Below are 55,798 nucleotides of genomic sequence, written 5' to 3'. Positions count from 1 at the left end.
TAGGCATGGCTACCAAACTAAAAAGCCTGAAGGCCGGCATGCTCGCCGGCATGGCGGCCGAGAAGAGCCGGAACGATACGTTGGACCGCTTCGCACGGGCGGAAGCGGCTATTTCCCAGCATCCCAATGGTCTGCTGCAGGGCAGGGGGGCTGCCGAAACGTCGCCCGGTTTCAGCGCTGAAAGTCTCGACGACGTCGCCGCGGGCCGGCAGCTGATCCGGATTCCGCTGGCGCAACTGCACGACAATCCGCTGAATGCGCGACGCATCTACGATCCTGCCGTGGTGCAGGAGCGCGCCGCGTCGATCGCCACGCATGGCCAGAAGACCCCGGGCCTGGCGGCGCCGGATCCGGCGCGCCCGGGCCACTACATCCTGATCGACGGCCATTACCGCAAGCGAGCCCTGGCATCCGCCGGCAAGCTCGAAATGGAATGTTTTGTCGAGAACGACCTGAGCGACCTGGATTTCTACCGGCTGTCGTTCATGCTGAACGAGCAGCGCTCGGACCAGTCCGCACTCGACAATGCCATTGCCTGGCGCCAGCTGCTCGATGAAGGCAAGGTCCAGAAGGAAGAGGAGATCTGCGAGCTGACCGGCATTTCCGCGGGCACGGTGAACAAGACCCTCGCGTTGCTGCGCCTGCCGGAGTCGGTGCTGGGCGTGATGCGCGAATGCCCGAGCGCAATCGGCATTGCCGCCGGCTACGAGCTGACCCTGTACTTCAAGCTGGCGGGCGAGGAGCGGACCCGCGAGCTGGCGGGGCGCATCATCCACGACGGGCTGTCCAGCCGAGAGGTCGAGGCGATCCGCAAGCAGGCGCAGGAGGGCAAGGCGCGCAAGGTCAAGGAGATCAGCCGCCAGTACAAGATCCGCACCGACAGCGGCCAGTTGCTCGGCACCATCAAGGAATGGGATTCCGGACGCGTGATGCTGGACGTGCAACTGACCGACCGCAGTGCGCGCGAGGCGCTGGTTGAAGCCCTGAAGTCTCGCTTCGGACTCGACAAGACGTTGCTTTGAAACGCTGAAACGGACGGCCTCCAGGTCTGGCTCCGCGGTGACGCGGGCGCCGACATGCCAGGCAGGACAATATGCGGGGGCAGTGGCGACACTGCCCCCATTGTTTTCAGGCCATCAGATCCCGTGGCGAGCGTGCCGCGAAGGCCGGATCGCAGTGTTTGCGATAGCGCTCGAGGGTGGTGGCAAGCAAGGCGTGCAGGCCGCGCAACGAATAACCGCCCAGCGGTTGCGCCGCGCGCTTGCGGCGGGCACGCCCGGTGGGCGGCGCCGTCGCCGGGCCGATCAGGCAGGCGTCTTCCATGCCCGGTCCCTCCCATTGCAGGTGGCGGTCCTGCCAGTGGCGCGCCAGCGCCAGCCGTGTCGCGGGCGCAAGGCCGCTCATTGGGTGGGACGCGTCCACATGCTTGGCGAGGTTGCCGGATTCGACGGCCATGCCGCTGGCGGGCGCAGATGCAGAGAGCGATCGCAATGTGGCCGATGACAGCTGATCCAGACTGAGCCCTTGCTCGCGCAACAGCAGGATGGCGGCGTGCGCGGCGCGGTAGCGCTGCCCGTCGCTGGCCTCCGCTTGCGATGTCAGCCATGACAGGAAGGCGGCAATGTTGTCTTCCGCCAGCGGAGTGCGCGCGGACGGCGTAACCGCCACCGCGTCCGGCGCCATCGCCATGTCGGCCCCGATCTGCGCCGGCCAGCGCGCCGCGCAAGCGTAGCCGTTATCGTGCATCCACCGGAACAACGCTGCCAGCACGCGCAGGCTGTGGCGCTGGCTGGCGGGGCTCAGCGCGCCGGTCAGCGGCCGCCATGCGGCCTGGTGGCGCGGCGCGCGTGGCCCGCACCAGCGGCTGGCGGGTTCGGGACTGGCGAGGAACCCCAGGTAGGCCTGGCGATCGTCCAGGTCCAGTTGCGACAGCCCCTTGCCGCGCTCCAGCGCCGCCCACAGCAACAGCCGCTCTGCCTCCTTGCGATACGCGGCAAAGGTGCTGCCCTGGCCGTCGGTGGTATCGCGCAGCCACGCCTTGACCACGGTCACGCCGTGGCTGTACGGACAGGAGTCGGCGGGCCCGCCAACTGCCGCGGGCGACTCGCTCAGCCACTCCAGCGGCAACGGCTGGCGCAGCGCCGGACCCAGCGCCGCCGGTTGCAGCGGCGCGCGGTTGCCGACGTGCGCGTGCAGCAGCGGCGCGCCATCCATGCCCTTGAAGACAGAGCGATGCTCGCCGAGCCAGCGGTTGATGGCGGTGCCGGCGAGTGCGCCAATGCGCGGCACGGCTCGCCACCACGCGGTACCGCGCTGATTAGCCAAATCCAAAAGAGCTTTAAGCGTCACAATATCGGCATTCCGCAGGCGCCGCGCCAGGGCCGGAGCGAACCACAGCTCCACGCTGTGCTGGGCCTGCGGAGCCGCGGTGCCCAATCTCTCCAGTTCCCCGAGTGCATCGACTCGACGATCCATCCCGCGGTTCGAGCGCCCGGGGCCGGCCAGCAGCAGTTCGGCGAGGTCCGCACGCCCGTGCAGGTGCGCAAGCTGCACCATGCGGTCACGCAAGGCCAGCAGGATGCGCAGCGCCGACTCGGCGCCGGCGTCATCGTCGTCCGTGTCGTCGGCGAGATAGCGGGGGACCACCATCGCGGCCGGCATGCCTTGGACATAGGCCCGCACGGCGGCGAACTCGCTTCGGGTCAGGCTGACAGTGGGCGCGGCAGGAATCATGGGCAGCTTGCGCAGTATCGCTAACTTATTGATTTATAAGGCACCCGGGCGGAGGCAGAAATCGTCCGACCCGAAATGCATAGCAAAATGCAATGCCGATAATTCTATGCGCGATGGCGCAGGATGCACAGGCCCGCCGGCGAGGTTTCGTCCATATGCTGCAATCAGCCGGCATCAGACCGGGCGAGCGGCGGCGCAAAGCGCCAGTTGGGGATTACCCGCTGCAGCGCACCATCACCTTGCATTCGCCCGGCGCGTTTCATATGCTGCAGCTCAGGAGTTATAAATACTTAGATCAGACTTCAGCCGAATCTAAGGCTCTTGCAACAGAAGCGTTTCACACGCACACCGGGGCGATCCGGTATCTCCAGGGGAAGGACGACCTGCAGCCAGACGGGAAGGCTGTACGGCGTGCCCGGAGCACTGGCGGATCGTAGGGAGGTGCAACCGCAGGATAGCGGGGCACGTCCGACAAGCAAGCACGGATTTTCGCGGGGTCCGCGCTTGCCGCAATAATAAGAGAGCGGCCATGGCCACCATCCTCTTGATCGAGCCTCACCCCCTCCTGCGCCTGGGTCTGCGCCACCTGCTGGCCCAAGCACACCTCGACGGCGACCTGCTGGACATCGACCCGCTGGCGCCCATCGATTCCGACCTGTGGCTCAACGATGCCGACCTGATGGTCTACGGCCTGCCGGCCGACCAGGCCAGCGGCTGGTCCATGCTGGAGCAGCTGTGCCAGCGGCTGCGGCCACAGCGGGTGCTGGTGCTCAGCGAGCAGGCGATGCCGGCGCTGCCCGAGGCCGGACTGCCGGAGCCGGTGCGCGGTTGCGTGCCCAAGCATTGCAGCGCCGACGCGCTGGATGCGGCGGTGCGGCTGGTGCTGGCCGGCGGCGAATGCTTCCCGGCGTCGAGCCAGCCGCTGCCCGGCCGGCAGGCCGGCACGGACGCTGCCGCGGCACGCCTCGCGCCGGCGGCTCCGGGGGATGCCCGGGTGGTGACGCTGCGCCCCGGCGTGGACAATGCCGGCCACGACAGCGCGGCGCCGGTGGCGCAACGCCAGTTCGCCGCGCACGCCACCGCGTACGAAACGCCATCGGCCGGCGCGCACCTGCTCAACATCACCGAGCGCCAGTACGAAGTGCTGGCATTGCTGGCGCGCGGCTATCCGATCAAGACCGTCAGCCGCATGCTGAATATCTCGATCGCCACCGCCAAGACGCATGCCTGCACCCTGTATCAGCGCCTGCATGTGCGCAACAAGGGCGAAGCGGTCTACGTCGCGCTGCAAAGGGGTGCCACGCTCAACTGGGCGGGCCCGGACCAGGCTCATGCGCCGGCGCGTATGCCGGCGCCGGTAGGCCAGGCGGCTTGAGCCGGTGGCGCGCTCCCGCGCGCCTCATCCTTCTGCTGCGCGAGGCTCCGCCAAAAGCATGAGGCAGGGGTGGCGGCGGCTTGCTACCTTCTGAGGGAAGACATCCGCACAGACCGACGCCGGCGGGTGGCGCTGGTGCGATGCCTTCCCCGCCGGGCCGCCCGCGGCCCGGCTCCGACCGTGCTGCCGCTGCCATGGCCGCCCGGGTTGCCGCCGGACCGAGTCAATGCCGACCTACCTGATCGCCAGCAATGAAATGATGTGCCGGGGGCTGGCACGACGCCTGCACGCGCTCGACCTGCCCAAGCCGATCAACTGCCGCACGACGCAATGGCTGCAGGCCCCGGCGCATGCCCCGACATCGGCTGCGCCAGGCCACACGCCCCCGCACGCCGCCGCGCAGCTGCCGCCGGATCCCGCTGATATTGCCGTGATCGATTGCAGCGGCCTCGAAGGCGACCCCCGCGCATGGCTGGACCAGCTGCACGCGCGCCTGGCGCCGCGGCGCTGGCTGGTGTTGTCGGATCGCCTTGATCCCGCGCTGGTCCTGCATGCCGCGCTGCTCGGCGCCAGCGGCTGCCTTGCGTTGCCAGCGGCGATGGACCTGGTGTGCGCGGCCACCGCGCTGGTGTGGGCCGGCGGCCAGTGTTTCCCGCGCATGGCGCTGTCGCTGGGCGGCGCGCGTGCGCCTGCGCCCTCCCTCCTTTGTGCGACCCCTCCTACAACCACCGGATGAGGGCGCAATATTGCTGATGGCCTATGCTTGATTCGCCCGGAGGCAGAAGCTGGCCCTCATTTGCAGGCTGGCCGTCCCGGGGAGAAGGGGGTCGTATGGAGGCCGGACTGGAGTTCCTCGTCGTGCGCGGCTTTGCGGTGCGCGAGGGCCGGGGAAAGTGGGCGTGCTGCTTCGAGATCAGGCTCGCCGCCCATCGTGAGGAAGCTTGCGGCGCGGATGGCGCTGCCGGCAGCGAAGAGCCGCTGCTGTACCGGGGAGAACTGCACGGGCGCCAGTTCGATTGCGAGCTGGCCGCCGCCGATGCCGCGCGCGCGGCCGGCGAGCGCGAAGCCTTGCTGCGCGTGGAAAGCCTCAAGGCGCTGATCATCGCGCAGCATCGGCATCGCGTGCCGCCGTCACTGGTGACCTGAACCTGCAGGCACGCGCAGCTGTTGTGCAGCGGCACCCGGCGCGAGCGCCGGGTGCCGCTGTGCGTTTGTGCGGGTCGCATCGGTTGGCTGCATCCGTTGGCTGCATCCGTTGGCCGCATCGGTTGGCCGCATCAGTCGGCCGCACTGATGGGCCGCACTGATGGGCCGCATTGTTCGGGCCGCATGGTGTCAGCCGCATGATCTCGCCGTTGCTGCCGCCATCTCGGCCATGCTTTCCCGGCCGGCAAAAAAAGAAGCCCGCCGACCGGGGGACCATGCGGGCTTTGAAAACGCTGCCCCGGTGATGCAAGGGCAGCGATCCCGATTGAACATATCGAATTGCGCAAAGACTCTCTATCCACCAGACGGCCAATGCAGTCATGCACTCTCAACCTGTCTGCACCCTGACCGACGCCGGCCGGGCCGCGCTGCGCGCGTGTGCGGCGCTGGACCAAGCGGCCGATGCCGCCGCGCGCGACGCGGTGGTACGCTGCGCCACCAGACCCTGACGCTTACCGCTTGCGCCTGCCCATGAGCCATTGGCATCTCGTTTCCTTGTTCGGTGAATCCGCGTACCTGCTGCCTTGCGCCGTGTTCCTGGCGTTGTGGCTGTACTGGCGCGGCGCGCCCGGCAGCGCGCGCCACTGGGGGCTGGCGTTCGCCGCGGCCGCGCTGCTGGTGCTGGCGTCCAAGCTCGCGTTCATGGGCTGGGGCATCGGCAGTGCGGCGCTGAACTTCACCGGTTTCTCCGGCCACGCGATGATGGCGGCGTCGGTGCTGCCGGTGCTGCTCTACCTGGCGGTGCCGGTCGCGTGGCGGCGCCTGGGCTGGCTGGCGGCGAGCGCGGGCGTGGCCCTGGCGTTGCTGGTGGGGGTGTCGCGGCTGGCGCTGCACGCGCACTCGGTGTCGGAAGTGGCGGGCGGCCTGGGCGTGGGCCTGTGCGTGAGCCTGCCGTTCATCCTGCGGCGCACCACGCCGCACGGTCCGCTGGCGATGGTGCTGGCGAGCGTGGTGCTGGCCACCGCGCTGGTGATGCCGATGACCGGCACGGTGGGCGCCTCGCACGGGCTGATCCAGCAGCTTGCCATGCTGCTCTCCGGCCGCGACCGCCCCTTCGAGCGCGGTGAATGGGCCCTGCACGGGCGCGCGCCCGGGTACGCGACGGTGCACGCCGCGGTGCGCACCGGACCCTGCTGAGCGCGGCCGCCAGCGCCGGGTTCCGCGCCACGACCTGTGTGCGCCCGCCAACAGACACTGGCGGGCGGCTCGGCAACCATCGCTGCATCGTGCATGCATTCGCGGTGGGCAGCCATGGCATCCAGTTCGACCTTTGCGGCAGAGCGCCACACGGCGCTGCACTTGTTGTACCGGCTGGCCGACGCGGTGCTGGTCGGCGCCTGTGCGGTGATGATCGGTGCGCTGTACTTTCCGGAGGGCATCCGCGGCGCCGCGCCGGTGCACGGCTTTCTTGCCGCGCTGTGTTCGATCGGGGTGCTGGCGGTGTTTCCCGCCTTCGGCATCTATGAATCGTGGCGCGGTCGCAGCCGTGCGGCGTTGGTGCTGCGCCTGCTGGCCGCGTGGACCACGGTATTCATCGTCGGGCTGATGACGGCGTTCCTGATGCACCAGATCGCCGCGGTGTCGCGGGTCTGGTCGCTGGGCTGGTTCGGTTCCAGCCTGCTGGCGCTGGCGGGGGTGCGCGCCGTCATGTTCCGCATGCTGGGCAATGTGCGCGAGCAGGGCATCAACGCCAAGCGCGTGGTGATCTTCGGCTACGGGCCGCTGGGGCGCGAGATGTACCTGCGCGTGGATCAGATCCGCGCCGCGGGCTACCGCGTGGTCGGCATCTACCATGAGGAGCCGATCTCGGTGCCCGACGGCGTGGTTTCGCTGCGCACCATGGAAGAGGTCAACCTGTTCGTGCGCAGCCAGGCCGTCAGGGAGATCTGGCTGACGCTGCCTATGGTCGCGTGCCGCGACCTGTACGACGTGGTGCGGCAGTTCCGCAACGAGCTGATCGACATCCGCTGGATCCCCGACGTGATGTCGGTGGAGTTGCTGGGCCACCGCTTCAGCGAGTTCCTCGGCCTGCCCGTGATCGACCTGAACAGCCCGCCGGTGTCGGGCATCACCGGCCTGCTCAAGGCCAGCTTCGACCGCGCCTTCGCGCTGGCCGCGCTGGTCGGACTGGCGCCGTTGCTGCTGGTGGTGGCGGTGCTGGTGAAGCTGTCGTCGCCCGGGCCGGTGCTGTTCCGGCAGCGGCGGCTGGGCATGGACGGGCGCCCCTTCGATGTCTTCAAGTTCCGCACCATGCGCCAGCACGCCGACGTGGGCGTGACGCAGGCGGTACGCGGCGATGCGCGCGTGACGCGGATCGGCGCCTTCCTGCGCCGCACCAGCCTGGACGAGCTGCCGCAGTTCTTCAATGTGCTGCGCGGCGAGATGTCGGTGGTGGGGCCGCGCCCCCATGCGATGGAGCACAACGAGCTCTACAAGGAGCTGATCGACCGCTACATGCTGCGGCACCGGGTCAAGCCGGGCATCACCGGCTGGGCCCAGATCAACGGCCTGCGCGGCCAGACCGATACCGTCGAGAAGATGCGCCGGCGTATCGAGTTCGACATCTACTACATCCAGCACTGGTCGTTCCAGCTCGACCTGCAGATCATCCTGCGCACCGCGCTGCACGGCTGGACCGGCGCCAGTGCGTATTGAGGCGCAGCTGCGGCGGTACCCGGGGGCGCACGGATTGGTGCGCAAACGTACCGAAGCCGCAGCTGGTTAAGCGTGCAATAGGCCGCACTCATAAAAACCGGAGGTGTTCCATGAAAGCAACCATCCGCAGCATCCTGGGCGAAGTTGCCCGGCTCGATGTGCCGCTCGCCGACCTGGCAGACAGCGATGACCTGTATGCCGCCGGCCTGTCGTCGCTGGCCACCGTGCACGTGATGCTCGCGCTCGAGAACGCTTTCGACATCGAGATCCCGGACCAGATGCTGACGCGCCAGCTGTTCCGCAGCGTCGATTCCCTGGCGGCCGCGGTCGAGCAGATCCGCCAGCAACAGGAGGCGGCATGATCCCCGTGGCCAGGGTGGCACTGGCGCATTCCGGCGCGTGCGCCGTGCGCGCGGCCAGCGCGCTCAACGTCGCGGGCGAACGCTTTCACCTGCTCAAGATGGCGCCGACGATTTCGTTTGGCGCGCGTGGCCGAGGCGGCCAGCCTGCGGCAGCTGATCGAAGGACGGCCGGAGCTGGCGGGCTACCCGCTCGGCACGCCGTTCAGCCTGGGCCGCAACTTGCGCGATCCGTGGTCGGCGCCGCTGATGATCAACAACGATCGCATCCTGACCAACACGGCCCGGACCAGCACGGCCAATCTGTTGCTGGCAGATCGTTTCCGAGGGAGATCGCATGGACCTCCATACCCTGACCGACGGCACCGCCCAGGGTGGCGCCGCGGCCGAGCCCGGCACCGTCACGCGGCACGGCAAGCCGGCGCCGCACGCATCAGGCCCCACCTTCCTCGAGCAACTGGTGGCCGAAGGCCTGATGATCCCGACCGGCGTGCCCGGCCTGTATGGTCGCAACACCACCTTCGAATCGATCTGCGAAGGCATGAACAACGTCATGACGCACCTGGGGCAAGGCCTTGGCGCGGAAACGCTGCACTTCCCGCCGGCCATGGGCCAGGCGGACTTCGAAACCAGCGGCTACATGAAGAGCTTTCCGCAGCTGGCGGGCACCGTCCACAGCTTCTGCGGCGACGACAAGGGCCACCGCCGCCTGCTGGCGCGGCTGGAGGACAAGGACGACTGGACCGACCAGCAGCAGCCGACCGGCGTGGTGCTGACCCCGGCGGCGTGCTATCCGGTCTACCCGGTGATTGCGCGGCGCGGCCCGCTGCCCGAGGACGGCAAGGTGGTCGACGTGATGTCGTACTGCTTCCGCCATGAATCCTCGCTCGAGCCGACCCGCATGCAGCTGTTCCGTCAGCGCGAGTATGTCTGCCTGGGAACCCCGCAGCGCATTGCCGCGTTCCGCGAGCAGTGGCTCGAGCGCGTGCCCGAGCTGGCCACGGCGCTGCAGCTGCCGGTGGAGATCGACGTCGCCAACGATCCGTTCTTCGGGCGCGGCGGCAAGCTCGTCGCCGAAAGCCAGCGCGAGCTCAGGCTCAAGTTCGAGCTGCTGATTCCCATCAACGACGGCGCGCCGCCCTCGGCGTGCATGAGCTTCAACTACCACATCGATCACTTCGGCCACATGTGGGACCTGCGCAGCGCGGACGGCGCCATTGCGCACACGGGCTGTGTCGGCATCGGCGTCGAGCGCATGGCGCTGGCGCTGCTGCGCCACCACGGGCTGGATCCGGCACGCTGGCCCCAAACCGTCCGCGACACGCTGTGGGGGGGGTAAATGTACGGCGACGGCAGGGCCAGGGTTCGCGCAGGCCGCTCCACCTGGCATGGCGGCAATCCGGTCTGGTCCCACGCGAACCAGCAGATCGACCTGTGGGTCGAGCTGCTGCAGGGGTGGGACCTGGAACCCATTGCCGCGCTGCCGTTCACCGTGGCGCAGGACTTCGAGGGCGACCAGTTCACGCTCTCGGCTTTCCCCGCCAACGACCTCGAACGCCTGTATGGCATCGTCACGCACGAGCTGTCGATGTATGACCGGCTCGAGGCGCATGTGGCCACCCAGACCGCGCGCGGCAACGTGGTGCTGCTTGAAGTCGACAGCTACCAGTTGCCGCAGCCGTCAGGCACCTACCGCCGCCAGCATATGCGCTCGTGCATCGGCATCGACGTGCTGGTGCCCGAGGCGGCCGCCGTCGGCTATTTCCATGGCGACGGCTACCACACTGCCAGCGGCGAGGACTATGCCGCCATCTTCCGCCCGGCGACCGTCGGCTACGGCGAGGTGGCGGCGTTTCCGCATGCGTCGGTGGCACGGCGGCGTTTTGCCGCGCTGACCGATGCCGCGCTGATGCGGACTTCGCTGGAGCTGCTGCGCCACCACCTCTCGCGCCGTCCGCAGCACAACCCCATCAGCGTGTTCCGCATGGCGTTCCCCGGGCATCTCGAACACCTGATGGCGCGCGGCGAGCCCAACTTCCAGGTCTATGCGGCCAGCGTGCTGCGCCAGCTGGGCGTCAATTTCGAACTGCTCGGCCGCTACCTGCGCTGGCTGGTGCTGCACGGGCACTCGCTGCCCGACTGCATCGGCGAGGCTTGCTACACCATGGCCTCCGAAGCCATGGTGATGCAGTTCCGGCTGATGCGTGCGGTGATCAGCCGCAAGTCCGATCCCTGCCAGGACTGCCTGGACCAGCTCGAGCAGGCCTACCAGGGCACGGTGCCGGCGCTGGCCTCGCACTTCGGCGCGAGCGTGGCATGAGCGCACGCGACCCGGCGGCACTGGCGCCGGGCCGGTCCGCGGGGATGCCTGGCACCGCTACCGCCGCAGGCCGGCACGCTGCTCGACCGCTTCTCCGACCTCACCTGCGCATACCGTTCGGGCCGCCCGCCCACGACGCGGTGCTGGCCACGTTGCATGCCGATGACGACAGCGCCGGCACGCGCCGCTTTGCGCGCTGGGTGCATATGCAGGACCACGCCTTCCTGCCGGAGCGGGAGGGGTTTCACCTGGGTCCCGGTGAAACGCGGCGCATCCGCCTGATGCATGAGAGCGGCGCCGCCGCGCCGGCCGGCGCCATCCCTTCGGGCGAGATCTACGCCATCAACGCCGAGCGGCCCGCCCGCTACGACGCGCCGCACGGATAGGGCGTACAGGCCCCGCCAGCCGCCACCGCAGGCCGGTTCCTCCGTTGTCATGACTAGCCTGGCAGCGTGTCGGCAACGGCGCGACGCCGGCATGCCGGCGCCCCGGTACTTGCATTCGCCGCCAGCCGCGGGCGCCGCGCCGGCCTGCTACCAACCAACCAAAGGATGAACGAGTACCAACCGTCTGCCTACTGTCGCTTCAGTGCGCCATAGCACTTAATACAGTCAAACGACGAGGCAAGCACACAGCGCACCGCAGGGCTTGCGCGTCGGGACGGAAAGCGGATCGCGGCCGTCATCAGTCAGTCATACGCGGTGTCAACAAGTCGGTAAGCATCAGTCACGGGTGGAGCGGTACAGCCGGGCTTTGCACCACGCAGCCAGTGCGCGAGCGGCGGCCCAGTGCCGGTCCCGGGTCAACGGGGAGAATCAGCATGATCACGCAACGGTCGGACCTGCATGTCAATCATCTGCTCAATGCCCTGCCGCGGCAGGAATGGGAAACGCTGTCGCGCCACTTTGAACTGGTCCGGCTGCGTGCCGGCGAACTGCTGACTGACACCAGCCAGCGCATCGTGCATGTGTATTTCCCGACCACCTCGGTGGTGTCGCTGCTGTCGCTGCTCGAGGACGGCGCCACGGTCGAGTTTGCCGCGGTCGGCAATGAAGGCCTGGTCGGCATTCCGGTGGTGACGGGCGGCGATACCATGCCCAGCCGCGTCGAAGTGCGCAGCCCTGGCTTTGCCTACCGCATTCCCGCGCGCGCGCTGCGCGCCGAGCTGTCCTATCTGCCGACCCTGCAGCGCGTCACGCTGCTGTATGTGCAGGCGGTGCTGACGCAGATCGCGCAGACCGCGGCATGCAACCGCCACCATTCGCTGAACAAGCAGCTGTGCCGCTGGCTGCTGCTGGCGCGCGACCGCATGAACTCCAACGAGCTGGTCATCACCCAGCAGGTCATTGCCAACATGCTGGGCGTGCGCCGCGAAGGCGTTACCGAAGCCGCCGGCAAGCTGGAAAACCTGGGGCTGATCCACCACAGCCGCGGCCATATCACCATCCTCGATCATTGCGGGCTCGAGAAGCATTCCTGCGAATGCTACAAGCTGGTCAAACGCGAGTACGACCGCCTGCTGCCCGCGCTGGCCCACGCCTGAAGCGCCACGGGCGCGCGGCACGGCAGTGGCCGTGCGCCCGCGTTGCCGGCGGCGCCTGCCGTTGGCGTCAGGCGCAAGCCGGCTGTGCGGGATCGGCGGCGCCGAACGACGACAGCAGGCCGGCGGTGACCGTTTCATAAGCGGACTCCATCGTGTCAAGGCACTCGCTGCAGCGGTCCGGACGGCCGCGCGCCATGGCCCGGGCCAGGCGGAACTGCAGCACCTTGCTTTCCCCGGCGATAGTGTTGGCCGCCCGCGCGATGCGCGCGGGCACATCGTAACCATGCTCGCCGAACCAAGCGAGGCAGTGATGCAGCATCTCGAAATTCGCCCCCAGCTGGCGCGGCAGGTTGAAGCCGTAGTGGAGAAAATACGCTTCGCCGCGCGCCAGGATCACCGCGACATGCCGGTCGAAATCGGCGCGCCAGCGCGTGACCGGGTTCAGCGCGGGGCGGCGGCCCAGGTGGCGGCGCATCAGCGCCGCGGCGGCATCGGCCGCGTGCGCGTCGCGCAGCGGCGTGCGCACGCGCTTGGCGCATTCGGCGTACGGAAACAGGATGTTGTCGTCGCGCAGCTCGGGCGTCAGGCGCAGCAGGCCGCGGTAGTCGTCGCCGGCCGCGGTGTGGTAGCCGAGGCTGTGGTAGTAGGACAGCCGCTGCGCCGCGGGGTCGATCCGGTCGATGGCGACGGTGGTCTTCACGTGCGCCTGGCGGTAGGTGGTGGCGCGCGTGTCGGGCAGGTAGTAGCTGTCCATCTCGACCAGCACGGCATGGCCGCGCCCGACCTGTTCGACCAGGTGGGCCTGCAGCGTGTCATAGACCGCCATCTCCTGCACCACCGTGCCGTACAGCAGCTCGATATCCGCCGGCGGGTACTTGAAGTAGGTGAAATGGTCGCCCTCGTAGTCCTGCGCCACGGTGAACGCCAGCGCCGCGCGCGGGTCGAGCCCCCAGCCATACAGCAGCTCGATCCACAGGTCCATGTAGCAATTGCTCTCCTGCCAGACCGAGGCTTCATCGTGCAGCCAGCGCTGCACCGGCCTGGCCACGTGGCACCGCTGCTGGCGCGTGTAGTGGTAGCCGCGGTCGGTGGCCGTGGTTGCCGTGGTTGCTGCCATTGGCGCAATCGTTGCCGTCGTTGCCACCGCCTGCTCCATGTCGTTCCTCCGCAGTGCGCGCATGCCGCCGGGCCGCGATCGCAGGCGCTGCGCCTGCACGGCCCACTGTATTGCAACGCCGGCGGCCGTGGCTATCGGTGCGTTCTCCAACAGAGGGCGCGCGATCGCAGGCCGCCGCGGCATGCATGCGCGCGGCCTGCCGCGGCGGCGCAAGTAGCGTGTGCGGAATCGAACAGATTGCGCCAGGACGCCTGCCTAGACTGGCTGGCATCCCCGTCATGGCGGTCAGGGACCGCTGCCGGGCGTACCCGTTTCTGCGAGATCGTCGCGGTGGTTGCGCAGGGCCGGGCCGGACGCCCGGGAAGCACGGGACGCTTGGAACAGCCGACACGCCAGGAGGCATGATGCGAATTCGGACCCGGGAAGAGAACCAGACGCCGCCGCCGGTCAACGGCGAAATCCATGCAACGCTGCAAGGGCTGGGCGACAGGGCGGCGCACTGCGCCGCGTTGCCGGTGGTGCAGCCAGTGATCCTCGCCGGCGGCGCCGGTACGCGCCTGTGGCCGCTGTCGCGCGAGCAGTTCCCCAAGCAGCTGCTGAACCTGATTGCCGAAGACACGCTGCTGGAAGCCACAGCCAACCGCCTCGCCGGCGTGGCCGCGCTGGCGGGCCGCCCCGACGGCATGGAAGCGGCGCAGATCGTGGTCTGCGGTGAAGAGCACCGCTTCATGATCACCGACATGATGAAGCGCGCCGGCAAGCCGGCGCGCGTGCTGTCCGAGCCGTGCGGGCGCAATACGGCACCGGCGCTGACGGTGGCCGCGCTGCATGCGCTGGCGGCCGCGGGCGAGGGTGGCGATGCGGTGCTGGTGGTAACGCCGGCCGACCACAGCGTGGCCGACATCGCGTCGTTCCGCGAGGCCATCGCCACGGCGATCCAGCATGCGGACCACGGTGCCATCGTCACGCTGGGCGTGAAGCCGGTGGCGCCCGAGACCGGCTTCGGCTACATCCGCGCGGCCGGCGGCGCCGAGCATGGCGCCTTCATGCTGGACCGCTTCGTCGAGAAGCCGCACCTGGAGCTGGCCAAGCACTATGTCGAGTCGGGCGAATTCTGGTGGAACAGCGGCATCTTCGTGGTGCGGGCCTCGGTGTGGCTGCGCGCGGTGGCCGAGCTGCAGCCCGAGATGGCGCGTCAATGCCGTGCCGCCTATGCGGCAAGCGAACACGCCGCCTGCGCCGGCGAGGTCCTGTGCCTGGGCAAGGATGCCTTCCACGCGTGCCCGTCCGACTCGATCGACTACGCCGTGATGGAGAAGCTCGAGACCCTGCCGGATATCGCCGGCATGCTGGTGCCGCTGGACGCGGGCTGGTCCGACGTGGGCTCGTGGGCGGCGATCTGGGATATCGCGCCCAAGGATGCCAGCGGCAATGCCGGCCGCGGACGCGTGCTGTTCGACGGCGCCAGCTCGTGCCTGGCGCATTCCGAGGGCCGCCTGATCGCGTGCGTCGGGGTGCAGGACGTGGTGGTGGTCGAAACCGCCGACGCGGTGCTGGTGGTGGACAAGGCCCACGTGCAGGACGTGAAGAACATCGTCCAGCGCATCCGCTCCGAGCATGGCAATGAAGTGGTGAACCATCGCAAGGTGCGCCGGCCCTGGGGCTGCTATGACTCGATCGACCGCGGCGACCGCTTCCAGGTCAAGCGCATCGTGGTCGAGCCCGGCGCCAGCCTGTCGCTGCAGATGCATTACCACCGCGCCGAGCACTGGGTGGTGGTGCGCGGCACCGCGCGCGTGACCTGCGGCGACAACGTCAGCATTCTTTCGGAAAACCAGTCGACCTATATCCCCATCGGCACCCTGCACCGGCTCGAGAACCCGGGCAAGACGCCGCTGGAGATCATCGAGGTGCAGTCGGGCGCCTACCTGGGCGAGGACGACATCGTGAGGTTCGAAGACAACTACGGGCGCAAGTAAGGGGTCGGCGGCCAGTGCATGGGCCCGGGCGCCGGCAGGCGCGCGGGCAGGCACCGGTTGCTGCGTGATTGGCGTGAGGCAGCGTGTGGCGGGAGAGATGTCGTGAGCAGAATGTCATTTGCCGGAGCCGTACCGGTACCCGACCAGGCGTCGCCGCGCAGCGGCGCGAACGCACGCGTGCTGCTGGACCACGCAGGCTGGATCCTTGCCGCCGGGCTGACCGGCGCGGCCCTTGCCTGGCTGGCGTGGCTGTCCACTCCCGACCTGTATCGCGCCAAGTCATTGGTGCAGCTGCAGACCCGCGACGCCGCCGGCCGCATGGCCACGCCGCAGCTCGACCTGGGCATGCTGAAGAGCCGCGCCGTGGTCGGGCCGGTGGTCGAGCGCCTGCACCTGGACATCGAGATCCAGCCGCTGCGCGCGCCGCTGCTGGGCAGCCTGGTCAACCACTTCGCCGAGCCCGGCAAGCTGCGCGGGCCGTGGCCGGCGGAACTGGGCTATGCGTGGGGCGGCGAGCGCGTGGCGGTGGAGCGCCTGAACGTGCCGGCACGCTTGCTCAACGTGCCGCTGACACTGGAGATCCTGCCCGACAACGGCTTCCGGCTGAGCGGGCCGGATGCGCAGCTCGAGGGCCGCGCCGGCCAGGTGGCCGAGGCCGGTGGCATTTCGATGCTGGTGGGGCGCATCGAGGCGCGCCCGGGCACGCGCTTCCTGGTCACGCGGCGCGACCTGACGCTGACCGTCGATGCCGTTACGCGCGAACTGCGCGTCGACAGCGAATCCAGCGACGCCACCACGCTGCGCATCAGCTGGCAGAACCGCGATCCCGCGACCGCGGCGGCGCTGGTCAACGGCATTGCCGATTCCTATATCAAGGGCCAGGCCGAGCAGCGCCAGGACGACACCGCCGCGACGCTGGCCTTCCTGTCGGGCGAACTGCCGCGCGTGAAGGCCGAGCTCGAGCGCGCCGAGAGCGCGCTGACGCGCTACCGCTCGCGCTCGGGCTCGCTCGCGCCGAGCCAGGACGTGCAGTCCTACCTGAACGGCAGCATGGAATACCAGCGCCAGATCGCGCTGCTGCGCCTGGAGCGCACCAAGCTGCTGCAGCGCTTCACCACCGAAGCCAACGAGGTCCGCACCGTCGACAGCCAGATCCTGCAGCTCACGCGCGAGCGCCAGGAGATGGACGCGCGCATGCAGAACCTGTCGGCGTCCGAGCGTGAATCCGTGGCGCTGACGCGCGACGTCAAGGTGGCCGAAGACATGTACATGACGCTGCGCAACAAGGTCGAGCAGCTGTCGCTGGCGCAGCTCGACCGCACCGGGCAGGTGCGCATCGTCGACAACGCGCTCACGCCCACCGTGCCGGTCGGCCTGGGGCCATGGACGCCGGCCGCGGGCGGCGGCGTGCTGGGCATGCTGCTGGCGGCCGGGGCGCTGACGCTGCGCCAGCGCGTGCGGCCCACCGTGGCCACCGCCAATGACGCCGAGGACAAGCTCGGCATCACCATGCTGGGCGACATTGCCTTCAGCCGCGAACAGGCCGCGCTCGAGCGCATGGTGTCGGCCAAGGCCCTGCTGGGCGTGGCCGCGGGCTACGCCGCGCCACCGTCGGCGCGGCTGGAGCGGCCGCGGCCGTCGAGCGCGGTGATCGACGTGTCCGCGCTGGAAGATGATGACAGCGCCGAGCGGATGCTGCGGCTGGGCCTGCATGACCAGTTCCTGCTGGCGCGCAACGCGCCGCACTCGCTGGCGGTGGAAGGGCTGCGCAATATCCGCGCCGCGGTGCATTTCGCGCTGCGCAGCGCGCCTGACCATGTCATCGCCGTCACCAGCCCGGCCCCGGGCGCGGGCAAGACCTTTGCATCGGTCAACCTGGCCGTGCTGTTCGCCGAAGCCGGCCAGCGCGTGCTGCTGATCGACGCCGACCTGCGCCGCGGCCGCGTCGCGAGCTGGTTCGACCAGCCCGCCGAATCCGGCCTGGCCGAACTGCTGACCGGGCACGTGCCGCTGTCCGCCGCGGTGCGGCCCACGGTGGTCAACGGCCTGTCGATCCTGCCGGCGGGTTTGCCGCCGCCGAATCCTTCCGAACTGCTGATGCGCCCGGGCATGGCCGAAGCGCTGCGCCAGTGCGCGGCCCGCTTCGACCTGGTGCTGATCGACACGCCGCCGGTGCTGGCGGTGGCCGATGCCAGCCTGGTCGCGAACCTGGCCGGGTCGACCCTGGTGGTGCTGCGCGCCGACGCGACGCTGCCCGGCCAGGTCGATGAAACGCTCAAGCGCCTGCAGCGGGCCGATGCGCGCCTGCTGGGCGGCATCCTCAACTGTGTGATCGCCAAGCGCAGCAACCGGGCCGAGTTCAACAGCGTCAATCCGTACCTTGGCATGCCGGCGACGGCGCCGATCTCGCGCCGGATCGGGCAAGCGCTGCACCGCGAAGAGAAAAAAGAATAAGGGGCGCGGAAACAGGTAGCGCAGCCGGAGCGTACCCGTTTCTGCGTGCAAAAGCGGGTCTGGCTCCACCGGCTCGGCGGCTGACCATCCGCTCGCCAGGAGGCGACATGAGGCGGCTTATGTTTGAAGGCTGTGCCGGCTGGCTGCACGAGGCACAAGGAAAGACCGGGGTGGTTTTGTGCGCTCCGCTGGGCCACGAGGCCATGTGGTCGCACCGGGCATGGCGGCATCTTGCCGACGATCTCGCCGCGGCCGGCATGCCGGTGCTGCGCTTTGATTATCCCTGCACCGGCGATTCCGCCGGCGCCTGCGAGGCCGCGCATTTCCTCGGCCGCGCCGCCTCGAGCATCGTGGCCGCGGCCGCGCAGCTGCGCGCGCTGGCCGGCGTGGAGCGCATCGTGCTGTGCGGGCTGCGCGCCGGCGCCAGCCTCGCGGTGCAGGCCGCCGAGGCAATGCGCTCGCACCCGGCATGGCAAGGCGGCGTTGCCGCGCTGGTGCTGCTCGCGCCCGTGGTCAATGGCCGCGCCTACCTGCGCGAGCTGCGCGCGCTGCATCTGAACTGGCTCAACAGCGTCGGGCCGACCGAAACCCCGCCACCGCCGCCGGCCGGCGCGATCGACGTGCTGGCCTTCCGCTTCAGCGCCGACACCGTGCGCGACCTCGAGGCGCTGCGGCTCGACCGCGGCACCAACTGCCCGGCGCCGCGCGTGCTGGTGCTCGACCCGTGGCCGGGCTCGGCCTCCGCGGCGGGTGCGCTGGCGCAGTACTACACCGACGGCGGCGCGAAGGTCGATGCGGCCGCGTTTGCCGACTACGCCGACATGATGCAATCGGCCGAGTTTGCCGGGGTGCCGGCGCAGGCCTGGCGCCAACTGGTGCAGTGGCTGGCGCCGATATCGGCCGCGTCGGCCGCGTCGGCCGCATCGGCCGCACTGCCGGCGGCGCGTCGGCGCCCGCCAGGCCCGGCGTCGCTGCGCGTGGCCGTCGATGGCGTGGTCGAAGAACCGGTCTGGCTCGACGCGCGGCGCCAGTTCGGCATCCTGTGCATGCCGCGCGACGCGGCGCCCGCGCAGGTCGCGGTGATCTTCCCGAATACCGGCGGCAACCACCATGTCGGCGATGGCCGCATGTTCGTCACGCTGGCGCGCCGGCTGGCAAGGCTGGGCGTGGTGTCGCTGCGGCTGGACGTGTCCGCGCTCGGCGACAGCCCGCGCGCGCAACGCAGCATGAGCATTCCCGAGATCTACTCGCCCGGGCCGCGCGCGGACGTAAGCGCCGCGGTCGACTGGATGCGCACGCGCGGCTTCCGCTGCATCGTGCTGGCCGGGGTGTGCTCCGGCGCCTTCCTGAGCCTGCACGCCGCCCTGGCCAACCCCGGCGTAAACGGCCTGGTGCTGGCCAACCTGGTGAAATTCCGCTGGGACCGCGCCGACGACCGGAGTTCGGGCAAGGGCGCGCGCTCGTGGCAGGGCTGGCTGACGGCCGCGCGCCGCGGCGGCAACTGGCAACGGATGCTGCACGGGCAGGTGCGGATCGGCCCGCTCGCCGCGGCCATGGCACGCCATGCATACCGGCACGCCACCGAGCGCGTGGCGTTCCGCCTGACGCGGCTGCGCGGTGACGAAGACCTGGCGTCAGCCACGGCTTACGCGCGGGCCGCGATGCGGAGCCTGAACGAGCGTGGAGTGCAGACCGACTTGCTGTACGGGTCCGCGGACATGGGGCTCGATGAGGCTCAGCTGCGCTTTGGCAGAGATCTGGAAGCGCTCGCGGCGTTCACGCATATTAGTGTGCATCGGCATGGGTGTATGGACCATGCGTTGTTTCTGGCGGGGGGGAGGCAGGTTTTTTGCGACCAGGTGGTCAAGCACGTGGTGGCGAGATTGGCGGCGATGGAGGCGGTGGGGGATGGGTTGCCGCGGGCTGCCAAGGTGTGTTGAGGGGTTTGGTTTGGGCGTTGCGGTTTTTTTGGGGTGGGCGGTGTTGGTGACATGCTGTCGGCTGTTGAACTGCCTGGTTCCGCCCTCCTGGGCGGGTCACTTTTTGGCCGAGCGCCAAAAAGTAACCAAAAAGCGCGTTTACTGCCCTGCGGGCGGCATGTCTGATCGTAGTGTGCCCGGGCGTTTTCGTACGGGGCTGGGCTTCCTCACATAGCTGGACTGCCTGCCGCGGTGGTGCGCGACTGTGGCAGGGGCGTTGGAGTGGTGATTGAACGAGCCCAGAGCGCTCGGTGGCCGCCTGCTGCGGGCCTTGTCGTAGGAACGCCTACGGCTGCTGCGCCGTCAGTATCGCGGGGCGTGGGGCACGGGACGCGTCGCTGTGCTCGCTTGGCGCTGTCTGGCGGTGGTCTGGGCTGGCGAGCGAAATCGCACAACCCTTTGGCTGCGCTGCGGGCAAACGCCAATGACCGTCACCGCAATTTTGCCCGCGGCAGCCGCAGGCGTCCCGCGATACGGCCGCCCGCAGCCGCCGAGCCGGGTCACCAACCTGCAGCGCCAAGCGAGCGCAGCGACGCGTTCCGAGCCAGGGCCCCTGACCTACGATACTGACCGCGCGCAGCGCAGCCGTAGGCGTTCCTACGACAAGGCCGGCAGCAGGGGCCACTCCGCGCTCTGGGCTCGTTCAACCCACACCTCAACGCCCCTGCCACCGTGGTGCACCACCGCGGCAGGCAGTCCCGCTATGTGAGGAAGCCCAGCCCCGTACGAAAACCCCCAGGCACACTACGATCAGACATGCCGCCCGCAGGGCAGTAAACGCGCTTTTTGGTTACTTTTTGGCGCTCGGCCAAAAAGTGACCCGCCCAGGAGGGCGGAACCAGGCGGTTCAACAGCCGACAGCATGTCACCAACAGCGCCCCACCCCAAAACGAGAAGCGACGCCTAACCGCATGACAACAAGCCCAAAGCCGCCCCCCGCACCCAAAGCCTTAAGCCCTCTTAGAACTAGCCCCCCCATACTGATTCATATACCGATACTTCCCAAAGTGATAATGCGCCCGATACCACCGCCCCTCCACCTTCAGGCCATTGAATATCACTCCCTTGATATCACTCCCCGCCTGCACGATCGCGCGCCGCGTGGCCTTGAGTTCTGATGCGGTACTGGCGTCGGCCCGCGCCACCAGGAACACGGCCCCGGCCTTGGTCGCCAGCACGCCGGCGTCGGACGTGGCCAGCACCGGCGGGGTGTCGAGCAGCACCACGTCGTAACGGTTCCGGAGCGTGGCCAGCAGCGTATCCATGCCGCGCGTCTGCAGCAGGTCGGCGGCCAGCGGCGGCTCCGAGCCGGTGGCGATGAAGTCGAGTCCTGGCACCACGTCGCGCTGCAGCACCTGCTCCAGCGGCGTGCCGGTCAGCAGCTCGGTCAGCCCCGGCACGCGCGGCTTGCCGAAATGGTGGTTGAGCCCGCCGCGCCGCAGGTCGGCGTCGACCAGCACTACGCGGCGCCCGGCGGTGGCCAGCACCGTGGCGAAGTTGGCCGAGATGAAGGACTTGCCCACTTCGGGCGCCGGCCCGGTGATCACCACCACGTTGTTGCTGTCGCTGTTGAGCAGCGCAAACTGCAGCGAGGTGCGGAAGCTGCGCAGGCTTTCCACGGCCGGGTCGTCAGGCATGCGCCTGGCGAGCAGCTTGTCGATATCGGGCCCGCCGCGCAGGCGCGACTGCGCCGCGCTGTAGGGCACCGTCGCGTACACCGTCATGCCGGTCTCGCGCTCGATCTCGTCCGCATCCGCGACGCCGCCGTCGAACAGCCGGCGCAGCACCACCACCGCGGTGCCGGCCAGCAGGCCCAGCAGCACCGAGGCCGCGGCGATCAGCTTGCGGTTGGGCTTGACCGGGCGGATCGGCACCTCGGCCGGGTCCACCAGCCGCGCCGTGCCGATCTTGCTGGCCTTGACCAGCCTGAGCTGCTGCACGTCGTTCAGCAGCGACTGGTACATCTCGGTGCTGACCCGGACGTCGCGCATCAGCCGCAGCACGTTCTGCTCGATATCCGGCAGGCGCTGGATCTTGTTGCCGACGGAGCCGATCTCGGCGTTCACGTCGGCAATCTGCTTGTCCATGATCTCGATCGCCGGATGGTTGGGCGTGAAGCGCGCAATCAGTTCCTGGCGCCGCTGGCGCAGGTCCGCCAGCTTGGTCTGGGCAGCCACGGACTGCGACAGCACCAGCCGCGATTCTTCGTTCAGGTCGATGGTGCCGCGCTGGTTGCGCATGGCGTTGTAGCGCGACTCGGCGCTTTCCAGCTGCTGCTTGAGCTGCGGCAGCTGCGCTTCCAGGAAGGCCAGCGACTTCTCGGCCTCGGCGGCCTTGCGGCGCAGGTTCTGCTCGACATACTCGTTGCCGATCTCGTTCAGGATGGCGGCGGTCTTCTCTGCCGAAGTACCCTCCAGCGCCACGCCGATCACGCCGCTCTGCTTGCCGCGCTCAGTGATCATCAGCTTGCTCTGCAGGTCGGCAATGGCCACTGCGCGCGGCACGCGCGAGACATGGAACACCGCACCGGGGCGCCCTTCTAGCTGGCTGATCTCGAGCGTGACCTTGCCGCTGTGGGTCGCCACCGTCAGCGGCACGCCAACGCGGCCTTCGGCCACGGCAGCGTCACTGGCGAAGGCCAGGCGGTACGTATCGTTGCCCAGCGCGGTCACCGTGATCAGCCGGCGCTCCATCGCGGGCGGCACCTCCAGGCGCGACACCGTGATCGCTTCGCCGCCCCACGCATAGCCGCCCCGGCCGAACAGCCCCGGCTGCGACAGCTCGCGGTTGAAGCCGGCCACGGCCCCGCCGATCACCGGGAAATAATTCGGCGACGCGGATATGTCCAGCTGCAGCGCGTCGACGGCCTTGCCCACCACCATGCGCGAGCGCAGCAGCTCGATTTCGGTCGAGGGGGCGGGCCTGGCGTCGTATACCGGCGACACCGTGGCGGTGGGCTTGTTGGTATTGTTGACGTTGCCGCTGTTCTGATCCTCCACCTGCACCAGGATGTCGGCGCGGTAGACCGGCTTGGACAGCAACGCGAACAGCAGCCCGACTGCCATCACCGCCGCGGCGACCGCGAGGAAGGTCCAGCGGTAACGGATCAGCACGTCGACATACGAAGTCAGGTCCGACGACGGCTCATCGCCTTCCGCGGCCTGGGCCTCGTAGTCACGCAGGTTCTTGATGTTGCTCATGTTGCCTCCCCGTAGCGGGTTGCCTGTGCTTCGGATTGAATCTGTGCCGTCCATGCCTGCACGCCCTCGCGGATCAGCCCCAGCACGATCAGGAACATTGCCTGCGAGCCGCCGTAGGGATCGGGAATATCCGCCTGCGCGGCCTCGCACAGGCGGAAGGTCTTGCCGCGCGCGCGCGGGAAGCGCTGCTCCAGCCATTCGCGCTGCTCGCTGTCCATCACCAGCACCAGGTCGGCGTCGTCGACCATGTCGTCATCGAGCTCGCGCGCGCGGTGCCCGGCCAGGTCCAGCCCGTCCTTGGCCAGCAGCCGGATCACGCGCGGATCGGCACCGGCGCCGACCGGTGGCGCCAGCCCGGCGGAACCGATGCGGCAGTCGGGCAAGGCCTGGCGCAGCAGGTCGGCGGCCATCGGGCTGCGGCAGCGGTTGCCCAGGCACACCACCAGGATCGAGCGGATCATTGCGGCTTCATCGGAACTCGGGAGCGGCGCCGGCAGCATGGCTCAGGGCCGCGTAGTGAGGCTGTTGACGCCCACGATCGGGCTTATCAGCAGGCTCATGACACGGCTCCACCGCACCACCTCGCGCGCATCGACGTAGACCACGTCCTTGGGCTCCAGCTCGAAGCCCTCGGCAATCGCCAGCGCCACCGGCGAGTTGCCGTCGAGGTGGTAGACCTTGGGCGCATCGCTGGCGGTCTTGCGGATCACGTAGATCTGCTCGGCGTTGGCGGAGTTGGGGTTCACGCCGCCGGCATCGCCCAGCGCCTCGTTCAGCGTCATGCGCCCGTTGCGCATCAGCAGCGAGCTCGGCCGCACCACTTCGCCGGTGACAAAGACCTTGCTGTCCTCGCGCTGCTCGACGCGCACGATGTCGCCCGAGCGCAGCAGGATGCGCGACGGGTCGACGCCCTTGGCCAGCATCGCGGGGATATTCACGTACCAGCTGCGTTCGCCGCGGGTCACGCGCACACGGCTGTTGTCGCCGGTGTTGTTGAGCACGCCGCCGGCGCGGTTGAGCGCCTCGACCAGCGTCATCGGCGCGTCGTCGATGGCGAGCATGCCGGGCGTGCGGACCTCGCCGTCGACATAGACGCGCTGGCTGCGGAAGCCCAGCACGCGCACCGTCATCTGCGGATTGCGCACCACGCGCGAGAGCACGCGCGCCATTTCGTCGCGGACCTGGTTGGCGGTCTTGCCCGAGACCTTCATCACGCCGGCATACGGGAACTGGATGTCGCCGTTAGGGCTGACCACATAGCCCGGCATGTTGGAGCCGCCGGTGGAGGCCGGCACCTCGAAGCCGGCGCCGATGCTGTAGGTCTGCGTCGGGAACACCAGTTCGGGGTGGTCCCACACCACCACCGAGATGATGTCGCCCGGGCCGATCACATAGGGCTTGGGCGTGGCGAACAGTTCCTCGACGCGGTCATTGGTGGGCTTGCTCTTCGAGCGCAGCTCGCGCACCAGTTCCATGGTGATCGGCGTGATGTCCGGCTTGGCGTCGGGGCCGACGGCATCGACGTTCGCGGTCGGGCTGAAGTGCATCCCGGGCGATGCGGCGCAGCCGCCCAATAGCAGGGCTGCGCCGAGCACGGCGCACAGGCCAGGCAGCGAGCGCCGGCGCGACCCTCGGACGCGGTGGGTAAGACTGGCGGTGCGGCAAGCGGTGCGGCATTGACTGGTTTCCACGACATTCCTCCTGCACATTGGGGCGCGCCCGCGCTGGGACGGCAGGCCCCTGATGCTCCCAGCCTAGGGCGGTGGGTAGCGTGAATCGGTGCGCTCTCGCACACTGCCGCGGGCGCCTTGGGTGGCCTGCCGCGCACTGGTCGAATGCGCCGCGGGCATGCGGTCCGACGCCTGGCTCATGGCTGCGGCCGGCGCTGGCCGATGGGCCGCGCGGGCGTGCCGCCATACACCGTCCACGCGTCGCGCAGCGGTTTGGTCACCACCGTGCGGGGTGCAATCACCGCGCCTTCGGGCAAGGTCACGCCGGGCGAGATGAACGCTTCGGCGCACACCCACACGTGGCGCTCCAGCGTGATGGGCGACGCGATCAGCTGGAAAGTCTCGCTGTTGTAGTCGTGCGACCCCGTGCACAGGTGCGAGCCTTGTGACACGATGGCGTAGTCGCCCAGCGTGATCGGACTGATGTTGTAGAGCGTCACGCCGTCGGCGACGGCGGTGTGCTCGCCCATCACCAGGTTCCACGGCGCCCAGATCCGCGCCGCGGGGTAGACCCGCGCATCGCGGCCAAGGCGGGCGCCGAACAGCCGCAGCAACGCGGCGCGCCAGGCGTGCATCGGGCGCAGGCTGGGGCGGAACAGCCACAGCCATACCCAATTCCATAGCTGCCGGCGCACGCGGTTGGACAGCGAAAACGACGGGCCGGAGGTGCGGTGGGTGTGCTGGATGATCATACGGAGCGTTTCCGGAACGGCGGACATTGCGGCGATGCTCGCGCGAAGCCGTGCCGTGTATCGGTGCGCCGCGCCACAGAAGCCGGGCGCGAAGCCGTCGGGCTTGCCGCGGCCGCCATCACGCTCCACACAGGTGCGCCAGCGCACGGAACGGCACCCGGTGCTGGCGCATGCTGCAGGCAGGACACCGCGTGCGCAGACTTGCTTGCACCCGGTGCGACCGGAGCCATGACGCGATGATGCATCCCTTGCCGCTGCGCGAAACTTCTGCGCCGCTGCCAAGCATCCTGATCTACAGCGCCCCCTTCCATCCGTTGGTCGGCGGCATGGAGCGGTTCGCCGAGGAGCTGGCGAGCGGGCTGGCGGAGCTGGGCTATCCGGTCGAAGTGGCCACGCGCACGCCGGGCACGCCGCACGACCCCACTACCTTCCCGTTCGCCGTGACCCGGGTCAGCGGCAAGCTGCAGCTTGCGCGCGCCATGCTGCGCCACCGGCGCGTGCTGTTTGTCGGCCTGACCTTTTACGACGTGATGCTGGCCAGCGCGCTGCGCCGGCGCATCGTGCTGACGCACCACGGCCCCTACGTGGTCCATGGCCACACGCGCGGCACCTGGACCGGTGCGATCAAGCGCTGGCTGTCGCGCTTCTACGACGGCATCTGCGTCAGCCACTACCTGGCCGGCTGGCTGCCGGGCCAGCCGCTGGTGATCCACAACGGCTATCGCGACGAACTGTTCGCGGCGGCGCCGCCCGCCGACGCGCGGCCGCCGGGAAGCTTCATCTTCGTTGGTCGGCTGGTGTCGGAGAAAGGCGTGGACCTGCTGGTGCGCAGCTTTGCGCGCCTGCATGCGCGCCAGCCGCATGCGCGGCTGACCATCGTCGGTGACGGTCCCGAGCGCGAAGCGCTGGCGCGCCTGGCCGACGGGCTTGGCTGCGCGGCCGCGGTGCACTTTGCCGGCTGCCAGTGCGCCGCCGGCGTGGCGGCGCTGCTGGGCCGGCATCGATGCCTGGTGGCGCCGTCGTTGGGCTATGAGTCGTTTGGCATCGTCGCGCTGGAAGGCCTGGCGGCGGGCTGCGAAGTGATCGTCAGCCAGCGCGGGGGCCTGCCCGAAGCGGTCGGCGACTTCGGCTGGGTGGTCGAGCCGGCGCCCGAGCCGCTGCACGCGGCCATGGCCGCGGTGCTGGCCGGCGCGTCGCGCCGGGACGAAGCCGGTACGCGCCAGTTCCTGCGCGAGCATGAACGCAAGGCGGTGGCGCAGCGCTATGCCGAGGCCATCGCGCGCTTCACGCAGCATCCCAGCGAGCCGCGCGAGCCCGTACCGTTCAGCACCGAGCAGCAGGGTTCCGAAGCTGGCCGCTAGGCTTCGCGCCAGCGGTCCTCGTGCGCGGTCAGGCATTTGCGCAGGAAGCCGAACATGCCGGTGGCGCAATAGACGCTGACGCGGGGCAGGCCGAACGGGTCGTCGCTGGCGCGGGCCAGCCCGCGCGCCGTGATGGTGGCGTTGGCATAGCCCGCCTCGCGCACCATCTGCCGGTGCGCGGCGTCCTGGCTGCCATAGGGATAGCAGAAGGCCGTCACCGGCACGCCAAGCCACTGTTCCAGCTCGTCCTTGGACGCGGCGATCTGCCGGCGCGCCTCGTGCGGCGCCATGCGGCGCAGGTCGACATGGTCCAGCGTATGCGAGCCGACCTCATGCCCGCCCTGGTGCCACGCGCGCATCTGCGCCACGCTCATCAGCGCCGCGGGGCGGATGCCCAGGTCGCGGTCCCAGACATTGCTGCCCGACAGCTGGCGCGAGACAAAGTAATTGGTGGCGGTGAAGCCGAGCGCATCCAGCGCGGGCATGGCGTGCTCGAACACATTGCGGAAGCCGTCGTCGAAGGTGATGCCGAAGACCTTGCCGCTGCGCTCGCCGTGCAGGTACGGCATCAGGTCGCGCACGCTCAGGCCGCGATAGCCAAGCCAGTGCATCAGGCGCATCTGGCGGCGAAAGCGCGCGGGCGGCACCCACAGCCCGCGCCCGGGCGAGCGGCGTGGCGGCGGTGCGTCGATCTGGTGGTACATCAGGATCGGAATCGGCATGGCAGGGACCAGGTGCGCGCCATGCGGATGGCGCCGGTGCAGGCCATTCTGGTGCGCTGCGGGGGCCGGCTCGGTGCGCTGGTCCACATTGCCCTGGCGGCGCCGGCACTGGCCGGCGCGGGTGTGTGGCAGCGAACAGAGGCCGCGGGCGCGCTGGCTCATGCTGCGGGCACGAGGACGTATGGCCCCGCTTGCCAATGGCGCCAGCCGGGGAACCAGTGCCAGGCACACAGCGGGCACGACGCGCGGATTCCGGAGATCGCCTGCACCATGAGATTGCTGCACGTCATACCCTCCATCGACCCTGCCGGGGGCGGCCCCATCGAGGGCATCCGCCAATTGCGCCAGCCGCTGCGCGAACGCGGCGCCCAGATCGACGTCTGCTGCGGCGATGCACCCGACGCACCGTTCGTGCGCGCCAGCGAGATGAACGTGGTCGCACTGGGCCCGACCCCGACCAAGTACGGCTTCAACCCGAGGATGCTGACATGGCTGCGCGCCCATGCGGCGGACTACGACGCAGTGCTGGTCGAAGGCCTGTGGCAGTTCCATGCGCTCGCTACCTGCCTCGCGCTGCGCGGCAGCGAGGTGCCGTACTTTGTCTATACCCACGGCATGCTCGATCCGTGGTTCCGCGAACGCTATCCGCTCAAGCACGTCAAGAAGAGCCTGTACTGGCTGCTGGGTGAGTACTGGGTGCTGCGCGGCGCGCGCGCGGTGCTGTTCACCTGCGAGGAAGAGCAGCGGCGTTCGCGCAACGCGTTCTGGCCCTATCGCTGCCGCGAGCTGGTGGCCGGCTACGGCACCGCGCAGCCACCCACCGCGGCCGTGCCGTTGCGCGAGGCGTTCTTCACTGCGTTTCCGGCACTGCGCGGCAAGCGCATCGTGCTGTTTCTCGGCCGGATCCACGAAAAGAAGGGGTGCGACCTGCTGGTCGAAGCCTTTGCCGGTGTGGCCGGTGCCGAGCCGCGGCTGCAGCTGGTGCTGGCAGGGCCGGTGGAGGCGGCGCTGCGCGAGCGGCTGGTGCGCCAGGCCGAACGCCTGGGGCTGGCGCAGCGGCTAAGCTGGACCGGCATGCTGTCGGGCGACCTGAAGTGGGGCGCCTATCACGCGGCCGAAGTCTTTGCGCTGCCGTCGCACCAGGAGAACTTTGGCGTGGCCGTGGCCGAGGCGCTGGGCTGCGGCGTGCCGGTGCTGATTTCGGACAAGGTCAATATCTGGCGCGAAATCGTTGCCGACGGCGCCGGACTGGCCGGCGCCGATTCCGCCGAGGGCACCGGCGCGTGCCTGCGCCAGTGGCTGCAGGCCGATCCCGGCGCGCAGGCGCGCATGCGGGCGCAGGCGCAAGCCTGCTTCCAGCGACGCTTCGAGGTGCGCCAGAGCGCGCAGCGGCTGCTGGAGATCCTGAGCGAGCGGCCGGTGCCGGCGCCTGCCGCCGATGCCGCCGCCACCAGCGCCACGCCGGGCGGCACGCCATGAAAGCGCTGCGCATCTTCGTCTTCGCGGTGCTGTCGCAGGGGCTCGGCGCCATCACCGGCCTGCTGCTGGCGCACTGGCTCAGCGTCGGCGACTACGCGATCTATACCGTCACCGGCGCCATCGTCGGCGCCATGTCGATCGTCACCAAGGGTGGCATCCATTTCGGGCTGAATGCCATCCTGGGGCGCACCTGGCCAGACCGCGAGCGCGCGGCGCAGGCCACGCGCGCCGCGCTGGCGCAGCGCAAGCGCATCTCGGCCTTCCTGCTGCCGCCGCTGCTGATCGTCGCCGGCGTGCTGATGTACCGCAACCATGCATCGCTGGCGTTGATTGCCGCGTTGCTGCTGACGCTGCTGACGATGTGGTATTTCGACATGCAGTCGCGCGTGGTGGACCAGGTGCTGCTGTTCGCCAACCGCGCACCGGCGCTGCAGGCGCTCGATGCCAGCCTGTCGGGCGCGCGGCTGCTGCTGTCATGGGGCGTCTACCTGCTGGGATGGCAGAGCGCACTGGCCGCCAGCCTGGTCAACACGCTCTTCGCCGGCCTGCGCGTGCCGTTCGTGCGCCGCTGGCTGCGCCGCGAGCTGCCAGCGCGGGCCGCCGAGCCGGTGGCCGAGGACCAGCGTTCGATCCGCGCCATCACGCGCCGCCAGATTCCCATGGACGCGTTCTATTGCCTGCAGTCGCAGTTCGCCTTCGCCATCGTCGCGTTCTATGGCGCGGTCAGCCAGACCGCGGCGATCGGCGCGCTGTCGCGCATCGGCCAGCTGCTGGTGCCGGTCAGCATCGTGGTGGGCGCGTATGTCGTGCCGCGCTTCGCGCAGGCGCGCGAGCACGTGCTGCGCCAGTACCTGGGCTGGCTGCTGCTGGGTTCGCTGCCGGCCGGCACGCTGGTGCTGCTGGCCTGGTTGTGGCCCGGGCTGCTGCTGCGCCTGGTCGGGGCCAACTACGCCGGCCTGAGCTCCGAGCTGCTGATCGCCTGCCTGGGCGCCGGCGCCTACAGCATTGCCGGGGTGGCCTGGGAACTGCTGGCCAACCGCGGCCTGAACCACTTCAACTACATGCAGGTGCCGGTGGTGATCGCCTGGTGCCTGGTCGCGCCTCACCTGCTCGACCTGACCACGCTGCGCGGCGTGCTGTGGTTCGAGGCCGGCCTGGCGTCCGGGCTTGGCGCCGCGGTGCTGTGCGAGCTGGCGGGCGCGATCCGTGCCGGGCGGCTGCTGCCGCCGCCGGTGCTGAGCGTCGACGGGGGCCGCCCATGAAGGTCCTGGTCACCCACCCCGGCCTGCAGCATTCGCACCAGATGGCGCAGGCGCTCCACGAGCAGGGGCTGCTGTGCCAGTACTGGTCGGGCGTGCCGGTGCGCGGGCCGGGCGAGCCGGTGCCGTGGTGGCTGCCGCCGGCGCTCGGCGCCAAGGTGCGCGAGGTCGGCATCCCGCAGGCCCTGCGCCGCCACCCGCTGTGCTTTCCGGCCATGCTCAAGCTGGGGCTGCACCGCCGCGTCGGGCTCAACCGCTTTTTGCGCATGTCGCAGTCGGCCTATGCGCACCGCGTGTTCCACCTGTTCGATGCATGGGCGGCGCGGCGCGTCGAGGCGCTGCGCCCCGACGTGGTGGTGGCCTACGAGAACTCGGCGATGCAGACCTTCGAGGCGGCCCGCCGTATCGGCGCGCGCTGCGTGCTCGACGCGCCGGCGGTGCATCGCGCGACGGCGGCGGCCCTGCTGGGGCTGCAGCCCGATCCCTACCTGGCCTGCATCGACGCGCGCAAGGACCGCGAGGTGGAACTGGCGGACCTGGTCATCACCTGCTCCGAATTCGCCGCGCAGACCTATGCCCAGGCCGGCGTGCCGGACGCCAAGCTCAGACCGATCCTGCTCGGCGCCAGCCTGCCCGGCAACGTGCAGCGCCGGCGCACGCGCGCCGGCACGCGCTTCCTGTATGCCGGCGGGCTGACCACGCTCAAGGCGGTCGACCTGCTGCAACAGGCCTTCGCCATGGTGCGCGCGCGCGTGCCCGAGGCCGAGCTCGCGGTGGCCGGCGGCGGCGCCGAGCCCGCGCTGGCCGCGGCACTGGCGTCGACGCCCGGGGTCACGCTGCTCGGCGCGCTGCCGCAACCGGCGCTCTACCAGGAGCTGGCTGACGCCGATTGCCTGGTGCTGCCGTCGCGCTTCGATTCCTTCGGCATGGTGGTGGCCGAGGCGCTCGCCTGCGGCACGCCGGCGCTGGTGTCGGAGCGGGTCGGGGCCAAGGAGATCCTGCGGGAATTCCCGCGCGCGGGCTGGGTCGTCCAGGTCAGCGCGCAATCCTTGTATGACCGCATGCTGGAGCTTGCCACGGTACGCGCCAGCCTGGACGAGGCGCGCCCTTACGCGAGCCTGGCCGGGGAGAAGTACACCTGGGCCAGGTATCGCCGCGCCGCGGTCGCAACCATCGCGACGCTATGCTGAGCCACTCCGCCGCACCCCTGGCGCCGCTGGCGCGCTCGCGCATCCGCCGGCATGCCCGCACCACCTTCGGCACCGTGTTCCTGCTGGTGTTCCTGGTGGCCGTCCTGGAAGGCGCGGCGCGCAAGTGGGTGGCGGGCTCGCTGAGCCTGCCGCTGGTGCTGCTGCGCGACCTGCTGGCGGTCTATGGCATCTACTACGCGATGCGCTATGGCGGCTTCACGCCGGCGCGGCCGGCAATGCGGCTGCTGCTGCTGTGGAGCGCGCTGGTGCTGGCGTGGGGGCTGGTGCAGACCATCGCCGGCGACGGCACGCTCGCCATCATGCTGGTCGGGCTGCGTTTCTGGCTGCTCTATGTATGGTTCGGCGTGGCAGCGGCGCTGCTGCTCGAGCCCGAGGACGTTGCGGCGATCTGCAAGACCACGCTGGTGCTGATGGTGCTGATGGCGCCGCTGGTGGTGATGCAGCACTTCCTGCCGCCCGGCAGCTTCCTGAACCGGCAGGTCGACGGCGACGAAGACCGGGTCTTCATGATGGTCGGCGACATCGTGCGCACTACCGGCACCTTCTCGTTCACGCTGGGCTATACCACCTTCCTGGCGATCACCATGCCGATCGCACTGCAATACGTGCTCGGCGGCGACGGCAAGCGGCACTGGCTGTATGCGCTGGTGGTGCTGGGCAGCCTGCTGGTCAGCGTGCTGGTCAGCGGTTCGCGCGCCACCGTGCTGCTGCTGCCGGGCCTGTTCGCAGTGGCGGCGCTGTGCACCCTGATGTTCGGGCGCAGCTTGGCCAGGCGCCGCGTGCTGGTCTGGCTCGGCGCGGCGATGGTGATGGGGGCGGTCGGCATGGCCGTGTTCAGCGAGTCCGTCGAAAGCACGGCGCAGCGCTTCCACGACGCCGCCGAAGACGAAGACTTCGGCGACCGCGTCGGCACCATGTTCCTGGGCGAGAGCGAGGCCTATGCCAGGCCGACCCTGCTGGGCGCGGGGCTGGGGCGCGGCAGCAACCTGGCCAGCTATCTCGAGCGCGGCGAAATCACCTTCATGCTGTCCGAGACCGAGACCGGGCGCACCATCGAGGAGGCCGGCCTGCTGGGCTATCTGTACGTGGCGCTGAAGTTCGCCGTGTGCGTGGCCGGCATGTGGCTTGCGGTCGGCGCGGCGCGCCGCACCGGCAACTGCTTTGCCATCCTGCTGTGGCTGGTGAGCACGCTGTGCCTGCTGACGTGGTCGCTGATCGGCCAGCTGACCGCCAACGTGCTGGGCTTTCTCTTTGTCGGCTTCACCATGGCGGTCACGCGGCTGGAGCGGCAGGGGCGGCTGACGGGCGCGAACAAGCGCGCACGGCCGCGGCGACGACACGCGCGCTAGCGGCACGCTGCGGGCCACGCATCCCATCGGGCATCCACATCGATCCGCGAAGAAAAGCAATATGAGGCTTATCCTGTTCGGTCATCCCGTCTTTTTCGGCAGCCACAGCATGGACCGCTTCGCGGCCATGATCGTCGAGGGCATGCGCGAGCGCGGCCACGAGGCCCAGCTATGGACCCCGCCCGCCGTGCTGGTGCGGCTGTCGACGCGCCCGGGCCTGCGCAAGTGGCTGGGCTATGTCGACCAGTACATGCTGTTTCCCGCGTGGGCGTGGTGGCGGCTGCGGCGCGAGGGCGCCGGCGCGCTGGTGGTGCTGACCGACCATTCGCTGGGCATGTGGATGTGGCTGCTGCACCGGCGCCCGCATGTGATCCACTGCCACGACTTCATCGCGCAGCGCACCGCCGCCGGCGAGTTTCCCGGGCGCCAGCTGTCGGCCAGCGGGCGGCTCTACCAGGCGCTGATCCTGCGCGGCATCGGGCTGGGGCGGAACTTTGTCGCGGTGTCAGAGAAGACCGCGCACGACCTGCTGCGCCTGCATCCGGGGCCGAGGCCGCGCGTGCGGGTGGTGCACAACGGCCTCAACTACCCGTTCCGCCCGCTCGCGCCGGATGTCGCCATGCGCCGCCTGCGCGCGGCCAGCATCGACGATATCGAGCCCGGCATGCTGGTCCATATCGGCGGCAACCAGTGGTACAAGAACCGCGAAGGCGTGCTGGCGCTATACCAGGCCTATTGCGAGGCCAGCAGCGCGGGCGGCGGCAGCGGTGCCGCTGCGGCGCCGCGCCCGCTGTGGATGATCGGCCCCGAGCCGACTCCCGCCATGCGCGAGCTGGCCGCCGGCGCGGAGCGGCTGGGCGGCAAGGTGCGCTTCCTGGAGGGCATGTCCACCGCGGCCGTGCACGCCGCCTATGCGCTTGCGGCGGTGCTGCTGTTCCCGAGCCTGGAAGAGGGCTTCGGCTGGCCCGTGATCGAGGCCATGGCATGCGGCATCCCGGTGCTGACCACGGCGCGGGCGCCGATGCAGGAGATCGGCGGCGGCCTGGCGCTGCTGATGGAGCCGATGGAACCGGACCAGGCGCAGGCCTGGGCCCGGCGCAACGTGGGCGTGCTGATGGAGCTGCTGTCGTGGCCACAGGCGCGGCTCGACCAGCTCTCGGCCGACTCGCTGGCGTGGGTGCGGCATTTCTCCGCGGAACGCGCGCTGGACCAGTACGAAGCCATCTACCTGGCCGCGCTGGCCCCGGCCTCGGCCACTGCGGCGGCGGAGGCCGAGGCCAGCTGAGACCAGTCGAGATCAGTTGGGATCAGCAGACCCCGGCGGGCCCGGGGGCAGGCCCGCACAACGCAGCCGTTGCGCGGGCGCCGGCTCAATGCAGGATGTAGGCGACGGTCTGGATCACGCCCGCGCCTTTGCGCACCTCGCACAGCACGCGGCTGTGCACCGGCTTCAGGTTGAACGGCGGCGCGGTCAATACCACCCCGCTCGGCACCATGCGCGCCAGGCGCGTCGAGGCCCCCAGCCGCTTCTTGGCGTTGGGCGGAAAGTCCGGCGCCAGCGGCAGGTGTTCGGTCAGCACCAGCACCTGGTAGCGGTGCAGCTTGGCCAGCACGCGCGCGATCCTGTCGTTGTCCAGGTGCTGCAGCACCTGGCGCAGGAACACCACGTCGCCCGCGGGCAGCTCGTCGCCGGCAATGTCGAGGCAGCGGAAATCCACGTCGAGATGGGCGTAGCGCGCGCGGTTGGCCGCGATCAGCGGCGCCACCACGTCGCAGGCCACATAGCGCCCGCAGGCGGGGCGGATGCGGCTGCCGATATGGAAGTCGCCGCAGCCCAGGTCGACCACGTCGGGCTTGCGCGGCAGTTCGCGCAGCAGCGCGGTGACCGCCTCGGCATAGGGCTCGACGATGCGCGGATCGTGCGAGCCGGTGCCGCTGAAGAAGCCCGGCTCGTCGGCCTCGCCCCACAGGCTGCTGTGGTAAACGTCGGAAAACACTTCGCCCGGCGGCTTGGCGCCGTAGCGTGCGTCATGCTGCTGCTCGCGGCGCACGTGGTAGTAGGTGCGCAGCCAGGCGGGCACCAGGGGTTTGATGGTTCGCATCAGGCGTTGCACCAGCGCGGGGTGCGTGGTCGCGGTGTCAGGACTCATGTCGGGTTCCCCCTTGGGCGTTGCGTTGGCCGCGGCGGCGCTCAGGCCACCGCGGAGGCGTCTTGCGCGGCAGGCGGCGATACCAGTGCCTGCAGTGCGCATTCCAGTTGCGCCAGCACCGCGTCGCGGCCGAGATGGGCTTCGGCCCAGGCACGGCCCCCGGCGGCATGCATGGCGCGCCGCTGCGGCTGGCAGGCGAGGGTGGCAATGGCGTGCGCCAGCGCGCTGGCGTCGCCGGGCGGCACCAGCACGCCCACGCGGGCCACCAGGCGGCCCAGCTCGGTATCGGGCTGCGCGGTGGCAATGACCGCGCGCCGGCTCGCCAGCATGCCGGTAAGCTTGGACGGCATCACCAGGTCGGCGGCATCGGCGCGCTGCGGCAGCAGGTGCATGTCCGCGGCCGCCATCATGGCGTGGAACTGCGCCTGGGGCTGCAGCGGCAGGAAATGCACGCGTGCCAGGCCGGCGCAGCGTGCCTGCAGCGCGGCGCGGCCGCTGCCGTCGCCGCACAGCACCATGTGGATGCGCGGGTGGCCCTGCAGCGCCTGGGCGGCATCGGCGAGCACTTCCAGGCCCTGCTTGTTGCCCATGTTGCCGGCGTACAGCGCGATCACCGCGTCGGCGGGAATGCCAAGGCCGTGCCGGAACGCCAGCGCCGCGTCGGCCGGGGCCTCGTGCAGGTCGGCCCAGTTGGGCAGCAGCTGCAGGCGCGCGGGGCTGACGCCCTTGGCGCGCAGCGCCTCCGCCATTGCCTGCGAGATAGTCGAGACGCGGTGGTAGCGCGTGGTCAGCGCGCGCTCCATGCGCGTGGCCAGGCGGCGCAGCAGCGGATGGCGCAGCACCCCCAGCGCGAACGCGGCATCGACTTCCAGGTCCTGCACATGCAGCCAGGTGCGCGCGCGCGTGCAGCTGCCCAGCAGCAGCGCCGCCGGGCTGCACATCAGCGTGGGCTCGACCGCGAAGATCACGTCGGGACGCCAGCGCAGCTGTGCCGCCATGCACGGCATGCTGCTCAGCGCAAAGCTCATCAGGTGCAGGATGCGCAGCAGTCCGGACGGTTTGCGCGGCACCCACACCGGGGCGCGGTAGACCGTCACGCCGCCGTGCGTCTCGCGCGTATAGCGCCAGGCGCTGTAGCCGTCGCCGACGCGCCATGCGGGGTAGTACGGCGGGGCGCAGACCACGCGCACCTCATGCCCGCGCGCGGCCAGCCATTGCGCCTGCTCGCCGGTGTACTTGCCGATGCCGGTCAGTTCGGGCGCGTAGTTCTGGCAGTAGATCAGGATCTTCATGGCCGCTCCGCGCGCGCTCGGGGTCAGGCCAGCGCGGCCGCGATGCCGCCGCGCAAGGTGCCGGTGCGGCAGGCCTCTTCGTAGACGCCGCGCAGGCCGTCGCGCAGCGCAATGCGCGGGCGCCAGCCGGTGCGCATGATGGCGCTGCTGTCGAGGCGCTTGCGCGGCGTGCCGTCGGGCTTGTCGGTTTCGAAAGCGATGGTGCCGCGATAGCCGGTGACCTGCGCCACCAGTGCCGCCAGCGCGCCGATCGAGACCTCGTCGTCGCTGCCGACGTTGAGCAAGCCCGCGGGCGCGGCCTCGCGGTAGGCCGGTGCGGACAGCGCCATCACATGCAGGCAGGCACGCGCCAGGTCGTCCGCGTGCAGGAATTCGCGCAAGGGCTTGCCGGTGCCCCACACCGACACGCGCGGGCTGCCGGCCAGACGGGCGTCGTGGAAGCGGCGCACCAGTCCGGGTATCACATGGCTGTTGGCGGGGTGGTAGTTGTCGCCGGGCCCATAGAGGTTGGTCGGCATCACGCAGCGGTAATCGGTGCCGTACTGGCGGTTGTAGCTGTCGCACAGCATGATGCCGGCGATCTTGGCGATGGCGTAGGGCGCGTTGGTCGGCTCCAGCGCGCCGGTCAGCAGCGCGGCTTCGGGAATCGGCTGCGGCGCCAGCCGCGGGTAGATGCAGCTCGATCCCAGAAACAGCAGCCGCCGCACGCCGGCCTGCCAGGCGGCATGGATCACGTTGGTGGCGATGGCGAGGTTCTGTTGGATGAACTCGGCCGGGTAGGTGTGGTTGGCATGGATGCCGCCGACCCGCGCGGCGGCCAGGTAGACCGCGTCGATGCGCTGGCTGGCGAAGAACGCCTGCACCTGCGCCTGGTCGCACAGGTCCAGCTCGAGGTGCGTGCGCGTGACGATGTCGGCGCCGCCCTGCGCGCGCAACGCACGCTCGATGGCCGAGCCGACCATGCCGCGATGGCCGGCGACAAAGATGCGCGGGCGCGCTGCCAGGGCCTGGTTCATGGGATCCTCGCGGTGGCCGTGCACGCGGCTACTCAAGATGGTTGAAGGCCTGGAAGCCGGCCAGCCTGACCAGCGCGTCGCGGCGCGCCGCGGCGTAGTCGGCCTCGATCATTTCCCGGACCAGTTCGGCAAAGCCGATGCGCGGGCTCCAGCCCAGGCGCTCGCGCGCGCGGCTGGCATCGCCGAGCAGGGTTTCCACCTCGGTCGGGCGGAAGTAGCGCGGATCGACCCGCACCACGATCTCGCCAGGCTTGCACGCCGGTGCGATGCCGCCGCCGCGCGCGGGCGGATCGACATGCTCGACGATGCCGACCTCGTCGACGCCGCTGCCATGGAAGGTGATGGTGATGCCCAGCTCGCGCGCCGCGCGCTGCACGAACTCGCGCACGCTGTGCTGCTCGCCGCTGGCGATGACGAAGTCCTCGGCCGCCGCCTGCTGCAGCATCAGCCACTGCATCTCGACGTAGTCGCGCGCATGGCCCCAGTCGCGCAGCGCCGACAGATTGCCCAGGTACAGCGTTTCCTGCAGTCCCAGCGCGATGCGCGCGATCGCGCGCGTGATCTTGCGGGTGACGAAGGTCTCGCCGCGCACCGGGCTTTCATGGTTGAACAGGATGCCGTTGCAGGCGTACATGCCATAGGCCTCGCGGTAGTTCACCGTGATCCAGTAGGCATAGAGCTTGGCCGCGGCATACGGACTGCGCGGATAGAACGGCGTGGTTTCCTTCTGCGGGATCTCCTGCACCAGCCCGTAGAGTTCGGAGGTGGAGGCCTGGTAGAAGCGCGTGAGCTTTTCCATGCCCAGGATGCGGATCGCCTCGAGCAGGCGCAGCGTGCCGATGGCGTCGGTGTTGGCGGTGTATTCGGGCTCTTCGAACGAGACCTGCACGTGGCTCTGCGCGGCGAGGTTGTAGATCTCGTCGGGCTGCGACTGCTGCACCACGCGCACCAGGCTGGCGGTGTCGGTCATGTCGCCGTGGTGCAGGATCAGCCGGCGCTCCTGCGCCTGCGGATCCTGGTACAGGTGGTCGATGCGCTCGGTGTTGAACAGCGAACTGCGCCGCTTGATGCCGTGCACTTCATAGCCCTTGCCCAGCAGCAGTTCGCACAGGTAGGAGCCATCCTGCCCGGTGATGCCCGTGATCAGCGCACGCCGGACGCCGTTGCGCCCGCGCGGCCCGGCTCGTTCCGGCCCGGTGGCGGTGATATGACCGAGTGTGTCCAGCTCGTTTGCGCCCATGGCTCTGATCCGTTAGCAAGTGGGGCGACTGTAGCGCCGCGTTGCGGCGCCGCACCGTCTGCTACCCCACACAACGGCGGCCTGCCGTGTGGGCGCTGCGCCACGGATCAGGTGCGCGGCATCGGTGTCGTGACCTCGGCGCCGGCGCGCTCTGCGGTGGCGTCATGGCCGGGCGCAAGCCGCAAGTGCTGCCACAGCAGGCGCGTGGTGGCCCAGAACGGCGCCACGCCGCGCCAGCCGCTGCGGTGCAGGTGGTGCCCCAGGTTGTGCGGCAACGCCAGCATCATGAACAGCGCGGCCTTGTCGTGGCGGTGCTGGCTGCGCCAGTACCGGTGCAGCATCGTGACCATGCGCGCGGCATCGGCGGCCGGGCTTCCGGCGCAGGGCGGCGGCCGCTGGGCGTCGAGCTGATTGACCGCGCTGGGAATCAGCTCGATACGGCAGCCGCAGCCGTAGACCGCGCGTCCGGTCAGGTCGGCGACGTCGTAGTCGGCATCGAGGCATTCGTCGAACGGCAGCCGCTCCAGCAGCGCGCGCGGGAATACCGTGCTTGGCAGCACCACCGCGCACAGCGGCCGCGCCCGCGCGCCACGGCGCGGCGGCTGGCGCAACGGCTGCCCCAGGAAATCCTCGCGCTGCGGCCGCAGGCATTCGCCGGCGCGCATCGCCGTGCCGGTCAGCACCAGCGCGTCGGCGTTGCCGCCCGCGGCGACCCGGTAGATGAAGTCGTCGGCGAGGCGCTCGCCCATCTGCTGCAGGAAGGTCGGGCCCAGCGTGGCGTGGTCGTCCAGAAACAGCACATGGGTGCCGGTGGCCGCGCGCAGCAGGCGGTTGCGGCTGGCGGCGGCGCCGCGCCGTGGACCGTCCAGGCAGGGGATGTCGGGGTAGGCGTCGCGCATCAGCGCGCGCGTGGCGTCGTGGCTGCTGTCGTCGCAGACGATCAGCTGGTGCGGCGGCGTGGTCGACGCCGCGATCGACTGCAAGGTCCGGCGCAATCCGTCCGGATGGTCGCGCGTGCTGACGCACACGGAAAAGCTGGGCAAGAACGTGCTTGCTTGCATGATGACCCCTCCCGTCCGGCAAGCGCCGGCTTGGCGCCGGCCCGTCTGTGCGGGCGCGGCGCGCGGCAAAACCTTCAGGCCGGCATCAGACCACCGGCCTGACCGCCTGGCACGGCGGCTCGTTGCGCCTTGGCGCTACCCCGGCGCCATTGGTTTCGCGCGTGATGCGTTCGTCGCCGCTGACCCATTCCAGCGTGGCGCCGCGCTGCAGGGCGGCGTAGACCGCCTCGCCCTTGTTGCGCACCTTGAGCCGCTGGTACAGCGTGCAGGCGTGGCTCTTCACCGTCGCCACCGAAATGTTGAGCATGCGGCTGACGGTCTTGATCGGATAGCCGCGCGCCAGCAGCACCAGCACCTCGTACTGGCGCGGCGTAATCTTCAGCATCTCAGCCTCGTCGTAGCCGGGTTCTTCCTCGGTCAGCGGCATGGCAGGGGGTGTGGGTGAGACCGCCGCCGGGGCCGCCGCGGACAGCGGCTGGCCGGGCCGCAGCTCGGTCAGGTCGCGCAGCGCCACGGTGGTACGCAAGGCGGCGCGGGGGGTGCTGGCGCAGGACGCCAGCGCCAGCTGCTCCCCCGGCGGTTGGGCCGGATGCGCGGCGCTGAGCGGCAGCGGCGCAGCCGAGGCGAGTGACTGCGTGGCGGGCATGGCCGAGCGCGATGCCGACGGCAGGGTGCCGGTCTCGGCGGTGAAGAGCAGCCCCTGTACGCCCGACACGGCCATGCGGATGGCAGCCTCGATCACTGCCAGCGAGGCGGACTTGGGCAGGCAGCCGCAGATGCCGCGCGCGCTGTCCGCGGTGGGCACATGCAAGGGCAGGGTGTCGGCGAGGATCAGGATGCGTTGCGGCGCGAGCGTCTGCCGGGCCTGTTCCAGCAGCACCCAGCCCGGCGCGGGGTCGGCGGGCATGCCGAATACGAGCAGGTCGGCGTTTTGGTGCCGGGCGTCCAGCCTGGCCATATCCGCGGGTGCAATGGCCGCCACCTGCGCGGATTCCTGGATGTTCTCGAGCATTTGCAACAGCCCGAGCCGGAGCAGCGGATGCTCCTCGATCAGCAACGCATTCATGGACTTCACTCCCCGTTTTTACCCGGGGGCGGACTGTGGGGCGCTTTGCGTATGGAAGACGTGACAGGACCGCCGTCACCGCGCTGGCTGGTGACTGGTGACTGGCTCTGTGGCTGACCCCCATGCTTCCATGCCGGGCGGTTCCGTTGTTGTGGCGGGAACTTGCCCATGGCTGGAAGGATGACCCCGAATCCGAACCCGGGTGCTTGTTACTCCTAAATCAGTTGGAATTCATCTTATGGGGTGGGGGAGGGGAATGCAAGCAAGGGGGTACGGGGTGGAATGAAGGAGGGAATGAAAGGACCTTCATAATCCTTTCAAATACATCGTATTTATACCTGCCAAGTTCCGGAAACGCCGCGCTGGCGCCGTTCCCGGTGGTTTCATCGATGTGACATTCAGAATTTAATTGGTTGCAAATCTGAAACAGATTCTATTATCTTTCGCCGGATATGACGGTTTTATAACCCTATTGAGGGGTGTCCGGAATACACCATCAGCGGTGCTGCTCCAATTATGAAACGCGCCCCGGAAATGCTGGTTGTGAAATCAATCCGGCAGATTTGCCGGCACGTCGCGCACATGGTCTAGTGCATCTGGATGAGGCGCGGCTACCACCATGGTTGAGCGCTGCGGCGCCGGCGCCACCGGCCGCGACGGGCTTGCCACCACCCATCGGTGGGGAGCAGGCCGCGCGGCGGGATGATGGCGCCGGCCGCCCGGCTCAGCGTACCCAGCGGCCCGGGCGCATGACCCAGCCGTGCGGGCCGCGTACCCAGCGCTCGGGCACATAGCGGTAGCCCACGCGCTGCGGCTGCCAGTAGCCGCCGCGCCAGGCGTAGCGCCCGCCGCGCGCTTCCCAGTGGCCCGGCACCCAGACCTGGCCGCGGCGCGCGGCCGGGTGCGGCTCATAGCGCGGCGGCGGCGGCGGATGGCCGTAGCCGCGGGCGACCGGCGCCTGGTGGGCTTCGGCAGGGGCGGTCAGTCCGAAGGCGCCGCCCGTGGCAAGGACGGCTGCAGCAAGCAGGAGTTGGCGTTTCATGGAGGGCTCCTTTGGGCGGTGGCGGAATTCAGTAGTGGTGATGGTGGTGGCGCGGCGGCGGGCCGCCGCGCGGGGGCACCACGATGCAGGCGGAAAGCAGTGCGGCGGTGGTAGACAGCAGCACCACCAGCGAGAGGGCTCGTTTCATCTTGGCTCCTGGCGGGATCGCGTTGGACACGGCTTCAATGTAGCGGCCGGCGGCCGCGCTGCGCGCTTGCACTTGTAAGCCTGTCTCACATGGGGCGACGGCTCGAGCCAGCCGCCGCAGCGCCCGCATGCCCCTCCGGAAACCCTTGCCAGGCAAGGCTTTGCGGGCAACACGGCGGATCCGTCGATCGGCCCGCGCGCACCGCGTCGAAGGTAATGTGACGTTACATGGGAAATAAATCTCGCAAGACGGGCGGGCTGCGTGCGGCCGCTACGGTGTCCAGGCCGGCCCCGGCGGGCACGCAGAAACGGGTACGCAATGGCAATGCGGCGCGTCGGCATGAGGCGCCGCCCGGACGCGATGGGCTATACCAGTGAGAAGTGGCCACGGATGCGGGAAGGAGGCGCCATGCCGGTCATGCTTATCGTGCTTGCCCTGCAATGGCTGCAGGGCCTGTCGCCGCCCGCCGCGGCCTTGTTCGCGCTGCCGCAGGAGCGGGCGCCGGCGGATGCCACGGCCGTGGTGGAGGCCGCGCCGGCCCGCTGACCTGCAGCTCGCGCCGGCTGACGGCCAGCCTGGAATCTGCCGCGCGCCGTCAGCTTGACCGGGCCGGTTTCATCCCGCCTGCCGCGCGCAGCCGGCGGGCGCCGGCAATGCAAAGGACGCGCCGTAGCGCGCCGGGTCCAGCCGCATGGTCAGCACGCCGACCACCGCCGCGCACGCCAGGTGGTACCACCAGCCCGTGGCGAAGCTGCCGGTGCGGGCCTGCAACATGGCGGTGATCCACGGTGCCAGCGACGCTAGCAGGAAGCCGCCGCCCTGCATCACCGCGCTCAGCGCGCCGGCGCTGTCGGCGTCGGGCAGGTGGTCCAGCGCCACCACCAGGTACAGCGCAAAGCAGCCGCCCAGGCCGGCGCCGCCGATCACGGCCCAGGCGTGCGGCGCGACCTCCGGCCACAGCGCCAGCCCGGCGAAGCCGGCAACCTGCATGGCCAGCGCCAGCGCCATCCACGCGCGCCGGTCCAGGCGGCGCGCCGCCAGCGTCGGCAGCAGCAGCGCCGCGGCGGCCTGCGCCACCGCCATCAGCGCCACCAGCGAGCCGCTGGCCGGCGCGCTCCAGCCATGGCTCTGGTAGAACGGCGCCAGCCACGCCACCAGCGAGGCATAGCCGCCGTTCATCACGCCGAAGCTGATCATCAGCAGCCAGGTGCGCGGGCGCCGCAGCAGCGCGCGGGTCTTGCCGGCGGCGATGGGCGGGCGCCCAGACGGCGCGGCCGGCGCCAATGCCTGCTCGCGGGCCGGCCCCCGCGGCAGCGCCACCCACGCCAGCGCCAGCGCCGCCAGCGCGGGCACGGCCCAAAGCGCCAGCGCCTCGCGCCAGCTGCCGGCCAGCTCGGTCACATAGGGCGACAGCTGCGCGCCCAGAGCGCCGCCGCCCATTAGCGCGGCCGAATACAGTCCCATCACCGGCGCCACGCGCGCCGGGAACTCCTGCTTGACCAGCCCCGGGCACGCCGCCTGCACCACCGCCACGCCCAGCCCGCACAGCGCCGCCGAGGCGATCAGCCAGGTCCCGCCGGCCACGCCCAGCCGCAGCGCGCAGCCGGCGCCCAGCAGGGCCAGCGCGCCCAGCACCGCGGCGCGTGCGCCCAGCCGCGCGCGGATCGCCGGGCCGAAGAACGCGCCCACTCCCATCAGCAGCATTGGCAGCAGCGTCAGCCACGCCATGCCCTGGTAGCTCAGGCCGGTGCCGCCACGGATGGCCGGCGCCAGCGGCCCGACCGCGGTCAGGAACGGCCGCAGGTTCAGGCCGATGCCGGCCACGGCCGCCAGCACCAGCCAGCGCGGTGGAGCAGGGCGCGGCGGGCGCGCGCCCTCAGCCACGGCGCGGGCGCATGCCGTAGAGCTGCGCGGCGGAGAGGTCGACCGCCACCCGCGTCAGCGGTAGCGGCGGCGGGTCGAGCGGCAGGCGCAGCGCCTGGTAGGCGGCCTCGCTCGACATGCCGTAGGGCGCGGCATCCTGGTTGTCGAAGGCGTAGTAGACCGCTTGCACCCCGGCCATGGTCATCGCCGCCAGGCACATCGGGCACGGGTGGCCGCTGGCATAGACCACGCTGCCGCGCAGGTCGGGCCGGCCCAGCTTGCGCGCGGCGGCGCGCACCGCCTCCATCTCGGCATGGGTGGTGGGGTCGTGGCTGTGAACGATGTCGTTGACGCCGGTGGCGACGGCTTCGCCGTCGAGCACCAGCACGGCGCCGAACGGGCGCGCGCCGCGGTCGCGGTTGGCCACCGCGAGGCGCACCGCCTCGCGCATGAATTCCTGGTGAGTGGTCATGGTTGGCAGAAAAAGTGGGTACATGCTCGCGTGCAACGCGGCATGGTACGTGGAGTCGGGGCGATGGCGCCCGGACGCAGGCCGGGGCATCGTGCCGAAACTCTACGCCGGCGCTTGGTAATTGGGAAATTAAATGATGAAATCGCCCGCAGTGGAAAAACCAATGGATACGCCGCCATGCAGGACCCTCGTCTTGACCCCGTGCTGCTGCAGAGCTTTGTCGCCGTCGCCGAGAGCGGCAGCTTTACCCGTGCCGCGCAGCGCGTGCACCTGACCCAGTCCACCGTCAGCCAGCAGGTGCGCCGGCTGGAGGAGCAGCTGGGCTGCGTGCTGCTGGACCGGGGCGGGCGCTATGTCACCACCACGCCGGAAGGCGAGCGCCTGCTGGGCTATGCGCGCCGGCTGCAGCAGTTGATGGCGGAGGCGGTCGGGCAACTGCGCCAGAGCGCCGGACAGGGCGAGATCCGGCTGGGCGTGCCCGAGGACTTTGCCGCGCGGCCGCTGACGCCGGTGCTGGCAGGGTTTGCCGATGACTGGCCGGGCATGCGGCTGGAGGTGACCAGCGGCATGAGCCACGAGTTGTGGCAGCGCTTCCAGGACCGCGAGCTGGACCTGGTGCTGGTCAAGCAGCGCACCGGCCAGGCCCAGGGGCTGGCCAGCTGGCCCGAGCCGCTATGCTGGATCGACAGCCGCAGCCGTCCGGCGGTGGCACGAGACCCGGTGCCGCTGGTGGCGTTCCCGGTGGGCGGGCTGTACCGCGGCGAGATGACGCACGCACTCGACGCCGGCGGCCGGCGCTGGCGCGTGGCCTTTGTCAGCGCCAGCCTGGCCAGCATCCTCGCGGCGGTCGCCGACGGCCTGGGCGTGACGCTGCTGCCGCGGCGGCTGGCCACGGCGCATCACACCGTGCTGGAGCAAGGCTGGCCCGGCGCGGTGCCGGATATCGAACTGAGCCTGCACGCGCAGCCGGACCTGCCGGCCGCGGCGCGCGACATGGCGGCGCGGCTGGCCGCGTTGTGCGAGACCGTGATGGCGGCCGGCGCGCCGCCTGAGCTTCAGCCGAAGAACTCGTTGTAGTAGCGGGTGCAGGTGCCGGCCGGGCGGAAGGTGTAGGGCAGCTCGGCCATTGCGGCGGCTTCGAGAGAACCGAAGGGAATGTCCGGGGCGGCGAGCGGGGAAACGTCTGCCGTGCTGTCGTGCTGGGTCTGCGCCGTCGCGGCGCGGGCGGGGGAGGGCGTGGTCATGTCAGGGCTCATGCAATCGGGCCGGGCGGGCACGGTGGCCTGCCCGGCAATGTCGGTCCGGCGTTGTCAGCGCCAGTGGCCATCGTAATGCTGCGCTGCGGCGAAGTCAGCCGCCCCGGCCTCAACACACTGTTGCACAAGCGCGCCCAATGCAAGGGCGCGGGATCGCGGCGGCTTGCCGCCGCATGTGGCCCGCGGGCCGCCGCCGCGGGCAGTGCCAGGGTCTATATTTGGCGGAGAGACTGCCTGCGCTGGCCGTCCCCGTCCTCCCATGGAAATCGCCATGTCCCTGCCCCCGTGCTTTGCCGACCGCCGCGAGGCGGGCCAATACCTCGGCCGCCACCTGGCCGGAATGGGCTTTGGTGCCGCGCAGCTGGGCCAGCCGCCGCTGGTGCTGGCGTTGCCGCGCGGCGGCGTGCCGGTGGCGTTCGAGGTGGCGCGCGCGCTGGACGGGCAGCTGGACGTGCTGCTGGTGCGCAAGATCGGCGCGCTGGGCTACCCGGAGCTGGCGCTCGGCGCGGTGGTGGAGGGCGATGCCGGCGGCGGCGGACCGCACACGGTGGTCAATGACGACCCCTGGGCGCGGCGCGCCGTCGACAGCGGCAGCTTCGATGCCGAGCGCGGCCGCCAGCTCGACGAGATCGCCCGGCGCCAGCAGCGCTACCGCGGCGGCAAGCCGGTGCCGGCCCGCGCCGGACGGGTGGTGATCGTGGTCGATGACGGCGTGGCCACCGGTGCCACCATGCGCGCCGCGCTCGAAGGCGTGCGCATGGCCGGCGCGGCGCGCGTGATCGCGGCCACCCCGGTGGGCTCGCAGGACGGCCTAGCCAGCCTGGCCGCGGCCGCCGACGAGGTGATCTGCCTGAACACGCCGCCCAGCTTCGGCGCGGTGGGCGCGTTCTACCTCGATTTCAGCCAGACCAGCGACGAAGAGGCGCTGGCGCTGCTGCGCACACCGCCCGCGGCCTGAGCGGCCGCGCCGGCGTCAGTGCGGGCGGCCGCGTTCTCGCGCCAGGCGCGCCTTCAGGTGCGGCACCAGCCCGCCGGCGGCCAGGATCGCGCGCAGGAACGCCGGGATCGGCTCGCACGCGGCCACGCTGCCGTCGTCGAGCCGTAATTGTGCGGTATCCAGGTCCAGCACCGCGTGCGCGCCGTCGACGAGCCGGCTGGTGTCGGCACAGACCAGCACCGGCAGGCCCAGGTTGATGGCGTTGCGATAGAACAGCCCGCCGAACGATTGCGCCACCACCGCGCCCACGCCCAGTTCGCGCAGCGCCTGCGGCGCCTGCTCGCGCGAGGAGCCGATGCCGAAATTGGCGCCCGCCACCAGCACGTCGCCGGGGCGCACGCTGCCGGGAAACTCCGGGCGCACCGAGGCCAGGCAATGCCTGGCCAGCACCGGCAGCGGCGCTTTCATCAGCACGGCGGGGGCCATGGCATCGGTGTCGATGTTGTCGCCGAAGCGCCAGAGGCGGCCGGCAGGGGCGGGGGCGAGGGCAGAGGTCATGCGGGAAGTCTGTCCCGCCGGCGGCGGGCACGAGGTGGGGGCCGCGCGTTACTCCAGCAGCGTGCGCGGATCGGTGATGCGGCCGGTGACGGCGCTGGCGGCCACCGTCATCGGCGAGCCGAGCCACACCGCGCTGCCGGCGTCGCCCATGCGGCCCGAGAAATTGCGCGCGGTCGAGGCAATGGCACGGCTGCCGGCCGGGAAGCGCGCCGCGCCGTAGCCCGCGCAGGCGCCGCAGGCATTGGGCAGCAGCATCGCGCCGGCATCGGCGAGAATCCCGAGCGTGCCTTCCTGCTCGGCCTGCAACTGGTCGCGGCGCGAGGCCGGCGCCACCTGCAGCGTCACGCCGGCGGCGACGCGGCGCCCGCGCAGCACGCGCGCGGCCATGCGCAGGTCTTCCAGCTTGGCGCCGGTGCAGGCCCCCAGGTAGGCGATCTGCACCGGCTCGCCGGCGGCCCGGTCGACCGGCGCGCTGTTGGCGGGGGAGTGCGGCGCGGCCACTTGCGGCGCCAGCGTGGCGGCGTCGAAGCGGTGCGTGGCCAGCACCGGCGCGCCGGCATCGCTGCGCCAGTGGCCCAGGTCGATGGCGGCCAGCGTCTGTGCCGGCACGCCGGCCTGCGCCAGCCAGTCCAGCGTGACCGCGTCGGGTGCCACCAGCCCGGTCTGCGCACCGAGTTCGGTGCTCATGTTGGTGAGCGTCATGCGCTCCTGCATCGGCAGCGCCGCGACCGCACTGCCGGTGTATTCGAGCGCCTGGTAGCGTCCGCCGCCCATGCCCAGCGTCGCGCACAGGAACAGCATCATGTCCTTGGCGCACACCCCGGGCGCGAGCTGGCCGTCCCATTGCAGCCGGATGGTGTCCGGCACCCGCAGCCAGATCTCGCCGGTGGCGAGCACGCCGGCCATCTCGGTCGCGCCCACGCCGAACATGTACGCGCCGAAGGCGCCGCCGGTCGGGCTGTGGCTGTCGCCGCCGACGATCAGGCGGCCCGGCAGCACATGGCCGCGCTCGGGCAATACCACGTGGCAGATGCCCTCGGCGTCGATGAAGTGCGCGCCGGCCTGGCGCGTCCAGTCGCGCGTGAAGCGCAGGATCGATTCGGCCTGGGCGTCGCCGCCGGGCACGAAATGGTCGGTCACCACGACATAGCGCGACGGGTCCCAGACCCCGGTGCCAAGCTCTTGCAGCAGCGGCGCCACGCGGCGCGGGCCGCTGGAGTCATGCGACATCGCCAGGTCGACCTGGCAGATCACCACGGTGCCGGGCTCGGCATGCGCCAGCCCGGCGGCGCGTGCCACCAGCTTCTGCGCGAGCGTGGCGGGCACAGTGCTCATTCCGGCGACGCTCCCGAGTACTTGACCACGCCCGCCCAGCGCTTGACGTCCTGCTTCACGAACGCGGCGAAGGCCTCGGGCGGCGTGCCCATCGGCTGGGCGCCGTCGTTCTCCAGGCGCTTGCGCACCGCGGGGGTTTCCAGCCCCTTGCGCGCGGCCTGGTACAGCGCCTGCGTGGTCTCGTGCGGCATGCCGGCCGGGCCGAACAGCCCGAACCACGCGCTCGACTCGAAGCCCTTGACGGTATTGCCGATCGGCGCCGCGCCCGGGAACTGCGGCAGCGGCGCCGGGCTGGTCACGCCCAGCACCTTGAGCTTGCCCGCGCGCACGTGCGGCAGCACGTTGATGGTGCTGGCGAACATCAGGTCGCACTGGCCCGCCAGCACGTCGGTCAGCGCCGGCGAGGTGCCCTTGTACGGAATGTTGACGATGTAGGTGCCGGTCATCATCTTGAACATGTCGCCGGCCATGTGCAGCGACGAGCCGACCGAGCCGATGGCGAAGTTCAGCTTGCCCGGCTCCGAGCGCGCCAGGCGGATCAGCTCGGGCACGTTGCTTGCCGCCAGCCGGGGCGTGGCCACCAGCACGCTGGGCACGGTGGCGACCAGCGTGATCGGTGTGAAGTCCTGCACCGGGTCGAACGGCAGCTTCTTGTACAGCGTGGCGTTGATGGTATGGCTGGTGAAACTCATCAGCAGCGTGCTGCCGTCCGGCGCGCTCTTGGCGACCAGGTCCGCGGCGATATTGCCGCCGGCGCCGGGGCGGTTCTCGACCACCACCGGCTGGCCCAGCTCCTGCGACATTTCCTGCGCGATGGTGCGCGCCAGGGTGTCGGTGGTGCCGCCGGCCGGCGCGCCCACCAGGATCCGGATCGGCTTGCCGCCGGCAAGCTGCGCCTGCGGCTGGCCTTGTGCCTGCGCGGCCGCCGACAGCGGCAGGGCCAGCGCGCATGCGGCCAGCGTGCCGAGCGTGGCAAGGCGGCGCATCGTGGCGCGGCGCGGAATCGAAGGCGGACGGGTCAGGCTGGACGGACGGAACTCAGGCATGGCGGCGGCTCCTCGCTCGATGTGATCAGGGATGCGCAGTATGGCGCGGAACGCAGTCCGGCGCACCCCCGGCAACGCAAGCCCGGGCAATTCCCGCGGCGTCAGTCGCGCAGGCCCGGGCGGGTCTCGCTTTCCACCCAGACGTTGGCGCTGTCGACGCCGGCCGGCGACAGTTCCATCCGGTATTCGTAGCGGTCCGGGCGGTACTGTCCCAGCAGCAGCTGCACCGGGCGCCCGGACTGGTCCTTGACCACGCGGCGCACCGCCAGCAGCGCGCCGCCGACCGGCACGTCCAGCAGCGGCGCCACCACTACGTCGGCCAGCCGGGCCGACAGGACCTGGCTGGCCCGGCCAAGCTTGACCCCGCCCGCTTCCAGCAGGCGCAGCACCGGGGTCTCTTCCAGCGCCTGGCGCGTGATCGGCCGGCCCAGCGCCGCCGGCAGGTAGACCGTGATGTGCGACAGCGGACGGTTGCGGTAGTGGCGCACGCGCACGATCTTCACCACCGGGTCGCCCGGCTCGATCTGCAGCGAGTCGGCGACATCGGGCGTGGCATGGACTTCATCGATCGAGATCACCTTGACCGAGGTCTTCTGGCCCATGTCGATGATGTTGTCGAGCAGGCTGGTGCCGCGTTCCTCGCCGGCCGCCGCGGCCGGACGCACCGGATGCGGGTTGACGAAGGTGCCGAGCCCGCGGTGGCGGCGCACCAGCCCTTCCTGCACCAGCCGGTCGAACACGCGCCGCATGGTCACGCGCGACGCGTGGAACTGCTTGGCAAGGTCAATCTCCCCGGGCAAGGGGCCCTGGCCGAAGCGGCCTTCGACGATCTGCTGGCGCAGCACCACGTAAATCTGGTGATACAGGGGAACGACGGCTTCACTCATGGTTTCCCTTGTGGAGAGATGACAAGTCTGTAATGCCTCTAATGTACTTTAAATCAGACATGGGGCCTAGCGAGGATAAACGCTGAGGGGTTTGCGCAACAAGGGCCTGGCGCGGGCGCGAGGGCGCGCCGCGCTGCATCAAGGCAAGGTGAGGCATTGTGCCGGATTCGCCGCGTTGCGTCGCCGGCGCGCCGGCGGGCGGGCGATGCCGCGACCGCAGCCCGGCGCCCGCTTGCCCATGCCGCCAGCGTCGCGTCAAGGCGGCAATGTGGGCCGCCCCACACGAGCGGCGGCGGCGGCACCCCGGGATCCATGTTTCACCGCCGATACGTGGCCGGAGAATCAGGGCAAATCCCGAGCGGGCGCTGCAACGGCTTGAAAACCAAGGATTTTTTAACTGCCCCCGAGGGGCCCCGGAAACCCGATGGGACCCCTCTGTCACAGCAATGTGACATGTCCCCGGCGGCACATCGGCGCGGACCCATGTTGATCCGGCAAAACATCGGCCAGAGCCGTGCCCGGACCCGAGGTGGCCCTTGTAATACAAGGACTTGCCGCCGCGGGTGACGAAGCTGGCACCGATTATGCGCAGGGCAGGCTGGTTTGGCCGCAAGCCTGACCTGAACCTCCGGCCGCGCGCTCGTCGATGAGTGCCGGCCAGGAGCTGAGCCGCTGTGACTGTGAAATCCTCCTGGGAGCATCGTATGAACAAGACAATGCTGGCGTCGGCGATTGCCCTCGCCTTTGCTGGTTCGGCGTGGGGTAACCCGACCAATACCAACACGGATGGCTGGAACCATCAGACCGCCACCGCCAATTCAACCCAACGGGGCGCCGGGTCCCTGGCCAATGAGAACTCGACGTCCAACCAGGACAACTCCGATCACAGCACCAGCACCCGCACCACTACCATCGACGTCGACAAGTCGCAGACCAACTCCAACAACCGCACCGCGACGGTTGCGGTCGACAAGTCGACCAATGACTCCAACAACCGCACCAACTCCAACAACAAGAGCAAGACCAACTCCGACAACCGCACCCGCCTGACGCTGGACCAGGGCGGGCTGGGCAATGCCGCCGCCAACGCGGGCAATGCCTCGTCGAGCATCGCCAATTCCTTCAACACCAGCAAGGCGATCGCGGTCAGCAAGCTTAGTGGCCAGGTCACCGGCAACACGGTCGCCAACATCGGCAACGTGGCCAGGAACACCGGCAATGCCAACGGCGGCGTCGGCTACGGCGGCAAGGGCGGCACCGGCGGCAACGGCGGTACCGGTGCGGGCGGCGTGGGCGGCAACGGTGCTGCCGGCGCGGTCGGTGCGGTGGGCGCCAAGGCCTTCGCCTACAACGGCGGTGCGCGCGCCGGCGATGCCACCACGGGCAGGGCCGTGGGCGGCGACGGTGGCGACGGTGGCGCCGCGATCGGCTGGGGCGGCGATGGTGGCAGCGCCTATGGCAAGGGCGGCAGCGCGCTCAGCGCCGCGGGCAGCCAGGGTGGCAGCGGTGGCAGCGCCACCGGCACCGGCGGCGGTGCCCTGAGCGCTTCGCTCGGCGCGGGTGGCCGTGGCGGCGGCGCTGGCGCGATCGGCGGCGGTGGCCTGGGTGCCAGCGGTGCCCTCGGCGGCCTGGCCGGTTCGGCCGGCGGCGCGGGCGGCAGCGGCGGCGATGCCAACGGCCGCGGCGCGGACGCTGGCGGTGCCGGCGGCGCCGGTGGCGGGTCCGGGGCAGCCGGTACCAACACGGCCGGCGCGGGTACGGGCACGGGCGGTGGCGCGGGTGCCACCGGCGGGGCGGGCGCTTCCGGCAGCTCCAGCGCGGTCGCGACCGGCGGCGCCGGCAGCGGCACGGGCGGCGCGGGCGGCTCCAGCGGCGCGAGCTCGACCGCGACGGCTGGCACGGGCACGGCGACCGGCGGTGCCGGCGGCGCGCAGAGCAGCACCGGCGGTGCCGGCGGCGCGGGCGCGGCGGCGACCTCGGGCGCGGCCACGGCCATGGCCTCGAACGGCAGCGCCACCGCCGGTGACGGCGGCGACGGCGGCAACGGCGGCAATGGCGGCAGCGGCGGCGCGGCCACTGGCGGTACCGGTGGCATGGGTGGCGTGGGCAACGGCGGCGCCGGCGGTACCGGCGGCAACGGCGGCTACAACCTGGTCGACGCAGGCACCTTCAACATGTCCAACACCATGACCAGCGTTGGTCAGACGGCGGCGGGCATCATGATGGCCAGCCAGAACAGCGGCGTGGCCTCGCTGGTGCAGCAAAGCGTGAACGTGCAGGCCAACCTCAACGTGGGCGGCAGGTAAGACGCGCAACGCGGCCGGATCCCGCGCAAGTCCCGGGACCGGCCGGCGGTTTCGCAGTCATGCCGGCAGGACCGGCGCCCGCATCCTGTGTGCGGGCGCCCGGGCCCTGTCATGCCTACGCAAGCCAAGTTGCCATGCAGCCGAGTGGAGAGAGTCGGCGCATCGGCAGGGGGGAACACCATGCAACCGGTCCGCTTCGCCGTCGGCACTTGTGCCGCGGCATTACTCGCCTGGCCAGCATTGCCGGCCCACGCGGAGCCGCCAGGGCTGGAGGCCGCCATGGCCGCGGCGCGCGCGGACGCTGCCGCGCCCACCGCAGCCGCGGCAGCCGAAACCGCGCCGGCACCAACACCGGCCGCGCTGTTCGCCGGCGCGGCCAGGGCCGTGCCCGTGTCGCGGCTGGATGATGTCCGCGGCGGTGCGGAAGTCACCGTCAACGATATGCGCCTGCACGGCACCGTGGCCGACAACGCCGCGGTCAACACCTTGTCAGGCACCAACCACATCACGGAAGGCGCGTTCTCGAATGCGGCGGGGATTCCCACCGCGATCCAGAACTCCGGATCGAACGTGCTGATCCAGAACGCCACCATCGTCAACGTCCAGTTCAAATGATGAAGCCGCTGCGAATCCTGCTGGCGTGCGTGCCGTGGCTGCTGGCCACGGCGCACGTGCCATGCGCGCAGGCGGCCGACGCCGCGATGTACGGGCCGGTGGGCGAACCCTACAGCGTCAGGGTCACCAGCATCCGCGAGGCGCGCTTCAAGTCCACCATCCGCCAGCAGTTCGACTTCAGCTGCGGCTCGGCCGCGGTGGCGACGCTGCTGACATACCAGTACGGCCATCCGATCAACGAGGCCACCGTGTTCCAGAACATGTACCTCAACGGCGACCAGCAGAAGATCCGCGCCGAGGGCTTCTCGCTGCTGGACATGAAGCGCTTCCTGGCCGCGCTGGGCTATGAGGCGGATGGCTTCGAGCTGCCGCTGTCGAAGCTGGAAGAAACGCAGGTGCCGGCGATCGTGCTGATCGTCGAGAACGGCTACCACCATTTCGTGGTGGTCAAGGGCGTGAAGGGGAACCGCGTGCTGGTCGGCGATCCGGCGCGCGGCACGCGCGCGATGTCGCGCGAACAGTTCGAGCGCATCTGGGACAGCCAGCTGCTGTTCGTGATCCACAACCGCACCGACCGGGCGCGCTTCAATGTCGCCGCGGACTGGCGCGTCGCGCCCAGCGGTCCTTACTGGATGGGCGTCAACCGGGACAACCTGTTCTTCACGGTCATGCCCCGCCATGGCGCCGGAGATTTTTGAGGAACGCATCATGTCGCAGATTTCCTTGCCGGCCCCGGCCGTGCCACGCAGCGCTGCCTCGGCGGCCGCGGCGATGGTGCTGGGCGCCGGCCTGGCGTACGCCGGCACGGCACACGCCGGCATGCCGCCGCAGCCCGGCGCGACCGATGCCGCGGCGCCGCCGGCGCACGCAGCCATGGCCGCGCGCGAGCGCGGCGACTCCTACCCTGTGGCTGCCGCGCGCGGCAGCATGGCCGGCTGGAAGCCGGTCGCCCATGAAAAGCTCGACGACATGCGTGGCGGCTTCGAGATGCCCGGGCTGCAGGTTTCGTTCGGTATCGAACGCGCGGTGTACATCAACGGCGATCTGGTGGTCGCTACCAGCATTAACATCCCAGACGTCAGCCGCATCACTGCGGACCAGGCCGCGCGGCTCGCCGCGACGCTGGGTCCAGCCATTGTGGCCAGCACCAATGCCGCGGTGGCCAACGCCCTGGCGGGCAATCCGGTCACGGCCGACGCCGCCGCGGCGATGAACGCCAATGGCGCCGGCGCGGCGGCATCGGCTTCGACTCCGGCTTCGGGTGGCGCGCAGGCGGGCGGCGCGGCTACGGCAGCGGCCAATGGTGGTACCTCTGCCAGCGCCAGCACAGCAGTTGCGGCGGGCGTGCCGACCACGGTCGCGAGTACCGCCACGGGCCAGGTCGTGACCAACGGGTTGCTGAACGTGATCCAGAACGGCCCGGGCAATGCCGCATCGGTGGGGGCACTGGCGGGTACGCCGGTGACCGTGATCCAGAACACCCTGAACAACCAGAGCATCCGGAGCCTGATGACAATCGACGCAAGCGTCAATACGCTGCAGGCCTTCCGGTCGCAACTGGCCAACACGGCGCTGAACAATGCGCTGCTGCGGGCCGCGAGCATGAGATAGCCATTAGCGAGGTAGCGGGCAGTACAGGTCGCAGGCTCCTGCATAACAGCCTGCCGTCCGGGGGAGGAAGACGTGATGAAGAAGCGGTCGATGCAGGGCATCCGCAATGCGGGATGCTCGACGTTGCTGTTGCTCGGCGGACTGGCGCAGGCCCAGACGCCGCCGGAGGCGGGGCCACCCGCGGCCGGACTGGAATCACTGCAGAGGGAACTCGCCGACCAGGCCAGCCAGCTCGATGCCATGAAGCGGGCGCTGGCCGAGCAGGAGGCAGTGATCCGCGAACTGCGCAGCGTGATCGGCACCGAGGTGCTGGCCGCCAAGCGCGGCGGACAGCGCACCGGGCCCGGCGTGATGCCGGCCGACAACGCCACCAATGCCGCCACCGCGGCGGCGGCCGCCAGTGCCACGCAGAGTGCGCCGGCTCTGGCCAACGGTCCACAACAAGTTATCGCCCAGGGACCGCAGCCCGGGGCGCAGCAGGGCGAGTCCGCCAGCCCGCAGACGGTGGCCATGGAAGAGCCCGTGGGCCGTCCGCCCGAGAGCGACCAGCGCCCGCCCGAGGTGGCACCGCTGATCGACCAGCCCGGGGTGCTGACCGGCGAGGGCAAGTTCGTGGTCGAGCCGGGGTTCCAGTACGGTTATTCGTCGAACAACCGTGTCGCGCTGGTCGGCTACTCGATCATCCCTGCGATCCTGATCGGGCTGATCGACGTGCGCGAGGTCAAGACCTCGACCTATATCGAATCGATCGCGCTGCGCTACGGCGTCACCAAGCGGCTCGAGATCGAGGCCAAGGTGCCGTACGTGCAGACCTCGGGCTCGACCATCAGCCGCGAGGTGTTCACCGGCACCGCCGTCGACAACGTGTTCAATTCCAGCGGCAAGGGCATGGGCGATGTCGAGGCGACGGTGCGCTACCAGCTCAACTACGGCAATGAGCGGATTCCGTATTTCGTCGGCTGGCTGCGCTACAAGTCCAACACCGGCAAGGACCCGTTCGAAGTGGTGACCGATTGCGTGACGCGCTGCGTGGGCAATGCCACCGGCACCGGCCTGCCGCTGGGGCTGCCCACCGGCACCGGCTTCCACGCGATCCAGCCCGGCATCACCTGGCTGCTGCCGACCGATCCGGCGGTGTTCTTCGGCACCTTCAGCTACCTGCACAACTTTGCGC

General features: G+C 70.1%; 50 protein-coding genes (2 of these 50 running past the window's edge). 29 read left to right on the top strand and 21 right to left on the bottom strand.

All coding sequences use genetic code 11. The features are described from left to right. Together GA0116996_RS19510 and GA0116996_RS19505 are read left to right on the top strand one after the other, a co-directional pair. Window positions 1-3, top strand: the 3' portion of a protein-coding gene (locus GA0116996_RS19510) for an AAA family ATPase (protein ID WP_012354867.1). 657 nt of this gene lie to the left of the window's left edge; 3 of the gene's 660 nt are visible here — the last part of the coding sequence; the start codon falls outside the window, past its left edge; its stop codon occupies window positions 1-3. Between the two features lie 2 nt (window positions 4-5). Beyond that, entirely contained in the window at window positions 6-1,022 is a 1,017-nt protein-coding gene (locus GA0116996_RS19505) for a ParB/RepB/Spo0J family partition protein (RefSeq protein WP_092314918.1), read from the top strand. A gap of 106 nt (window positions 1,023-1,128) precedes the next feature. Here GA0116996_RS19505 and GA0116996_RS19500 read toward each other — a convergent pair whose 3' ends face one another. Continuing rightward, the gene (locus GA0116996_RS19500; protein WP_092314916.1) at window positions 1,129-2,733 is read right to left on the bottom strand and encodes a phage integrase family protein; all 1,605 of its coding nucleotides are present in this window, start codon (window positions 2,731-2,733) and stop codon (window positions 1,129-1,131) included. A gap of 529 nt (window positions 2,734-3,262) precedes the next feature. Here GA0116996_RS19500 and GA0116996_RS19495 point away from each other — a divergent pair. The 10 genes from GA0116996_RS19495 (at window position 3,263) to GA0116996_RS19450 (ending at window position 12,191) form a co-directional block, all read left to right on the top strand. After that, complete coding sequence (locus GA0116996_RS19495) at window positions 3,263-4,108, top strand: helix-turn-helix transcriptional regulator (protein ID WP_092314914.1); 846 nt, start codon at window positions 3,263-3,265, stop codon at window positions 4,106-4,108. A 226-nt stretch (window positions 4,109-4,334) separates the two neighbouring features. Next, window positions 4,335-4,844 carry a helix-turn-helix domain-containing protein gene (locus GA0116996_RS19490; protein ID WP_092314912.1) on the top strand — a complete coding sequence of 170 codons (510 nt, stop codon included), beginning with the start codon at window positions 4,335-4,337 and terminating at the stop codon, window positions 4,842-4,844. Between the two features lie 95 nt (window positions 4,845-4,939). Beyond that, the gene (locus tag GA0116996_RS19485; protein WP_092314910.1) at window positions 4,940-5,254 is read left to right on the top strand and encodes a hypothetical protein; all 315 of its coding nucleotides are present in this window, start codon (window positions 4,940-4,942) and stop codon (window positions 5,252-5,254) included. A 531-nt stretch (window positions 5,255-5,785) separates the two neighbouring features. Continuing rightward, a complete protein-coding gene (locus GA0116996_RS19480) occupies window positions 5,786-6,451 on the top strand; it encodes a phosphatase PAP2 family protein (RefSeq protein WP_092314908.1) in 666 nt (221 codons plus the stop codon). Between the two features lie 114 nt (window positions 6,452-6,565). Continuing rightward, window positions 6,566-7,969, top strand: coding sequence for an undecaprenyl-phosphate glucose phosphotransferase (locus GA0116996_RS19475; RefSeq protein ID WP_092314906.1), 1,404 nt, complete (start codon window positions 6,566-6,568; stop codon window positions 7,967-7,969). Between the two features lie 110 nt (window positions 7,970-8,079). Continuing rightward, on the top strand, window positions 8,080-8,331 hold the full coding sequence (locus GA0116996_RS19470) for an acyl carrier protein (RefSeq protein ID WP_092314904.1): 252 nt from the start codon (window positions 8,080-8,082) through the stop codon (window positions 8,329-8,331). A 334-nt stretch (window positions 8,332-8,665) separates the two neighbouring features. Then, complete coding sequence (locus tag GA0116996_RS19465; RefSeq protein ID WP_092314902.1) at window positions 8,666-9,667, top strand: amino acid--[acyl-carrier-protein] ligase; 1,002 nt, start codon at window positions 8,666-8,668, stop codon at window positions 9,665-9,667. Continuing rightward, window positions 9,668-10,648: a DUF1839 family protein gene (locus tag GA0116996_RS19460; protein ID WP_092314900.1), complete on the top strand. Its 981-nt coding sequence runs from the start codon at window positions 9,668-9,670 to the stop codon at window positions 10,646-10,648. Continuing rightward, a complete protein-coding gene (locus GA0116996_RS19455; RefSeq protein ID WP_208601261.1) occupies window positions 10,645-11,034 on the top strand; it encodes a hypothetical protein in 390 nt (129 codons plus the stop codon). The genes GA0116996_RS19460 and GA0116996_RS19455 overlap by 4 nt, the downstream gene beginning before the upstream one ends. A 434-nt stretch (window positions 11,035-11,468) precedes the next feature. Continuing rightward, window positions 11,469-12,191 (top strand): Crp/Fnr family transcriptional regulator, encoded by a 723-nt coding sequence (locus GA0116996_RS19450; RefSeq protein ID WP_012354880.1) that lies wholly within the window; start codon window positions 11,469-11,471, stop codon window positions 12,189-12,191. 67 nt (window positions 12,192-12,258) lie between these two features. Here GA0116996_RS19450 and GA0116996_RS19445 read toward each other — a convergent pair whose 3' ends face one another. Continuing rightward, window positions 12,259-13,308 (bottom strand): DUF1839 family protein, encoded by a 1,050-nt coding sequence (locus tag GA0116996_RS19445; RefSeq protein ID WP_244159920.1) that lies wholly within the window; start codon window positions 13,306-13,308, stop codon window positions 12,259-12,261. A gap of 458 nt (window positions 13,309-13,766) precedes the next feature. Here GA0116996_RS19445 and GA0116996_RS19440 point away from each other — a divergent pair, with 458 nt between their 5' ends. The 3 genes from GA0116996_RS19440 (at window position 13,767) to GA0116996_RS19430 (ending at window position 19,681) form a co-directional block, all read left to right on the top strand. After that, on the top strand, window positions 13,767-15,287 hold the full coding sequence (locus GA0116996_RS19440) for a mannose-1-phosphate guanylyltransferase/mannose-6-phosphate isomerase (protein WP_165835188.1): 1,521 nt from the start codon (window positions 13,767-13,769) through the stop codon (window positions 15,285-15,287). Between the two features lie 111 nt (window positions 15,288-15,398). Further along, entirely contained in the window at window positions 15,399-17,741 is a 2,343-nt protein-coding gene (locus GA0116996_RS19435) for a polysaccharide biosynthesis tyrosine autokinase (protein ID WP_092314894.1), read from the top strand. A gap of 119 nt (window positions 17,742-17,860) precedes the next feature. Further along, entirely contained in the window at window positions 17,861-19,681 is a 1,821-nt protein-coding gene (locus GA0116996_RS19430; protein ID WP_092314892.1) for an alpha/beta hydrolase family protein, read from the top strand. Window positions 19,682-20,670: 989 nt separating this feature from the next. Here GA0116996_RS19430 and GA0116996_RS19425 read toward each other — a convergent pair. The 4 genes from GA0116996_RS19425 to GA0116996_RS19410 form a co-directional block, all read right to left on the bottom strand. Beyond that, entirely contained in the window at window positions 20,671-22,920 is a 2,250-nt protein-coding gene (locus GA0116996_RS19425) for a polysaccharide biosynthesis tyrosine autokinase (protein WP_092314890.1), read from the bottom strand. Then, window positions 22,917-23,381: an arsenate reductase/protein-tyrosine-phosphatase family protein gene (locus GA0116996_RS19420; RefSeq protein ID WP_243419711.1), complete on the bottom strand. Its 465-nt coding sequence runs from the start codon at window positions 23,379-23,381 to the stop codon at window positions 22,917-22,919. Before GA0116996_RS19420 ends, GA0116996_RS19425 begins: the two co-directional genes overlap by 4 nt. Window positions 23,382-23,423: 42 nt before the next feature. Continuing rightward, entirely contained in the window at window positions 23,424-24,611 is a 1,188-nt protein-coding gene (locus tag GA0116996_RS19415) for a polysaccharide biosynthesis/export family protein (RefSeq protein WP_482156198.1), read from the bottom strand. Window positions 24,612-24,787: 176 nt separating this feature from the next. Beyond that, window positions 24,788-25,342, bottom strand: coding sequence for an LbetaH domain-containing protein (locus GA0116996_RS19410; RefSeq protein WP_092314884.1), 555 nt, complete (start codon window positions 25,340-25,342; stop codon window positions 24,788-24,790). Between the two features lie 236 nt (window positions 25,343-25,578). Between GA0116996_RS19410 and GA0116996_RS19405 the strand changes: the two genes are divergently transcribed. Continuing rightward, entirely contained in the window at window positions 25,579-26,703 is a 1,125-nt protein-coding gene (locus tag GA0116996_RS19405) for a glycosyltransferase family 4 protein (RefSeq protein WP_092314882.1), read from the top strand. Here the strand turns inward: GA0116996_RS19405 and GA0116996_RS19400 are convergent. Further along, entirely contained in the window at window positions 26,700-27,425 is a 726-nt protein-coding gene (locus tag GA0116996_RS19400; protein ID WP_092315116.1) for a polysaccharide deacetylase family protein, read from the bottom strand. The two genes, GA0116996_RS19405 and GA0116996_RS19400, sit on opposite strands and share 4 nt — an antisense overlap. A 270-nt stretch (window positions 27,426-27,695) precedes the next feature. Between GA0116996_RS19400 and GA0116996_RS19395 the strand changes: the two genes are divergently transcribed. The 5 genes from GA0116996_RS19395 to GA0116996_RS19375 all read left to right on the top strand — a co-directional run bounded on the left by GA0116996_RS19395 (window position 27,696) and on the right by GA0116996_RS19375 (window position 34,008). Further along, window positions 27,696-28,904, top strand: coding sequence for a glycosyltransferase (locus GA0116996_RS19395; protein WP_092314880.1), 1,209 nt, complete (start codon window positions 27,696-27,698; stop codon window positions 28,902-28,904). Continuing rightward, complete coding sequence (locus GA0116996_RS19390; protein ID WP_092314878.1) at window positions 28,901-30,166, top strand: hypothetical protein; 1,266 nt, start codon at window positions 28,901-28,903, stop codon at window positions 30,164-30,166. Before GA0116996_RS19395 ends, GA0116996_RS19390 begins: the two co-directional genes overlap by 4 nt. Further along, complete coding sequence (locus GA0116996_RS19385) at window positions 30,163-31,353, top strand: glycosyltransferase family 4 protein (protein WP_092314876.1); 1,191 nt, start codon at window positions 30,163-30,165, stop codon at window positions 31,351-31,353. Before GA0116996_RS19390 ends, GA0116996_RS19385 begins: the two co-directional genes overlap by 4 nt. Next, on the top strand, window positions 31,347-32,723 hold the full coding sequence (locus tag GA0116996_RS19380; protein ID WP_092314874.1) for a hypothetical protein: 1,377 nt from the start codon (window positions 31,347-31,349) through the stop codon (window positions 32,721-32,723). Before GA0116996_RS19385 ends, GA0116996_RS19380 begins: the two co-directional genes overlap by 7 nt. A gap of 61 nt (window positions 32,724-32,784) precedes the next feature. Next, on the top strand, window positions 32,785-34,008 hold the full coding sequence (locus tag GA0116996_RS19375; RefSeq protein ID WP_092314872.1) for a glycosyltransferase: 1,224 nt from the start codon (window positions 32,785-32,787) through the stop codon (window positions 34,006-34,008). Window positions 34,009-34,093: 85 nt separating this feature from the next. Here the strand turns inward: GA0116996_RS19375 and GA0116996_RS19370 are convergent, their stop codons facing one another. From GA0116996_RS19370 to GA0116996_RS19340, 7 genes are all read right to left on the bottom strand, one after another. Next, window positions 34,094-34,873 (bottom strand): class I SAM-dependent methyltransferase, encoded by a 780-nt coding sequence (locus GA0116996_RS19370; RefSeq protein WP_092314870.1) that lies wholly within the window; start codon window positions 34,871-34,873, stop codon window positions 34,094-34,096. A 41-nt stretch (window positions 34,874-34,914) separates the two neighbouring features. Continuing rightward, entirely contained in the window at window positions 34,915-36,165 is a 1,251-nt protein-coding gene (locus GA0116996_RS19365) for a glycosyltransferase WbuB (protein ID WP_092314868.1), read from the bottom strand. A 23-nt stretch (window positions 36,166-36,188) separates the two neighbouring features. Continuing rightward, on the bottom strand, window positions 36,189-37,181 hold the full coding sequence (locus tag GA0116996_RS19360; RefSeq protein WP_092314866.1) for a GDP-L-fucose synthase family protein: 993 nt from the start codon (window positions 37,179-37,181) through the stop codon (window positions 36,189-36,191). 28 nt (window positions 37,182-37,209) lie between these two features. Then, window positions 37,210-38,421 carry a GDP-mannose 4,6-dehydratase gene (gmd, locus tag GA0116996_RS19355; protein WP_208601260.1) on the bottom strand — a complete coding sequence of 404 codons (1,212 nt, stop codon included), beginning with the start codon at window positions 38,419-38,421 and terminating at the stop codon, window positions 37,210-37,212. A gap of 107 nt (window positions 38,422-38,528) precedes the next feature. Then, complete coding sequence (locus tag GA0116996_RS19350; protein WP_092314864.1) at window positions 38,529-39,482, bottom strand: glycosyltransferase family 2 protein; 954 nt, start codon at window positions 39,480-39,482, stop codon at window positions 38,529-38,531. Window positions 39,483-39,567: 85 nt separating this feature from the next. Continuing rightward, window positions 39,568-40,548 (bottom strand): helix-turn-helix transcriptional regulator, encoded by a 981-nt coding sequence (locus tag GA0116996_RS19345; RefSeq protein ID WP_092314862.1) that lies wholly within the window; start codon window positions 40,546-40,548, stop codon window positions 39,568-39,570. Window positions 40,549-41,272: 724 nt separating this feature from the next. Further along, complete coding sequence (locus GA0116996_RS19340; protein WP_092314860.1) at window positions 41,273-41,590, bottom strand: YXWGXW repeat-containing protein; 318 nt, start codon at window positions 41,588-41,590, stop codon at window positions 41,273-41,275. 556 nt (window positions 41,591-42,146) lie between these two features. Between GA0116996_RS19340 and GA0116996_RS28305 the strand changes: the two genes are divergently transcribed. Then, window positions 42,147-42,284: a hypothetical protein gene (locus tag GA0116996_RS28305; protein ID WP_165835185.1), complete on the top strand. Its 138-nt coding sequence runs from the start codon at window positions 42,147-42,149 to the stop codon at window positions 42,282-42,284. A gap of 69 nt (window positions 42,285-42,353) precedes the next feature. Here the strand turns inward: GA0116996_RS28305 and GA0116996_RS19330 are convergent, their stop codons facing one another. Then, window positions 42,354-43,622: a cyanate transporter gene (locus GA0116996_RS19330; protein WP_092314857.1), complete on the bottom strand. Its 1,269-nt coding sequence runs from the start codon at window positions 43,620-43,622 to the stop codon at window positions 42,354-42,356. Next, window positions 43,615-44,073, bottom strand: coding sequence for a nucleoside deaminase (locus GA0116996_RS19325; protein ID WP_092314855.1), 459 nt, complete (start codon window positions 44,071-44,073; stop codon window positions 43,615-43,617). The genes GA0116996_RS19330 and GA0116996_RS19325 overlap by 8 nt, the downstream gene beginning before the upstream one ends. Before the next feature lie 177 nt (window positions 44,074-44,250). On the opposite strand from GA0116996_RS19325, the gene GA0116996_RS19320 reads away from it, so the two are divergent. After that, window positions 44,251-45,150 (top strand): LysR family transcriptional regulator, encoded by a 900-nt coding sequence (locus GA0116996_RS19320; RefSeq protein ID WP_092314853.1) that lies wholly within the window; start codon window positions 44,251-44,253, stop codon window positions 45,148-45,150. On the opposite strand, the gene GA0116996_RS19315 is transcribed toward GA0116996_RS19320, so the two are convergent. Further along, the gene (locus tag GA0116996_RS19315; protein WP_092314851.1) at window positions 45,129-45,317 is read right to left on the bottom strand and encodes a hypothetical protein; all 189 of its coding nucleotides are present in this window, start codon (window positions 45,315-45,317) and stop codon (window positions 45,129-45,131) included. The genes GA0116996_RS19320 and GA0116996_RS19315 overlap by 22 nt on opposite strands. A 283-nt stretch (window positions 45,318-45,600) precedes the next feature. On the opposite strand from GA0116996_RS19315, the gene GA0116996_RS19310 reads away from it, so the two are divergent. After that, window positions 45,601-46,287, top strand: a complete 687-nt coding sequence (locus GA0116996_RS19310) for a phosphoribosyltransferase (RefSeq protein WP_092315112.1) — start codon at window positions 45,601-45,603, stop codon at window positions 46,285-46,287. A 15-nt stretch (window positions 46,288-46,302) separates the two neighbouring features. Here GA0116996_RS19310 and GA0116996_RS19305 read toward each other — a convergent pair whose 3' ends face one another. The 4 genes from GA0116996_RS19305 to GA0116996_RS19290 form a co-directional block, all read right to left on the bottom strand. Then, window positions 46,303-46,824, bottom strand: coding sequence for a LeuD/DmdB family oxidoreductase small subunit (locus GA0116996_RS19305; protein WP_092314849.1), 522 nt, complete (start codon window positions 46,822-46,824; stop codon window positions 46,303-46,305). A gap of 48 nt (window positions 46,825-46,872) precedes the next feature. Continuing rightward, window positions 46,873-48,159 (bottom strand): 3-isopropylmalate dehydratase large subunit, encoded by a 1,287-nt coding sequence (locus GA0116996_RS19300; protein WP_092314847.1) that lies wholly within the window; start codon window positions 48,157-48,159, stop codon window positions 46,873-46,875. Beyond that, the gene (locus GA0116996_RS19295) at window positions 48,156-49,205 is read right to left on the bottom strand and encodes a tripartite tricarboxylate transporter substrate binding protein (RefSeq protein WP_092314845.1); all 1,050 of its coding nucleotides are present in this window, start codon (window positions 49,203-49,205) and stop codon (window positions 48,156-48,158) included. The genes GA0116996_RS19300 and GA0116996_RS19295 overlap by 4 nt, the downstream gene beginning before the upstream one ends. A gap of 101 nt (window positions 49,206-49,306) precedes the next feature. Then, the gene (locus tag GA0116996_RS19290) at window positions 49,307-50,092 is read right to left on the bottom strand and encodes a GntR family transcriptional regulator (protein ID WP_062803991.1); all 786 of its coding nucleotides are present in this window, start codon (window positions 50,090-50,092) and stop codon (window positions 49,307-49,309) included. Window positions 50,093-50,796: 704 nt separating this feature from the next. Between GA0116996_RS19290 and GA0116996_RS19285 the strand changes: the two genes are divergently transcribed. The 5 genes from GA0116996_RS19285 to GA0116996_RS19265 all read left to right on the top strand — a co-directional run. Then, window positions 50,797-52,398, top strand: a complete 1,602-nt coding sequence (locus GA0116996_RS19285) for a hypothetical protein (RefSeq protein WP_092314843.1) — start codon at window positions 50,797-50,799, stop codon at window positions 52,396-52,398. Between the two features lie 180 nt (window positions 52,399-52,578). Further along, window positions 52,579-53,013, top strand: a complete 435-nt coding sequence (locus GA0116996_RS19280; RefSeq protein WP_092314841.1) for a hypothetical protein — start codon at window positions 52,579-52,581, stop codon at window positions 53,011-53,013. Beyond that, a complete protein-coding gene (locus GA0116996_RS19275) occupies window positions 53,013-53,711 on the top strand; it encodes a C39 family peptidase (RefSeq protein ID WP_092314839.1) in 699 nt (232 codons plus the stop codon). Before GA0116996_RS19280 ends, GA0116996_RS19275 begins: the two co-directional genes overlap by 1 nt. A gap of 10 nt (window positions 53,712-53,721) precedes the next feature. Beyond that, a complete protein-coding gene (locus tag GA0116996_RS19270; protein ID WP_092314837.1) occupies window positions 53,722-54,624 on the top strand; it encodes a flagellin in 903 nt (300 codons plus the stop codon). A gap of 75 nt (window positions 54,625-54,699) precedes the next feature. Continuing rightward, window positions 54,700-55,798, top strand: partial view of an acetate kinase gene (locus tag GA0116996_RS19265; RefSeq protein WP_092314835.1) — the 5' portion only. Its footprint extends 332 nt past the window's final position; 1,099 of the gene's 1,431 nt are visible here — the first part of the coding sequence; the start codon lies at window positions 54,700-54,702; its stop codon lies off the right edge, out of view.

It is taken from the genome of Cupriavidus alkaliphilus (genome assembly GCF_900094595.1).
Taxonomy (GTDB): domain Bacteria; phylum Pseudomonadota; class Gammaproteobacteria; order Burkholderiales; family Burkholderiaceae; genus Cupriavidus; species Cupriavidus alkaliphilus.
This window is presented reverse-complemented; position numbering and strand designations above follow the sequence as displayed.

What these genes read in the sequence shown, in the direction of transcription:
- GA0116996_RS19505 (WP_092314918.1), top strand. Translation starts at nt 6, where the DNA reads ATGGCTACCAAACTAAAAAGCCTGAAGGCCGGCATGCTCGCCGGCATG.
- GA0116996_RS19500 (WP_092314916.1), bottom strand. Translation starts at nt 2,733, where the DNA reads ATGATTCCTGCCGCGCCCACTGTCAGCCTGACCCGAAGCGAGTTCGCC.
- GA0116996_RS19495 (WP_092314914.1), top strand. Translation starts at nt 3,263, where the DNA reads ATGGCCACCATCCTCTTGATCGAGCCTCACCCCCTCCTGCGCCTGGGT.
- GA0116996_RS19490 (WP_092314912.1), top strand. Translation starts at nt 4,335, where the DNA reads ATGCCGACCTACCTGATCGCCAGCAATGAAATGATGTGCCGGGGGCTG.
- GA0116996_RS19485 (WP_092314910.1), top strand. Translation starts at nt 4,940, where the DNA reads ATGGAGGCCGGACTGGAGTTCCTCGTCGTGCGCGGCTTTGCGGTGCGC.
- GA0116996_RS19480 (WP_092314908.1), top strand. Translation starts at nt 5,786, where the DNA reads ATGAGCCATTGGCATCTCGTTTCCTTGTTCGGTGAATCCGCGTACCTG.
- GA0116996_RS19475 (WP_092314906.1), top strand. Translation starts at nt 6,566, where the DNA reads ATGGCATCCAGTTCGACCTTTGCGGCAGAGCGCCACACGGCGCTGCAC.
- GA0116996_RS19470 (WP_092314904.1), top strand. Translation starts at nt 8,080, where the DNA reads ATGAAAGCAACCATCCGCAGCATCCTGGGCGAAGTTGCCCGGCTCGAT.
- GA0116996_RS19465 (WP_092314902.1), top strand. Translation starts at nt 8,666, where the DNA reads ATGGACCTCCATACCCTGACCGACGGCACCGCCCAGGGTGGCGCCGCG.
- GA0116996_RS19460 (WP_092314900.1), top strand. Translation starts at nt 9,668, where the DNA reads ATGTACGGCGACGGCAGGGCCAGGGTTCGCGCAGGCCGCTCCACCTGG.
- GA0116996_RS19455 (WP_208601261.1), top strand. Translation starts at nt 10,645, where the DNA reads ATGAGCGCACGCGACCCGGCGGCACTGGCGCCGGGCCGGTCCGCGGGG.
- GA0116996_RS19450 (WP_012354880.1), top strand. Translation starts at nt 11,469, where the DNA reads ATGATCACGCAACGGTCGGACCTGCATGTCAATCATCTGCTCAATGCC.
- GA0116996_RS19445 (WP_244159920.1), bottom strand. Translation starts at nt 13,308, where the DNA reads ATGGCAGCAACCACGGCAACCACGGCCACCGACCGCGGCTACCACTAC.
- GA0116996_RS19435 (WP_092314894.1), top strand. Translation starts at nt 15,399, where the DNA reads ATGTCATTTGCCGGAGCCGTACCGGTACCCGACCAGGCGTCGCCGCGC.
- GA0116996_RS19430 (WP_092314892.1), top strand. Translation starts at nt 17,861, where the DNA reads ATGTTTGAAGGCTGTGCCGGCTGGCTGCACGAGGCACAAGGAAAGACC.
- GA0116996_RS19425 (WP_092314890.1), bottom strand. Translation starts at nt 22,920, where the DNA reads ATGAGCAACATCAAGAACCTGCGTGACTACGAGGCCCAGGCCGCGGAA.
- GA0116996_RS19420 (WP_243419711.1), bottom strand. Translation starts at nt 23,381, where the DNA reads ATGATCCGCTCGATCCTGGTGGTGTGCCTGGGCAACCGCTGCCGCAGC.
- GA0116996_RS19410 (WP_092314884.1), bottom strand. Translation starts at nt 25,342, where the DNA reads ATGATCATCCAGCACACCCACCGCACCTCCGGCCCGTCGTTTTCGCTG.
- GA0116996_RS19405 (WP_092314882.1), top strand. Translation starts at nt 25,579, where the DNA reads ATGATGCATCCCTTGCCGCTGCGCGAAACTTCTGCGCCGCTGCCAAGC.
- GA0116996_RS19400 (WP_092315116.1), bottom strand. Translation starts at nt 27,425, where the DNA reads ATGCCGATTCCGATCCTGATGTACCACCAGATCGACGCACCGCCGCCA.
- GA0116996_RS19395 (WP_092314880.1), top strand. Translation starts at nt 27,696, where the DNA reads ATGAGATTGCTGCACGTCATACCCTCCATCGACCCTGCCGGGGGCGGC.
- GA0116996_RS19390 (WP_092314878.1), top strand. Translation starts at nt 28,901, where the DNA reads ATGAAAGCGCTGCGCATCTTCGTCTTCGCGGTGCTGTCGCAGGGGCTC.
- GA0116996_RS19385 (WP_092314876.1), top strand. Translation starts at nt 30,163, where the DNA reads ATGAAGGTCCTGGTCACCCACCCCGGCCTGCAGCATTCGCACCAGATG.
- GA0116996_RS19380 (WP_092314874.1), top strand. Translation starts at nt 31,347, where the DNA reads ATGCTGAGCCACTCCGCCGCACCCCTGGCGCCGCTGGCGCGCTCGCGC.
- GA0116996_RS19375 (WP_092314872.1), top strand. Translation starts at nt 32,785, where the DNA reads ATGAGGCTTATCCTGTTCGGTCATCCCGTCTTTTTCGGCAGCCACAGC.
- GA0116996_RS19370 (WP_092314870.1), bottom strand. Translation starts at nt 34,873, where the DNA reads ATGAGTCCTGACACCGCGACCACGCACCCCGCGCTGGTGCAACGCCTG.
- GA0116996_RS19365 (WP_092314868.1), bottom strand. Translation starts at nt 36,165, where the DNA reads ATGAAGATCCTGATCTACTGCCAGAACTACGCGCCCGAACTGACCGGC.
- GA0116996_RS19360 (WP_092314866.1), bottom strand. Translation starts at nt 37,181, where the DNA reads ATGAACCAGGCCCTGGCAGCGCGCCCGCGCATCTTTGTCGCCGGCCAT.
- gmd (WP_208601260.1), bottom strand. Translation starts at nt 38,421, where the DNA reads ATGGGCGCAAACGAGCTGGACACACTCGGTCATATCACCGCCACCGGG.
- GA0116996_RS19350 (WP_092314864.1), bottom strand. Translation starts at nt 39,482, where the DNA reads ATGCAAGCAAGCACGTTCTTGCCCAGCTTTTCCGTGTGCGTCAGCACG.
- GA0116996_RS19345 (WP_092314862.1), bottom strand. Translation starts at nt 40,548, where the DNA reads ATGAATGCGTTGCTGATCGAGGAGCATCCGCTGCTCCGGCTCGGGCTG.
- GA0116996_RS19340 (WP_092314860.1), bottom strand. Translation starts at nt 41,590, where the DNA reads ATGAAACGCCAACTCCTGCTTGCTGCAGCCGTCCTTGCCACGGGCGGC.
- GA0116996_RS28305 (WP_165835185.1), top strand. Translation starts at nt 42,147, where the DNA reads ATGCCGGTCATGCTTATCGTGCTTGCCCTGCAATGGCTGCAGGGCCTG.
- GA0116996_RS19325 (WP_092314855.1), bottom strand. Translation starts at nt 44,073, where the DNA reads ATGACCACTCACCAGGAATTCATGCGCGAGGCGGTGCGCCTCGCGGTG.
- GA0116996_RS19320 (WP_092314853.1), top strand. Translation starts at nt 44,251, where the DNA reads ATGCAGGACCCTCGTCTTGACCCCGTGCTGCTGCAGAGCTTTGTCGCC.
- GA0116996_RS19315 (WP_092314851.1), bottom strand. Translation starts at nt 45,317, where the DNA reads ATGACCACGCCCTCCCCCGCCCGCGCCGCGACGGCGCAGACCCAGCAC.
- GA0116996_RS19310 (WP_092315112.1), top strand. Translation starts at nt 45,601, where the DNA reads ATGTCCCTGCCCCCGTGCTTTGCCGACCGCCGCGAGGCGGGCCAATAC.
- GA0116996_RS19305 (WP_092314849.1), bottom strand. Translation starts at nt 46,824, where the DNA reads ATGACCTCTGCCCTCGCCCCCGCCCCTGCCGGCCGCCTCTGGCGCTTC.
- GA0116996_RS19300 (WP_092314847.1), bottom strand. Translation starts at nt 48,159, where the DNA reads ATGAGCACTGTGCCCGCCACGCTCGCGCAGAAGCTGGTGGCACGCGCC.
- GA0116996_RS19295 (WP_092314845.1), bottom strand. Translation starts at nt 49,205, where the DNA reads ATGCCTGAGTTCCGTCCGTCCAGCCTGACCCGTCCGCCTTCGATTCCG.
- GA0116996_RS19290 (WP_062803991.1), bottom strand. Translation starts at nt 50,092, where the DNA reads ATGAGTGAAGCCGTCGTTCCCCTGTATCACCAGATTTACGTGGTGCTG.
- GA0116996_RS19285 (WP_092314843.1), top strand. Translation starts at nt 50,797, where the DNA reads ATGAACAAGACAATGCTGGCGTCGGCGATTGCCCTCGCCTTTGCTGGT.
- GA0116996_RS19280 (WP_092314841.1), top strand. Translation starts at nt 52,579, where the DNA reads ATGCAACCGGTCCGCTTCGCCGTCGGCACTTGTGCCGCGGCATTACTC.
- GA0116996_RS19275 (WP_092314839.1), top strand. Translation starts at nt 53,013, where the DNA reads ATGAAGCCGCTGCGAATCCTGCTGGCGTGCGTGCCGTGGCTGCTGGCC.
- GA0116996_RS19270 (WP_092314837.1), top strand. Translation starts at nt 53,722, where the DNA reads ATGTCGCAGATTTCCTTGCCGGCCCCGGCCGTGCCACGCAGCGCTGCC.